The organism is Kineosporia babensis, from assembly GCF_021129305.1.
Taxonomy (GTDB): domain Bacteria; phylum Actinomycetota; class Actinomycetes; order Actinomycetales; family Kineosporiaceae; genus Kineosporia; species Kineosporia babensis.
This window is the reverse complement of sequence record NZ_JAJOMB010000007.1, coordinates 114,175-171,845: the sequence shown is the minus strand read 5'-3', so window position 1 is coordinate 171,845 and position 57,671 is coordinate 114,175. Positions and strand designations below refer to the sequence as shown.

Annotated in this window: 42 protein-coding genes (2 of these 42 only partly in view); 19 read left to right on the top strand and 23 right to left on the bottom strand. The window is 70.1% G+C overall.

Features of this window, described 5'->3' with window-relative positions:
- Positions 1–288: the end of an SPFH domain-containing protein gene (locus LR394_RS15250; protein WP_231442285.1), read on the top strand. Its footprint begins 822 nt before the window's first position; the window shows 288 of its 1,110 coding nt (coding positions 823–1,110); the start codon falls outside the window, past its left edge; its stop codon occupies positions 286–288.
- A gap of 58 nt (positions 289–346) precedes the next feature.
- Here LR394_RS15250 and LR394_RS42975 read toward each other — a convergent pair whose 3' ends face one another.
- Positions 347–1,480, bottom strand: coding sequence for a lytic transglycosylase domain-containing protein (locus tag LR394_RS42975; protein ID WP_331283070.1), 1,134 nt, complete (start codon positions 1,478–1,480; stop codon positions 347–349).
- A 98-nt stretch (positions 1,481–1,578) separates the two neighbouring features.
- On the opposite strand from LR394_RS42975, the gene LR394_RS15240 reads away from it, so the two are divergent.
- Both LR394_RS15240 and LR394_RS15235 read left to right on the top strand, forming a co-directional pair.
- Positions 1,579–3,063 (top strand): cryptochrome/photolyase family protein, encoded by a 1,485-nt coding sequence (locus LR394_RS15240; protein WP_231442284.1) that lies wholly within the window; start codon positions 1,579–1,581, stop codon positions 3,061–3,063.
- Between the two features lie 12 nt (positions 3,064–3,075).
- Complete coding sequence (locus tag LR394_RS15235; protein WP_231442283.1) at positions 3,076–3,888, top strand: TrmH family RNA methyltransferase; 813 nt, start codon at positions 3,076–3,078, stop codon at positions 3,886–3,888.
- A gap of 4 nt (positions 3,889–3,892) precedes the next feature.
- Here LR394_RS15235 and LR394_RS15230 read toward each other — a convergent pair whose 3' ends face one another.
- Positions 3,893–4,864 carry an EAL domain-containing protein gene (locus LR394_RS15230; protein ID WP_231442282.1) on the bottom strand — a complete coding sequence of 324 codons (972 nt, stop codon included), beginning with the start codon at positions 4,862–4,864 and terminating at the stop codon, positions 3,893–3,895.
- A gap of 274 nt (positions 4,865–5,138) precedes the next feature.
- On the bottom strand, positions 5,139–5,690 hold the full coding sequence (locus LR394_RS15225) for a MarR family winged helix-turn-helix transcriptional regulator (protein WP_231442281.1): 552 nt from the start codon (positions 5,688–5,690) through the stop codon (positions 5,139–5,141).
- A 102-nt stretch (positions 5,691–5,792) separates the two neighbouring features.
- Here LR394_RS15225 and LR394_RS15220 point away from each other — a divergent pair, with 102 nt between their 5' ends.
- Positions 5,793–7,256 carry a DUF6924 domain-containing protein gene (locus LR394_RS15220; protein WP_231442280.1) on the top strand — a complete coding sequence of 488 codons (1,464 nt, stop codon included), beginning with the start codon at positions 5,793–5,795 and terminating at the stop codon, positions 7,254–7,256.
- A 7-nt stretch (positions 7,257–7,263) separates the two neighbouring features.
- Here the strand turns inward: LR394_RS15220 and LR394_RS15215 are convergent, their stop codons facing one another.
- The 4 genes from LR394_RS15215 to LR394_RS15200 all read right to left on the bottom strand — a co-directional run bounded on the left by LR394_RS15215 (position 7,264) and on the right by LR394_RS15200 (position 10,637).
- On the bottom strand, positions 7,264–8,202 hold the full coding sequence (locus LR394_RS15215; protein WP_231442279.1) for a ribose-phosphate diphosphokinase: 939 nt from the start codon (positions 8,200–8,202) through the stop codon (positions 7,264–7,266).
- 11 nt (positions 8,203–8,213) lie between these two features.
- On the bottom strand, positions 8,214–9,575 hold the full coding sequence (locus LR394_RS15210) for an acyl-CoA synthetase (protein WP_231442277.1): 1,362 nt from the start codon (positions 9,573–9,575) through the stop codon (positions 8,214–8,216).
- 19 nt (positions 9,576–9,594) lie between these two features.
- Positions 9,595–9,999: a RidA family protein gene (locus LR394_RS15205; RefSeq protein ID WP_231442274.1), complete on the bottom strand. Its 405-nt coding sequence runs from the start codon at positions 9,997–9,999 to the stop codon at positions 9,595–9,597.
- Positions 10,000–10,199: 200 nt separating this feature from the next.
- Entirely contained in the window at positions 10,200–10,637 is a 438-nt protein-coding gene (locus tag LR394_RS15200) for a DUF2470 domain-containing protein (RefSeq protein ID WP_231442271.1), read from the bottom strand.
- A gap of 361 nt (positions 10,638–10,998) precedes the next feature.
- Here LR394_RS15200 and rpsD point away from each other — a divergent pair, with 361 nt between their 5' ends.
- From rpsD to LR394_RS15180, 4 genes are all read left to right on the top strand, one after another.
- The gene (gene rpsD / locus LR394_RS15195; protein ID WP_231442269.1) at positions 10,999–11,607 is read left to right on the top strand and encodes a 30S ribosomal protein S4; all 609 of its coding nucleotides are present in this window, start codon (positions 10,999–11,001) and stop codon (positions 11,605–11,607) included.
- A 185-nt stretch (positions 11,608–11,792) separates the two neighbouring features.
- Complete coding sequence (locus LR394_RS15190; RefSeq protein ID WP_231442267.1) at positions 11,793–12,467, top strand: (2Fe-2S)-binding protein; 675 nt, start codon at positions 11,793–11,795, stop codon at positions 12,465–12,467.
- A gap of 45 nt (positions 12,468–12,512) precedes the next feature.
- A complete protein-coding gene (locus LR394_RS15185; protein WP_231442265.1) occupies positions 12,513–13,340 on the top strand; it encodes an SGNH/GDSL hydrolase family protein in 828 nt (275 codons plus the stop codon).
- A gap of 74 nt (positions 13,341–13,414) precedes the next feature.
- Positions 13,415–15,004 (top strand): methyl-accepting chemotaxis protein, encoded by a 1,590-nt coding sequence (locus tag LR394_RS15180; protein WP_231442263.1) that lies wholly within the window; start codon positions 13,415–13,417, stop codon positions 15,002–15,004.
- Here the strand turns inward: LR394_RS15180 and LR394_RS15175 are convergent.
- Complete coding sequence (locus LR394_RS15175) at positions 14,967–15,656, bottom strand: TetR/AcrR family transcriptional regulator (RefSeq protein ID WP_231442262.1); 690 nt, start codon at positions 15,654–15,656, stop codon at positions 14,967–14,969. The two genes, LR394_RS15180 and LR394_RS15175, sit on opposite strands and share 38 nt — an antisense overlap.
- A gap of 61 nt (positions 15,657–15,717) precedes the next feature.
- Positions 15,718–17,304, bottom strand: coding sequence for a DHA2 family efflux MFS transporter permease subunit (locus tag LR394_RS15170; protein WP_231442260.1), 1,587 nt, complete (start codon positions 17,302–17,304; stop codon positions 15,718–15,720).
- A 307-nt stretch (positions 17,305–17,611) separates the two neighbouring features.
- Here LR394_RS15170 and LR394_RS15165 point away from each other — a divergent pair, with 307 nt between their 5' ends.
- The 6 genes from LR394_RS15165 to LR394_RS15140 all read left to right on the top strand — a co-directional run bounded on the left by LR394_RS15165 (position 17,612) and on the right by LR394_RS15140 (position 25,119).
- On the top strand, positions 17,612–18,721 hold the full coding sequence (locus tag LR394_RS15165; RefSeq protein WP_231442258.1) for a phospholipase D-like domain-containing protein: 1,110 nt from the start codon (positions 17,612–17,614) through the stop codon (positions 18,719–18,721).
- Positions 18,722–19,136: 415 nt separating this feature from the next.
- Positions 19,137–20,132 carry an ABC transporter permease gene (locus LR394_RS15160; RefSeq protein WP_231442256.1) on the top strand — a complete coding sequence of 332 codons (996 nt, stop codon included), beginning with the start codon at positions 19,137–19,139 and terminating at the stop codon, positions 20,130–20,132.
- A gap of 38 nt (positions 20,133–20,170) precedes the next feature.
- Positions 20,171–21,931, top strand: coding sequence for an ABC transporter substrate-binding protein (locus tag LR394_RS15155; RefSeq protein WP_231442254.1), 1,761 nt, complete (start codon positions 20,171–20,173; stop codon positions 21,929–21,931).
- A gap of 54 nt (positions 21,932–21,985) precedes the next feature.
- The gene (locus LR394_RS15150; protein ID WP_231442252.1) at positions 21,986–22,999 is read left to right on the top strand and encodes an ABC transporter permease; all 1,014 of its coding nucleotides are present in this window, start codon (positions 21,986–21,988) and stop codon (positions 22,997–22,999) included.
- Positions 23,000–24,070 carry an ABC transporter ATP-binding protein gene (locus tag LR394_RS15145; RefSeq protein ID WP_231442250.1) on the top strand — a complete coding sequence of 357 codons (1,071 nt, stop codon included), beginning with the start codon at positions 23,000–23,002 and terminating at the stop codon, positions 24,068–24,070.
- The gene (locus tag LR394_RS15140) at positions 24,067–25,119 is read left to right on the top strand and encodes an ABC transporter ATP-binding protein (RefSeq protein ID WP_331283069.1); all 1,053 of its coding nucleotides are present in this window, start codon (positions 24,067–24,069) and stop codon (positions 25,117–25,119) included. Before LR394_RS15145 ends, LR394_RS15140 begins: the two co-directional genes overlap by 4 nt.
- Here the strand turns inward: LR394_RS15140 and LR394_RS15135 are convergent.
- The 3 genes from LR394_RS15135 to LR394_RS15125 form a co-directional block, all read right to left on the bottom strand.
- Positions 25,109–25,831, bottom strand: a complete 723-nt coding sequence (locus LR394_RS15135) for a 3-keto-5-aminohexanoate cleavage protein (RefSeq protein ID WP_231442248.1) — start codon at positions 25,829–25,831, stop codon at positions 25,109–25,111. The two genes, LR394_RS15140 and LR394_RS15135, sit on opposite strands and share 11 nt — an antisense overlap.
- A 76-nt stretch (positions 25,832–25,907) precedes the next feature.
- On the bottom strand, positions 25,908–26,720 hold the full coding sequence (locus LR394_RS15130; RefSeq protein ID WP_231442239.1) for an inositol monophosphatase family protein: 813 nt from the start codon (positions 26,718–26,720) through the stop codon (positions 25,908–25,910).
- A gap of 109 nt (positions 26,721–26,829) precedes the next feature.
- Positions 26,830–29,349 (bottom strand): Tex family protein, encoded by a 2,520-nt coding sequence (locus LR394_RS15125; protein WP_231442237.1) that lies wholly within the window; start codon positions 29,347–29,349, stop codon positions 26,830–26,832.
- Between the two features lie 330 nt (positions 29,350–29,679).
- Between LR394_RS15125 and LR394_RS15120 the strand changes: the two genes are divergently transcribed.
- The gene (locus LR394_RS15120; protein WP_231442234.1) at positions 29,680–31,173 is read left to right on the top strand and encodes an MFS transporter; all 1,494 of its coding nucleotides are present in this window, start codon (positions 29,680–29,682) and stop codon (positions 31,171–31,173) included.
- 109 nt (positions 31,174–31,282) lie between these two features.
- On the opposite strand, the gene LR394_RS15115 is transcribed toward LR394_RS15120, so the two are convergent.
- The 5 genes from LR394_RS15115 to LR394_RS15095 form a co-directional block, all read right to left on the bottom strand.
- Positions 31,283–31,855, bottom strand: coding sequence for a TetR/AcrR family transcriptional regulator (locus tag LR394_RS15115; RefSeq protein ID WP_231442232.1), 573 nt, complete (start codon positions 31,853–31,855; stop codon positions 31,283–31,285).
- 12 nt (positions 31,856–31,867) lie between these two features.
- Positions 31,868–33,499, bottom strand: a complete 1,632-nt coding sequence (locus LR394_RS15110; protein WP_231442230.1) for an LLM class flavin-dependent oxidoreductase — start codon at positions 33,497–33,499, stop codon at positions 31,868–31,870.
- A 31-nt stretch (positions 33,500–33,530) separates the two neighbouring features.
- A complete protein-coding gene (locus tag LR394_RS15105; RefSeq protein ID WP_231442229.1) occupies positions 33,531–35,588 on the bottom strand; it encodes a CoA-binding protein in 2,058 nt (685 codons plus the stop codon).
- A 100-nt stretch (positions 35,589–35,688) separates the two neighbouring features.
- Positions 35,689–37,533: a gamma-glutamyltransferase gene (ggt, locus tag LR394_RS15100; RefSeq protein ID WP_231442227.1), complete on the bottom strand. Its 1,845-nt coding sequence runs from the start codon at positions 37,531–37,533 to the stop codon at positions 35,689–35,691.
- Positions 37,534–37,634: 101 nt separating this feature from the next.
- Positions 37,635–39,062 (bottom strand): MFS transporter, encoded by a 1,428-nt coding sequence (locus LR394_RS15095; protein WP_231442225.1) that lies wholly within the window; start codon positions 39,060–39,062, stop codon positions 37,635–37,637.
- A gap of 100 nt (positions 39,063–39,162) precedes the next feature.
- Between LR394_RS15095 and LR394_RS15090 the strand changes: the two genes are divergently transcribed.
- The gene (locus LR394_RS15090) at positions 39,163–39,885 is read left to right on the top strand and encodes a TetR/AcrR family transcriptional regulator (protein WP_231442223.1); all 723 of its coding nucleotides are present in this window, start codon (positions 39,163–39,165) and stop codon (positions 39,883–39,885) included.
- Here the strand turns inward: LR394_RS15090 and LR394_RS15085 are convergent.
- From LR394_RS15085 to LR394_RS42970, 5 genes are all read right to left on the bottom strand, one after another.
- Entirely contained in the window at positions 39,882–41,945 is a 2,064-nt protein-coding gene (locus LR394_RS15085) for a HelD family protein (protein WP_231442221.1), read from the bottom strand. The genes LR394_RS15090 and LR394_RS15085 overlap by 4 nt on opposite strands.
- 42 nt (positions 41,946–41,987) lie before the next feature.
- Complete coding sequence (locus tag LR394_RS41645) at positions 41,988–44,729, bottom strand: ATP-dependent RNA helicase (protein ID WP_331283068.1); 2,742 nt, start codon at positions 44,727–44,729, stop codon at positions 41,988–41,990.
- A gap of 204 nt (positions 44,730–44,933) precedes the next feature.
- Positions 44,934–45,617 carry a carbohydrate-binding protein gene (locus LR394_RS15070; protein WP_231442219.1) on the bottom strand — a complete coding sequence of 228 codons (684 nt, stop codon included), beginning with the start codon at positions 45,615–45,617 and terminating at the stop codon, positions 44,934–44,936.
- Between the two features lie 4 nt (positions 45,618–45,621).
- Positions 45,622–46,359 carry a LuxR C-terminal-related transcriptional regulator gene (locus LR394_RS15065; RefSeq protein ID WP_231442216.1) on the bottom strand — a complete coding sequence of 246 codons (738 nt, stop codon included), beginning with the start codon at positions 46,357–46,359 and terminating at the stop codon, positions 45,622–45,624.
- On the bottom strand, positions 46,356–47,537 hold the full coding sequence (locus tag LR394_RS42970) for a sensor histidine kinase (RefSeq protein ID WP_231442214.1): 1,182 nt from the start codon (positions 47,535–47,537) through the stop codon (positions 46,356–46,358). The genes LR394_RS15065 and LR394_RS42970 overlap by 4 nt, the downstream gene beginning before the upstream one ends.
- Before the next feature lie 158 nt (positions 47,538–47,695).
- On the opposite strand from LR394_RS42970, the gene LR394_RS15055 reads away from it, so the two are divergent.
- The gene (locus tag LR394_RS15055; RefSeq protein ID WP_231442212.1) at positions 47,696–48,754 is read left to right on the top strand and encodes a DUF1996 domain-containing protein; all 1,059 of its coding nucleotides are present in this window, start codon (positions 47,696–47,698) and stop codon (positions 48,752–48,754) included.
- Between the two features lie 116 nt (positions 48,755–48,870).
- Here LR394_RS15055 and lon read toward each other — a convergent pair whose 3' ends face one another.
- Positions 48,871–51,240: an endopeptidase La gene (lon, locus tag LR394_RS15050; RefSeq protein ID WP_231442210.1), complete on the bottom strand. Its 2,370-nt coding sequence runs from the start codon at positions 51,238–51,240 to the stop codon at positions 48,871–48,873.
- 126 nt (positions 51,241–51,366) lie between these two features.
- Here lon and LR394_RS15045 point away from each other — a divergent pair, with 126 nt between their 5' ends.
- Entirely contained in the window at positions 51,367–56,790 is a 5,424-nt protein-coding gene (locus tag LR394_RS15045) for a diguanylate cyclase (RefSeq protein ID WP_231442208.1), read from the top strand.
- Positions 56,791–56,799: 9 nt separating this feature from the next.
- A protein-coding gene (locus LR394_RS42965) for an FAD-dependent monooxygenase (protein ID WP_231442207.1) crosses the window boundary here: on the top strand, positions 56,800–57,671 show its 5' portion. It continues 808 nt past the right edge of the window; 872 of the gene's 1,680 nt are visible here — the first part of the coding sequence; it begins with the start codon at positions 56,800–56,802; the stop codon falls past the right edge of the window.

Genomic DNA, 57,671 nt, shown 5'->3' with positions numbered 1-57,671 from the left:
GTGCCGACCGAGCTGACCCAGGCGCTGAGCAGCATCAGCGGGGCCCTGGGGGGCGACCCGGCGGTGGCCTCGCCCACGGCCTACCGCTCGCCGGACACCGGGATCGCGGACAACCCGTTCGACGGCACCCAGCTGGAAGACCCGAACGAGGCCCTGGAGCGGGCCCGCCAGGAGGCTGCGGGTGCTTCGGCCGAGGCCGAGGCGGACTCCCGCCGGGCCTCCGGCGGGGCGACCACGCCGATCCCGAACACCGGTTACGGCACGCCCCCGGAGCAGCCGCAGGGCTGATTCAAGGCTGATTCAAGGCTGCTTCACGGCTGATCCGGTTCGGCCGAGCGGGTGATCCTCAGCCCATCTTGGAGAGAATGGCCTGCTCGGCCGACAGGACAAGGTCGACGTACCAGTCGGCCCGGTTGTAGGCGAACAGCGCGTCCCGGTCCCGGGCCGCGCTGTCCTGCTTTGCGTCGTCCAGGCCAGAGGCACACAGGTAGCGGGCGGCCGAGAAGATGGCGTCCTCCGGGTCCCAGACGTCGATCACCCCGTCCCCGTCGCCGTCCACCCCGTAGGCCGCGAAGGTCGGGGCCATGAACTGCATCGGCCCCTTCGCCCCGGCCGAGGACGGCCCGACGTTCCTGCCGTGCCCGCTCTCGACCTGCCCCACGGCCGCCAGCAAGGTCCAGCGCAGGCCCACACATCGGCTCCCGGCCGCCCGGTAGGCCTTCTCGAAGTCGGCCGGGATGCCCAGCGCCGTCACCACCTTGCTGGTGGCATTGCGGCGCTTGGCATCGGCCACCCGCTGCACCCGGGCCAGTTCCCGGCGCGCCTCGTCCGCGGCCTTGGCCTGCTGCGCCTTGCGGTCCAGCCGGCGCAGCGTGCGCCGGGCCTCCTCCAGCGCCGTCTCGGCCTTGCCCGCCTGCGCCTGCAACTCGCTCATCGTCTCGGCCTGCTGGTCCGCGGCCCGTTCGGCGTCGGCGGCGTTGCGGGCGGCCAGCCGGGACTCGGCCTGGGCGCTGCGCAGGGCCAGGTGGTCGACGCCCAGGATGCCCTTCATCAGCTGGGTGTTCGTGCTCTTGCGCCACAGCAGGTCGATCGGGGTCTGCGCGGCCAGCAGCGTCGCGGTCAGCCCGGCCGGGCCGCCGCTGGCGTACACGGCCCGCACATCACGGCTGCGCTTGGCGGCCGCGGCATCGCGCTGGGCGGCCATGTCGTCGGCGGTCAGGCTCGCCGCATCGGCCAGCTCGTAGGCCTCGGCCAGTCGGGAAATGCCTTGGGCCACAGCGTTCTCGGCCTCGGTGTAGTCCGCCGCCAGCTGCTTCACCCGGTCCCGGGCGCGCTCGGCGGCGGCCTCCTCGGTGGTGCCCGCCGCACTGAGAGCGGCCCAGAGGAACATCGTGAGACCCGCAGCTGCCCATCGCTTCACCGTGGCTGGATCGGGCGAGAAGGCCAGGATCTTGAACCGGACGGCCGATAGCTTCGTCACCGTCGAACGAGAAGGTCGTCCGGCGGATGAACCGCCCTGCGGCGCTCCTGATGATCTCGGCTGGCCGTCCGGCCGGGCCACCGGCAGGGTAGGTCACCGTGGGTGGAAAGAAGGTCGACCGTCGGTGGTTGTTCGCCGACCAGCTGGGGCCGCACTTCCTGGACGAGCCCGGTCAGCCGGTGCTGCTGATCGAGTCGCAACAGGTGTTCCGGCGCCGGCGATTCCACCGGCGCAAGGCTCATCTGGTGCTTTCCGCCCTCCGTCATCGAGCTGCCGAACTGGGCGATCAGGCTGAGTTCCGGCAGACCAGCAGCTACACCGAGGGTCTCGAAGGCAAGCTGAGCGTCTGCGCCCCGACCACCTACGCAGCCCGCCGCTTCGTCGAAGAACTCGAGGTGGACGTCCTTCCATCGAGGGGGTACGCCATCGAGGAGGTGAAGTTCGCCGGCTGGGCCGAGCGCCGCCAGGGCCGCAAGCTGGTGATGGAGGACTTCTACCGGGACGTCCGCAAGCACCATCGGCTGCTGCTGGAAGGCGACGGCGAACCGGTGGGCGGCCGCTGGAACTACGACCAGGACAACCGCGAACCACCGCCCAAGAAGCCAACCCTCGGCGTCGGGGCTCCCTGGTGGCCCGAAGAGGACGAGATCGACGAACAGGTCCGCGCCGATCTGGACCGCTGGGAGCAGGACGAAGGCGTGCAGTTCGTCGGTGAGGACGGCCCCCGCCGCTTCGCCGTGACCCGCGACGAGGCGCTGCAGGCCCTGGAGTCGTTCGTCACCACCCGGCTGCACGACTTCGGCCCGTACGAGGACGCGATCCTGGCCGACGACCGCTGGATGGCGCACTCGCTGCTGTCGGTCCCGCTGAATCTCGGCCTGCTGCACCCGGTCGAGGTGGCGCAACGCGCCGAGCAGGCCTACCGCGACGGTGACGCCGGCCTGGCCAGCACCGAGGGGTTCATCCGCCAGGTGGTCGGCTGGCGCGACTACGTCTGGCACGTCTACTGGCACTTCGGCGACGACTACCGCCGCCGCAACCAGCTCAAGGCCCGCCGCAAGCTGCCCCAGTGGTTCGCCGAGCTCGACCCGGACGGCGAGGTGGAGGCCAAGTGCCTGTCGAACGCCCTGGCCTCAGTACGTGAGGACGGGTGGGCGCACCACATCCCGCGGCTGATGGTTCTCGGGAACTGGGCACTGCAGCGCGGTTACGACCCGGTCGCGGTCACCGACTGGTTCCACCGCAGCTTCGTGGACGGCTACGACTGGGTGATGGTGCCCAACGTGGTCGGGATGGCCCTGCACGCCGACGGCGGGGCGATGATGACCAAGCCGTACGCGGCCGGCGGCGCCTACATCAACCGGATGAGCAACCACTGCGGCGGCTGCCGGTACGACCCGAAGAAACGCCTGGGTGAGGACGCCTGCCCGTTCACCGCCGGCTACTGGGCCTTCCTGGACCGCAACCGGGAGCAGCTGAGCGGTAACCACCGGATGAGCCGGGCCTACGCCGGGATGGGCCGGCTGAAGGATCTCGAGGCGGTGCTGGAGCAGGAGCGTCACCGAGGGGCCTCGCCGCCCTAATAAAATCTCCCGGTGACCGTGATCCAGCTGGAAGACCCGCACGACGAACGCCTCAGCGACTACGTGGGCCTGACCGACGTCGTGCTGCGCACCCGCCTGGAGCCGGCCGGTGGCCTGTACATGGCCGAGAGCGAGAAGGTGATCCGCCGGGCGCTGCGGGCCGGGCACCGCCCGCGCTCGATGATGCTGGCCGAGAAGTGGCGCGACTCGCTGGACGACCTGGTCCAGGAGGTGCAGGCGGCCGGGGCCCCGGTGTTCACCGGCCCGATCGACCTGGTCGAGGCGATCACCGGGTTCAACGTGCACCGCGGGGCGATCGCCGCGATGCACCGGCCCGAGCTGCGGCCGGTGTCCGAGGTGCTGCAGGGCGCCCGCCGGATCGTGGTGCTGGAGAACATCACCGACCACACCAACGTGGGCGCGATCTTCCGCAGCGTGGCCGGCCTGGGCGCCGACGCCGTCCTGGTCACCCCGCGCTGCGCCGACCCGTTCTACCGGCGCAGCGTGCGGGTCTCGATGGGCACGGTGTTCCAGGTGCCGTGGACCCGGATCGACCCCTGGCCGGCCGGCATGGACGATCTGCAGAAGGCCGGATTCACCGTGGCCGCCCTGGCCCTCAGCCCCGACGCGATCAGCCTGGACGAGTTCGTCGCCGACGCCCCGGAAAAGGTCGCGCTGGTCCTGGGCGCCGAGGGCGACGGGCTGATGCCGGTCACCATCGAGCACGCGAACCGGGCCGTCACGATTCCGATGGCCGGGGGAGTGGACTCGCTGAATGTGGCGGCGGCCGCTGCCGTGGCCATGTGGTCGCTGCGGCTCAGCTGAAATCTCAGAGCAGGCGGGGGCCGGTCTCGTCTACCCCCGCGCCTTCGGCCGTCCGATAGCTGTCCAGGTCGATGTACCTCCCCCCGCCGATCTCGCCCAGGGGCTGGGTCGGGTCGAACTGCCGCGGAATCAGCCCCGGCTGAGTGTTCCAGACCCGAAGCCACTCACAGACTTCGGGCGAGGGGTTCGCGAAACCGGGCCGGGCCCGTCCGAAAAGCCATCCCGAGCCGAGCCGTACGCCCGACCCCCGCAGGACGCTCGCCTCGTCCAGGCTTTCCACGTCCTCGGCCAGCACCGCCGCGCCGAGCTCCTCGGCCAGGTCCACCACGTTCTCGATCAGCCGCCGCCGCACCGCGTACTGATGCACGTCCCGCACCAGTTCCGCGGGCACCCGGATCAGGTCCGGGACCAGGTGCTCCAGCGCGGTCAGATCGTCCAGCCCGGCCACCCCGGTCCCGGCCGCGACCAGCAACCCCCGGCCGCGCAGCTCGGAGATCACCTCGATCGCCGGGTGCTGCGGGGCCAGGTGCGGACTGATCAGGCTCAGCACCAGATCGCTGATCTCCCCGGCCCGCTCGAGCACGTCCAGCACGTCGGAATGGGTCAGCGCGTCGGCGTCCATCTCCACCGCGAGGAACTTCTCCACCGGCAGCGCGACCCGCATCTGCACCGCGGCCTGCAGGGCGAGCGCGCCCAGCTGTCCCGAGAGCCCGGCCTGGGCCGCGGCTTCGAAGTACGGCGCGGCCGAGCGGGCGGCCCAGTCGCCGACCCGGATGGTGGCCTGGTAGCCGAGACAGGTGCCGTCGGCCAAGGCCACCACCGGCCGGTGGATGCTGCGGATCGTCGCCGGCCGGGAGAGGGTCTGGGCGATCGGCTCGGCGATCTCGGGCTCTCGCGGCGCGATGACGGCAAGACCCGACGAGCCGGTGAAGTTCAGCGGGTCTTCCGGGGGGCGCCCTGGCAGGACAGTCGTCACGGCCGTCACGCTAGGGCGCGGCGGCCCCACAGTCCATTACTGCACGTCAACATTTGGTAACGGCCCGTCGATGTGGCGGTTCTGTCCGGGTCGCCTTCTTTGGAACCGGGGGACGTTCGGCGCCAGTTCGGTCAGACCGGTACCGGAAAGCGCGGCGGCACCGAAAAGCTACCAATGAGGGACGATCTCGCGGCCCGGGTTCTCGGGTGACCGACTGCCCAACTGGAGACGGGTGCGGTCGCCGGCCGCCGGCGTCCCCCGTTGGATTCTGGTTTCAGGCGACCTGGTCGGGCACGGTCTGATCGGATCTGGCCTGATCGGGCACCGCGGCATGTTCGCGCGCGGTGCACTCCTGGTCGATCTCGACCGAGGTCTCGCGCAGGCCGGACAGGATGGCCTCGTTGATCTCGCCGAGCTGGCGCACCTGCTCGGGGGTGAGCCGGTCGAACAGGTGGGTGCGCACGCTGCTCACGTGGGCCGGTGCGGCGTTGGACAGCGCCTCGAACCCGGCGTCGGTGAGCACCGCGAAGGCGCCCCGCCGGTCGGTCGGGCAGCTCTCGCGCTCCACCCAGCCGTTGCTGACCAGCCGGGCCACCGCGTGTGAGAGCCGGCTGCGCGAGGAGTCGCTGACGTCGGCCAGATCGCTCATCCGCAGCCGCCGGTCGGGCGACTCCGACAGCCGGACCAGGATCTCGTAGTACGACTGCGGGATGCCGGAGTCGCGCTGCAGCTCGCGGTCGAGCTGCGCACTCAGCAACCTGGTCACCGCCAGGTAGGAGCGCCAGGTGCGATGCTCGTCCTGGTCGAGCCACCGGGGTTCCGCCATGCTCGGCATCGTACCTTTCGGGGGATCTCTCCGCGCGGGAAGGTTGAACGCTCACCCACTTGGCCGCCTCTTCGGGTGGATTTCGCATAGAGTCTCGCGATCATGGTGACTTCATCCGACAGCAACCGTTTGGTCCTGCGTCGCGGCGAGTACTTGCACGAGGACGCGCTCCATTCGCCTTCCGGGCGGTTCAGTCTGCGCAACGGCCGCTCCGAGCCGGCCGTCATGGTCGACACCGTCTCCGGGGCCGGTCTGTGGACGGTGTGTCGAGACAACGTTTACGGCGCCACTTCGCTGGTCCTCGGTCTGGACGGCGATCTGGTGGTCTGGAATCACCACCGCGATCGGGGCTGGCGCAGCGGCACCGCCGGTCTGGACGTGGAGCACCTGCAGGTCACCGACGACGGCACGGCCGAGCTGATCGGCAGCGCCGGGCAGGTCGTCTGGAGCAGTGCCGGTCTGCTGCCCCCTTCGCAGGTGCCGGACGAGGTGACCGGCCGCGAGCCTGACTCCGACCAGGAGCGTCTGCAGAACCTGTTCGACTCGCTGGCCCCGGACCAGGGCTACACCGTGACGGTGGTTCTCGACGTGGAACCGGCCGAGGCGCTGTGCCGCTGGGGGCTGCCGGAGGCGGAACAGCGCCGCGCCACCTGGCCGGAACTTCGCGCACAAGGGCAGATCCCGGTCGCGGCCGTGTCGTTGGGAACCAGCACCCTCCTGGTCGCGGGCGCGGCCTGGCTGCCCGGCGATCCGCTCAGCCGGGGCACGACGGTGGTGCGCGAATCCCGGGTGCCGGGAACCGGCTGGACCACCGAATGGTCCCTGCACCGCGATGGCGAGACGGTCAGCCACCTGCGCGAGGGGCAGCCGAAGCGGCGCATCGGGATGTCCCACCCCGAAGTGCTGCAGGCGGCCCGTCTGGTGCGGGAGGAACCGTACCTTCAGGAGAACGCCGACTGGATCGCCACTTTCGCCGGCCTGGAGCTGCTCTGCCGGTTCGCCGGCGTCAACCCGGTTGCCTCCGACCTGAACGGCGTGTTGCTGGGCGGTCTGCTGCCCGCTTCCGTGGCGCAGCCGCCCGCGCCGCTGGTGCGAATCCCGCCGGCCGGCCGCCCGCCGATCACGGTCGAGGAGTTCCTTCTGGTCCGGACCGACTTCTCCGACGACCAGGCCTGGGCCGAGCTGCTCGAGGAAGTGACCAGCGCGGAGTTCGCCGAGGAGGCGAACATCCAGCCGGTCGACGATCCGGGCTGGGCCGGCGCCGGGGTGGACGAGGTGCTGGCCGCCGTCCCCGACTCCGAGCGGATCGCCGTGCTCTTCCTGGCCGACACCGAGGCGATGACCGGCGAGGCCCACCCGCTCCTGGCGCTCAATCCCGACCTGCCCGAGCCCGGCCCTGATTACGAGCCGGTGCGGGGGGAGACCCGCACCGTGCGGGTGGCGGCCGACAGCGCCTGGAGCATGTTCGCCAACCTCGACATCGCGAACCTGAGCTGGGAGGACTACCTGCCCGACCCCGACGAGGAGGACGACGAGGAGCCCTTCGTCTACAGCGAGCGCTTCTGAACAGCCCCTAGTGGAACAACGACGAGACCGACTCGCCGTTGTGGATCCGCCGGATCGCCTCGGCCAGCGCCGGGGCGATCGAGAGCACCTCCAGCTTGGGCACCCGCTTCTCCTTGCCGATCGGCACGGTGTTGGTGCACACCACCTCGAGCACGTCGGCCTGTTCCTGCAGCCGGTCCAGCGCGTTCGAGGAGAACAGCCCGTGCGTGCAGGCCACCCGGATGCTGCCCGCGCCGCGCTCGCGCAGCCGCTCCAGCAGTTCGAAGACGGTGCTGCCCTTGGCGATCTCGTCGTCCAGCACGATCACGTCGCGGCCCGAGACGTCGCCGATGATGTCGGTGATCACCACCTGGTCGTCGGAGAAGCGCTGCTTGGCCCCGGCCGCGACCGGCACCCCGAGGATCCGGGCGAAGGCGGTGGCGGCCTTGGCGTTGCCCAGGTCGGGGGAGACCACCACGGTGTTGGCCAGGTCCAGCGGCTGGAAGTGCGCGGCCAGCTCGCGCAGCGCGTGCAGGTGGTCCACCGGAACGCTGAAGAAGCCGTGCACCTGCGGCGAGTGCAGGGTCATGGTGAGCACCCGGCCCGCTCCGGCGGTGGTGAGCAGATCGGCCACCAGCCGGCCGCCGATCGAGATCCGCGGCGCGTCCTTCTTGTCCGAGCGAGCGTAGGCGTAGTGCGGCATGACCACGGTGGTGCGGGCGGCCGAGGCGCCCCGGGCCGCGTCCAGCAACAACAGCAACTCGACCAGGTTCTCCTGGACCGGCGGCACCAGCGGCTGGATCAGGTAGACGTCGCGTTCGCGGCAGTTGGCCTGCAGCTGCACTTCCAGGCAGTCGTTGGCGAAACGCGAGGTGCGCGAAGGCAGGAGCGGGACCGAGAGGTACTGGCAGATCTCCTCCGCCAGCTCGACATGGGCGCTACCGGAGAAGATCGCGATATCCCTCACGTGCGGTGACCCTACCGCAGCCGTTGCTTCACCACTTTGCCCATCGCATTGCGCGGCAGCTCGGCCACGAACACCACCTCGCGCGGGCGCTTGTGCACCGACAGCTGCTGCGCAACGTGCTCGACAACCTGCTCCTGGGTGAGGTTTTCACCCACCACGAAGGCCCGCACCCGTTCCCCGAGGTCCTCGTCCGGCACTCCGATCACGGCCACCTCACGCACCCCGTCCAGGCCGAGCAGGACGTCCTCGATCTCCCCGGCCCCGATCCGGTAACCACCGCTCTTGATCAGGTCGGTGGACGCCCGCCCGACGATCCGGTGCCAGCCGTCCGGGTGGATGGTGGCCACGTCGCCGGTGCGGAACCAGCCGTCGGCGGTGAACGCCTGCTGGTTCGCCTCCGGACGGTGCAGGTAGCCGGAGAAGACCGTGGGGCCGTGCACCTGCAGCTCGCCGACCGCCTCGCCGTCGTTCGGCAGGACCGTGCCGTCGTCGTCGGCCAGGCGGGTACCGGTACCGAGCACCGGCACGCCCACCTGCCCGGGGCGGCGCTCGCCGTCGGCCCGGCTGCTCACCGTGATCAGGGTCTCGGTCATGCCGTAGCGCTCCACCGGCTGGTGCCCGGTGAGCTGGGCGAGGCGCTCGAACACCGGCGCCGGCAGGGGAGCGCTGCCGGAGACCAGTAGCCGCGCCTTCTTCAGCGCCTCGGCCGACTGCGGGTCGGCGGCGATCCGGGACCAGACGGTAGGAACCCCGAAGTAGAGCGATCCCCCGGCGGCGGCGTAGGCAGCGGGCTTGGGGCGGACGGTGTGCACCAGGGGAGAGCCGTGGCGCAGCGGCCCGAGCATGCCCAGCACCAGACCGTGCACGTGGAAGATCGGCAGGCCGTGCACCAGCGTGTCGTCCGGCGTCCAGGCCCAGGCGTCGGCCAGGGCGTCCAGCCCGGCAGCGATCGCGGAGCGGGTGACCGGAACTCCCTTGGGCGCGCCGGTGGTGCCGCTGGTGTAAAGGATCAGCGCGGTGCCGGCGGGATCGGGCTCGGCGTAACTTCCCCGGCCCTGGGCCGTGAGATCGATCTCATCGGCCCGCAGAACGCGTTCGGCACCGGAGTCCTTGAGGATGTGGGAGCGCTCGGCCGCCCCGCTGTCCGGCGGCACCGGCACCACCGGCACCCCGGCCAGCAGGCAGCCGACGATCGCGGTGACGGTCCGGGCGTCGGCGGTGGCCTCGACCGCCACCGCCGGGGCGCCGTGCACCTGGTCGGCCACCGCAGTGGCCGCGGCCAGCAGCTCGGCCCGGCCGAGGCTCACCTCACCGAACCGCAGCGCGTGCGCTAGATCCTGCGACCCGGTCAGCGAGGTGAGCAGCTCAGCCATGCCGCTCAGTTCATCAAATTCAGCTGACCACGGCCAGGGCGTCGATCTCGACCAGCATGTCCGGGTGCGGCAGGCCCACCATCACGGTGGTCCGCGAGGGCAGCACCCCGGAGGCGCAACGGCTGGTCAGGTACTCCGCGTACGCCTCGTTCATCGCGCTGAAGTGGTCGCGGGTGGTCAGGTACACGCGCAGCATGATCACGTCGTCGAACGAGGCACCGCCGGCGCCGAGCACCGACTCCACGTTCTGCAGGACCCGCACGGTCTGGGCCTTCACGTCGCCGACCGAGACGAACTCGCCGGTCTGCGGATCGGTCGGGGCCTGGCCGGAGACCTGCACGGTGTTACCCACGCGCACGCCTACCGAGAAGGGGAGGGAAGGAGCAGCAGCGTCGGCCGGGGTCAGGGCGGAGCGCTCGGTCATGGAGGGGAATCCTTCGCAAAAGGTGCGGACAGCACGACAGCGGCGGGCGCCCAGCATCGCAGACGCCCGCCCTTGCCGAATCACGTGCAGGCTGTGAATCTTCCGGCCGGTCGCCCGGCCGGGCCCGAACGGTCACGCAGCGCCGCAGGCTCGCACGCAGACAGTCAGTTCCTTCGTTGCGGGAGCAGCGGGCAACGCCGTCAGTGCGGGGCGCAGGGCCGCCGCCGGCTGCCCTCGGCCAGCAGATGCCGCAGTTCAGCGGCCGCTTCGGTGCCGGAGTCGACCCGCCTGCGAAACGCCAGGCGCACGTCGCGGTGCTCGCGCAACGTCTCCACCCGCAGCACGATCCCGTAACGGTCCAGGGCGACCGGCAGCACCCGGACCACGCCGAGCATGGTCTCCTGGTCGCACAGCCGGGAGAGCGTGACGATCGCGTCCGGGTGGTGCGCCACCAGATGCTGCAGCTGCTCGGCAGCGCCCAGGTGCAGCGGGTCCGGCTCGCTGCGCCGGTAGTCCTCCACCGTGACCCAGTCGTTGCGGCCGTCCTCCTCGTGCATCACCTCGGCCACGTCGATCCGCAGCCCGACCGAGCCGGTCGAGGCGCTCCGGCCTGGCCTGATCGGGTGGGCCAGGGACATCCAGCCACCCAGGCAGACCCTTGACCGGACCCGGTCGCGCACACTGACCGCGCAGAGTTCGGTAAGCTCTACGGTGACTGGAACATCTTCTTCGGAAGTCCCTCGGGCTGCTAACGCTGCCCGAGCTAACGTGCTGCTCGTTTCAAGCGTTAGGATCACGTCGCCCAACGGGTCGTCGTGATGACACCCGAGAAGGTCTACGCGACCGCCGTCCCACCGGACCGATACCGAGGCGGCCGCGGCGAGAACAGTTCGAGCTCTTTCCGCCCGTGACGGGTGGGTGGGGGTGTGCGTGCGGGTGTCCACTTGCGCCTCCAGCAACATAGGTAAGCCTTACCTAATCTACCGTGGAGATCAGTCAGTGAATAACCCCCGTCCCAAGGCGAAGTTGTCTCGCGCCCTCGGCATCCCGCTCACCCCGAAGTGCGTGAAGTACTTCGAGCAGCGTCCCTACCCGCCGGGCGACCACGGCCGGGCCCGCAAGTCCACCTCGGACTACAAGGTCCGTCTGCTGGAGAAGCAGCGTCTGCGCTTCCAGTACAACATCAGCGAGACCCAGCTGGCCCGGGCCTTCGAGAAGGCTCACCGCGGCTCGGCCAAGACCGGTGAGGCGCTGGTCACCTCGCTGGAGACCCGGCTCGACGCCCTGGTCCTGCGCTCCGGCTTCGCCCGGACCATCTACCAGGCCCGCCAGGCCGTGACGCACCGTCACATCACCGTCAACGGCATCCTCGTCGACAAGCCGTCGTACCAGGTCAAGCCGGAAGACATCATCGCCGTCGCGCCGCGCAGCCGGAACAAGACGCCGTTCCAGGTGGCCGCCGCCGGTGCGCACCAGCTCGCCACCACGCCGCCGTACCTCGAGGTGCTGCTCCCGCAGCTGCACGCCCGTCTGGTTCGCCAGCCGGCTCGCGAAGAGGTTCCGGTGACCTGCAACGAGCAGCTCGTCGTCGAGTACTACTCGCGCTGATCCACCCGCAGGACCAGTAGTTCCAGCACCACCAGCACCACCTCTGACTGTTCACCTCCACGGGTGACGTACGCGGTGCAGGGCCCGGAAGTTTGGGTTCCTGCACCGCTACGGTCGTTGGCCTGCAGGCTGAGACCTTCGTCACCCGGGAGGGGACATCAGTTCTTCGATGGGGGAGTTCAGGCATGTCTGTGGGTGGGCTGCCTGAACCCATCGCCCTGCTGCCCGGCAGCCTGCTGCTCGACGAGGACTGGCTGTCCGGCCAGGTGCGGGACACCGGCACCTTCTACGGCTGCGCCGAGCCCCGGCTCAACGCCACGCTCTGGTGGTACTCGGCCAGTGCCGTGCTGCTCGGCCCGGCGGTCCATGAGCTCGCCCTGCTCGGCAGCGCTACTTCGGTCCGGGCAGCGGACGTCCGGCTCGCCCCGCGGCGCGCAGGTCTCGAACGCGTCGTCCCCGGCCCCTCGCTGGCGCCCGGTGGCCTGGCCTTCGGGGCGCATCTCGATCTCGCGGTAAACCCGATGGTGGACGTCCTTGCGCGGGTCGGCGGGGCCACGCCCCAGTCGTTGTGGGCCATCACCGCAGACTCCCTGGCCACCCGCCTGCTGGCCTCCGTGCGCTTCGGTCCTCCGGACGCGCTGGCCGAGGAGATCGCCGCGGGCTCGGAGTATCTGCGCCCCGCACCCCGATTCGTCCGGGTGCAAGGCAAGCCGTTCGCCGCACCCAGCACCTACGTGCACCGGGTCTCGTGCTGTCTGCTCTACCGCGTCCCCATGGGTAAATGCCTGAGCTGTCCGCGGCAGACCCCGGAGGAACGCACCGAGCGTCTAGAAGCGCACGCCCGCAGCACTGTGACCTGACTTGACCGACCAACCCCGCCCGTTCGTCCTTTGCTGGAGCTCCTGATGGCCATGGATGCCGCCCCTTCCACCCTGGACAGCTACGTCGCCCTGGGCGACTCCTTCACCGAGGGTCTGCACGACGACCTGGGACCGGACGGCCGGCACCGCGGCTGGGCCGACCGCCTGGCCGAAGGGCTCGCCACCGCCAACGGCCGGGTCCGCTACGCCAACCTGGCCATCCGCGGCCGGCTGCTCGATCAGGTGGTGGCCGAACAGGTTCCCCTCGCGCTGAGTCTCAAACCCGCACTGGTCTCGTTCCACGCCGGTGCCAACGACATCCTGCGCCCCGGCGTCGAAGTGTCGCGTCTGCTGGCCACTTTCGAGGAGACCGTGGTCCGGCTGCGGGAGAACGGCAGCCAGGTCCTGCTCTTCTCCACCGGTGGTCCGCCGCGCGACGTCAACCGGCCTGCGCGCAGCACCGGTCGGCTGGTGAGCCGGTTCAGCGCGTTCAGCACCTGTATCCGGCGGGTGGCCGATCAGCACGGCTGCGCGCTGGCCGACACCGGGGCCTACCCGTCGCTGCTCGACCGCCGGCTCTGGCACGAGGACCGCCTGCACCTGACTCCCGAAGGCCATGCCCGAGTGGCCGCCGCCGCGCTGGAGGCACTCGGTCTGGACGATCCCTCGCTGCTGGCCGGGAACCCGGGCTGGTGGCAGGAGGCGCTTCCGGCCAAGATCTCCCACGGCCGGGTCAGCGAACTGGCCGGTGACCTGCGGTGGGCCCGCACTTTTCTGCTGCCGTGGGTTGGCCGGCGCCTGCGGGGGGTCTCCAGCGGCGATGCGTTGCTGCCCAAGCGTCCCGACCTGGTGGAAATCGTGGCCCAGCGGTAGCTCTTCAGTGGCGGTCCCGGGCGCCGATGTTGAACTGTCCTCCGCCTCGGTCCGTGCTGGGAGTTGCTGCTTCGATGTCTGGTGTCCCGGCCGTTTCGGCGGTTTCGACTTGGCCGATCCGGGTGGTCTTCCGGGTGCTGGTGGCGGCCACCGTGGTGGCCTTGCTGGCGATCGCGGTGGTGGTCACCGTCGCGTTCCGGAACCAGGCAGCAGCCCGGGAGCAGTACGAGCAGACCGTCCGGGCCGAGCTGTCGGTGCTGGAGATGAAGAATCTCGGAACCAGCATCGTGCTCGACAACACAATCATCACCTACGCGCCGCTGGCCGCCGAGCAGTACCGCGAGCAGCTCGATGCGGATCTGGCCGCACTGCAGCGGGAGGCCGACGGCGTCCAGAGCCTCGAGATCCCCGCTGCGCTGAAGCAGCAGATTGCCGGGATCGGCACGGCCTACGCGGATCTCGGCGACTTCCTGGTCAATCTGCCGGTCTCTTCGACCCAGGCCCAGCAGGACAGTGCCAACGCCTCCTTCACCGAGAAGTCCAGGATCATCACCGATGCGGTCGGCAGCGCGCTGAAGAGCGTCGAGGACCGCGTGGCGCAGCTGCGCACCGACACGGACCGCGCCGGTAACGTCTCCAGCCTGGTCACGGCGGCGCTCTGCCTGTTCACCATGCTGCTGATCGGCGGCAGCCTGCTGGTCTACGGCCGGCGGATCGGCTCCACCGTGCTCGAACTGCAGAGCGCGGTGGACGAGGTCTCGGCCGGCGACCTGACCCGCCCGGTGCCGGTCCGCGGCCGCGACGAACTGGCGCACATGGCGCAGGCTTTGGAGCAGATGCGGCTGAAGCTGGTGCAGATGTTCCGGCAGCTGTCCGAGTCCAGCAACCGGCTGGGCGACTCGGCCGGCACCCTGAGCGGGATCCTGGCCGAGGTCGGCGCCACGTCCGGGCGCACCTCCGAGCAGATGGGCTCGGTCTCGGCCACCGCCAACCAGGTCTCGGCCAACATCCAGGCGGTGGCCGCCGGCTCGGAGCAGATGGGTGCCTCGATCGGCGAGATCGCCCGCAGTGCCGGGGAAGCCGCCCGCGAGGCGACCGCGGCGGTGAACGCGGTGGAGTCGACCACCGGCACGATGAACAAGCTCGGCGAGTCGTCCCGGGAGATCGGCGACGTGATCAAGCTGATCACCTCGATCGCCGAGCAGACCAACCTGCTGGCGCTGAACGCCACCATCGAGGCGGCCCGGGCCGGCGACGCGGGCAAGGGCTTCGCGGTGGTCGCCGACGAGGTCAAGCAGCTGGCCCAGGAGACCGCCCGGGCCACCGAGGACATCTCCTCGCGGGTGGAGACGATTCAGGCCGACGCGGTCCAGGCCGGGGAGTCGATCGGCTCGGTGGCCACCGTGATCAACCGGATCAACGAGTACCAGGCCACCATCGCCTCGGCGGTGGAGGAGCAGAGCGCCACCACCCAGGCGATCAACTCCGGGGTGAACGAGGCGGCGAACGGCTCGACCCAGATCGCCGGCTCGATCTCCACCGCCGCCCAGGACGCCGCCGACACCGCTCAGTCGATGCAGCAGGGCACCGGCAGCGCCGCCGAGATCGTGGCGCTGCGGCGCGAACTCAACAGCCTGATCGGGAGCTTTCGGCTGCCCAGCTGACGTTGGCGGCGCCCGGGGCGCAGACGTTCAGCATCTCCTGGGTGGTCAGCGGCTCACCGGGCAGCGGCAGGTCCTCGTGCCCCGGCCGCAGCCCGGCCAGCACCAGAGCCAGCTGCCGGCGCCACTGGTCGGGGGCCGAGAACTTGCCCACCCCGTGCAGCATGAACATGGTGATCGACAGGTCGTTGATCGAGAGGTCGGGGCGCACGCTGCCCTCGGCCTTGGCCCGCTCCAGCAGCCGCTCGACCGCCGGCTGCAGCCGCCGCATCTTGCCGACCACGTGCACCTGGACCGACTCGGCCACCGAGACGTCGCCGTACAGCAGCTCTTTCAGCCCCCGGTCGGCCAGCTGCATCTCGACCGAGCGGGTGATCAGGGTGACCAGGCCGCCCCAGGCGTCCGGGCTGCTCTCGGCCTGCTCGCTCATCTCGACCAGGGCCTCGACCCGGCTCACGAACAGCGCCTCGATCAGCGAGCTCTTGTCCGGGAAGCGGCGGTACACGGTGCCGGTCCCGACGCCGGCCCGACGAGCGATCTCGTCCAGGCCGACGTCGAGGCCACGTTCGGCGAACACCTCGGCCGCCGCCGCCAGGATCCGCCGCCGATTGCGCTCGGCATCGGCCCGCAGCGGGCGTACCTGCTCCAGCGTCATTGCCGGGCCTCCCGGGGCGATCGTGACGAATTCCGTACGGGACCATCATGCCCCGGCCGGCTCAGCCCATCATCATGTGGGCCTGCATCTCGGCGGACTCCTCCTCGGACAGCTGCGGCTTGCGCTTGGGCAGCAGCACCACGGCGACCACGAAGGCCACCGCGACCATGCCGGCTGCCCACCAGAAGGTGTGCCCGAAGGCCTCGGCCATCAGCGCGAACATCTGCTGGAGCACGTTCGGGTCGGCGGTGGGCGCACCCGAGGCGGAGGCACTCTCCGGGCTCATCGAGCCGGCTCCGGGGATCCGCTCGTTCATCGCCGCGGTCAGGATCACCACCATCACCGCGGTTCCGATCGAGGAACCGGTCTGCTGGATGATGTTCAGCGTGCTGCTGGCCTTGGCCACCGCGTTGCGGCGCAGGGTCTGCATCGCGCCGGTCATCAGCGGCATCATCGAGAAGCCCATCCCGATCCCCTGCAGGAACAGGTAGCCGGACAGCTCCCAGTACGAGGTGGTGGAGCTGATCTGGGTGAGGCCGGCGAACGAGAGGGCCACGCACAGCAGACCCACCGGGGCGACCCGGCCGACGCCGGTGCGGTCGACCAGGATTCCGGCGATCGGCATCGCGATCATCGCGCCCAGACCCTGCGGGGCCAGCAGCAGACCGGTGTCGAAGGCGCCCTCACCGCGCACCTCCTGGAGGTACTGCGGCAGCAGCAGCATCCCGCCGAACACTGAGATGATCATCAGCAGCATGGTCACCGAGGAGGCGGCGAACACCTTGTTGGTGAACAGCCGCAGGTCGATCAGCGCGTCGTCGCCCAGTCGCAGCGCGTGCCGGACGAAGGTGGCCAGCAGCAGGGCACCGACCACGGCCGGGACCAGCACGATGGCGTGCCCGAAGCCGCCCTCCTTGGCGGACTCGGCCAGGCCGTAGATGACCAGGGCCAGACCGGGGGAGAGCAGGGCCAGGCCGAGCCAGTCCAGCCGGTGGCCCGGGACGGGCACGTCCTTCGGCAGGATCCGGGCGCACATGATCAGCGCCAGCGCGCCGATCGGGGCGTTGATGAAGAAGATCCAGCGCCAGCTGAAGTGCTCGACCAGCCAGCCGCCGAGGATCGGGCCGAGGACCGGGCCGAGCAGCATCGGCACACCCATCACGGCCATCACCCGGCCCAGCCGCTGCGGGCCGGCCGCCTTGGTCAGGATGGTCATACCGGCCGGCATCACCATGCCGCCGCCCAGACCCTGAAGGACCCGGAAGAAGATCAGCGAGGTGTCGTTCCAGGCGAAGCCGGACAGCACCGAGCCGACCACGAACAGGAAGATCGAGGTCATGTAGAGCCGCTTGGTGCCGAACCGCTCGGCGCCCCAGCCGGTCAGCGGGATCACCGTGGCCAGCGCCAGGGTGTAGCCGGTGGCCACCCACTGGATCGTCGCCAGGTCCGAGTCGAAGTCGGTGACCAGCTGGGGCAACGCCACGTTCACGACCGTGACATCGAGGATCGACATGATCGCGCCGAGCACGACGCAGGCGGCGATCAGCAGCAGGCCCCGGTCCAGGTCCTGCGGGGCGGTGGCTGCGGCGGCCTTGGCCTCCGGACTGCCGGGTTCGGGCGTGCGTGGTTCTGGTTGGTTCGATGACATGAAGGTCCCCGGGGAAAAGTGGAGAAGGATTTCCGGAACACAGTAGCGAAGCGGAGAGATGGTTTCCATTTAGTTTTCCGCAGGGTGCAGCTGTGTCGCGCCGGTTCACCTGGTCGTCATCCCTTGGCTGCCCTTAAGGGCGATCCAGCGTGCCGGGCCGGTTCTTGTGGGCTTCTTGAGCAATCGCTGCGCCGTTCGGCGTTGCTACCGGCCGGTGCGCGCCCGGGGCCGTATCGATCGGGTGTCTGATGGCTCTGATATCTCGGACAGAAGGCTGCTCGGAGGCCGGGGGAGGCTGAGATCGGGCATGGGGATCAAGGTCGGCGGTATCGAACTGTTCATGGGGCCATCGGCCCTCGGGGGCCCGGACGACCTGGACGCGGTGATCCGTGACTTCGTCGGCGGGGCCAAACGCAGCCTGTCGATCGCCGTGCAGGAACTGGACTCGCGGCCGGTGGCCGAGGCGATCCTGGCCGCCCGGGCGGCCAAGCTGCAGGTCCGGGTGATCCTGGAGGGCGACTACCTGATCGAGGCCCGGCCCGCGGCCGATCCGTGGGCCCTGGCCGGCGACAACGAGGTCAACCGGGTCATCCACGCCGCACTGCTACGGGCCGGGGTGGACGTGGTCACCGACCTGAACCCGGCGATCTTCCACCAGAAGTTCATCGTCCGGGACCCGGGCGAGCCCAGCGCCGCGGTGCTCACCGGCTCGGCCAACTTCACCCGTACCGACACCGGCACCAACCGGCCCGGGCAGGAGGACTCGCCCGGCGTCACCGGCAACAACCTCAACCACGTGGCGATCGTCTACGGCCGGACCGCGGCCCGGACGTATCTGGCCGAGTTCGAGCGGATGCGGGCCGGCACGTTCGGCGCGCTGCGCGAGCGGGTGGAACCCCGGCCGGTCGAGTTCCGGCTCGGAAAGGTGCGGGTCAAGCCGGTTTTCGCGCCCCGCCAGGGGCCCGAGATGGAGATCATGAAGCAGATGCTCAAGGCCGCCACCAGCATCGACTTCGCGATGTTCACCTTCGCCCGCTCCTCCGGCATCGACGACACGATGATCCGGCTGACCCCGGCCCTGGAGCGGGTGCGCGGGGTGCTCGACCGCGGGCAGGGGGTGCAGCGCTGGGCCGCCACCCAGCCGCTGCAGGCGGCCGGGGTGCAGCTGTTCCAGAACCGGCCGGGCACCGGGGTGCGCAAGCTGCACCACAAGCTGATGGTGATCGACGCGCGACTGGTGGTGATCGGCAGCTTCAACTACACCGGCCCGGCCACCACCCTGAACGACGAGAACATCATCGTGATCGGCGATCTGGAGGAGACCGATCCGGTCAGCGAGGCGGCCCAGCAGCAGATCGCGGGCTACGCGCTGGCCGAGATCGAACGGATCGTCACGGACCTGGCCGAGCCGGTCTGAGCCCGGTGCCGCGCAGCGCCGGTTCCGGGCCGCCGATGCCCGTTGTCACCCGGTCCGGCCCGAACCCGCCCGATGTCGGTGGTTTTTCCGGATCATCACAATCGTGTGACAGCGGGCCCACAGCCGGGGCATATGGGCTTAAGTAAGGGCAACCTTACTGGCCATAAGTCCCTCAAATGGCTAACGTGCACCGAAATCCGCCGGTAGCCGGAAGTTTTGCGCCACACCGGGCGGATGCTTCATCCCGGGACCGGCGGCTCTGCCCTCCCGGGACCCAGTTCCGCCGGTACCCAGCTCCGCCGCAGCGCCCGTTCGCCCGCACCTCCTGCTCAGCTGCACCGCCCCGTTCACCAGCTCGTTCCGCCCGGTCTGCCGCACCGTTCAGTGCTTCCGCCAGAAAGTGAGCCGTACCCGCATGTCCGCTCCGCTCGATGTCCCCGGGGGTGCCACCGAAGCCCAGCCGGAGGCGGTCCTGTCCGGCGCCGGGGTGGCCGTCCAGGGGCGATCGCTCACCCAGATCGCCTGGCTCCGGCTGCGGCGCGACCGCTGGGCCCTGGCCGGGGGCGCGATCGTGGTGTTCCTGATCCTGGTGGCGATCTTCGCGCCGCTGGTGGTGCGCCTCCTCGGCCACCCGCCGAACGAGTTCCACCCCGACCAGATCGACCCGAACCTGTCCACCCCGATCGGGCCCTACGGCGGGATCAGCCGCGAGTTCCTGCTCGGGGTCGAGCCGCTGAACGGCCGCGACCTGTTCAGCCGGGTGGTCTACGGGGCCCGGATCTCGCTGCTCATCGCCTTTCTCGCCACCGTGCTGTCGGTCCTGATCGGCACCGTCCTCGGTGTGGTCGCGGGCTACTACGGCCGCTGGATCGACACCCTGATCAGCCGCACCATGGACCTCTTCCTGGCGTTCCCGCTGCTGGTCTTCGCCCTGGCGCTGGCCGGGGTGGTGCCGGACAGTGCGTTCGGCCTGAGCGGCGACGCGCTGCGGATCGCCCTGCTGATCTTCATCATCGGCTTCTTCAACTGGCCCTACATCGGCCGGATCGTGCGGGGCCAGACGCTCTCCCTGCGCGAACGTGAATTCGTCGACGCGGCGCGCAGTCTCGGCGCCCGCACGCCGTACATCATGTTCCGCGAGCTGCTCCCGAACCTGGCCGCGCCGATCCTGGTCTACGCGACGTTGCTGATCCCGACGAACATCCTGTTCGAGGCCGCCCTGTCGTACCTCGGCGTCGGGGTCCGCCCGCCGACCGCGACCTGGGGCGGGATGCTCTCGGACGCCACCACCTACTACCGGGTCGACCCGGTGTTCATGCTCGTGCCCGGCATCGCGATCTTCGTGACGGTGCTGGCCTTCAACATCTTCGGCGACGGGCTGAGGGATGCCCTCGACCCGCGCGCCCGGTGAGATCCCGCGTCAACTCCACTAGTGAAGGTGGTCCACAGATGAGAAGAAGGCGCACGGTCGGCGCCGTCGCCGCGGCTGCCGCACTCGCGGTCGGCCTGGCGGCTTGTGGCGGGGGAGACTCCTCCTCCGACGAGAGCGACGGAAACGGCGGGTCCGAGCCCGCCTTCAGTGCCGCGACCGAGGGGATCGTCAACCCCTCCGACGCCAAGGGCGGCACCCTGCGGTACGCCAACGAGGGCGAGTGGGACTCACTCGACCCGGGCGACACGTACTACGGGTACTCGTGGAACTTCGCCAACGCGTACTACGCCCGCAAGCTCGTCACGTTCAAGAACGCGCCGGGGGCCGAGGGCGGCACGGTCGTGCCCGACCTGGCCACCAGCCTGGGCGAGTCCTCCGACGACGCCAAGACCTGGACGTACACCCTGAAGGACGGGGTGAAGTTCGAGGACGGCACCGCGATCACCTCGGCCGACATCAAGTACGCGGTGGAGCGCTCGCTCGACAAGGAGACGTTCCCGCACGGGCCGACGTACTTCAACGACTTCCTCGACGGGGTGAAGGACGGCTTCTCGGTCTACAAGGGGGACACCCTGGACTCGATCGAGACGCCCGACGACAAGACGATCGTCTTCCACCTGAACCAGCCGTTCAGCGGCTTCGACTACTTCGCCGGCCTGCCCGCCACCGCGCCGGTCCCGAAGGACTCGGACACCGGCTCGAAGTACAAGAACGAGGTCGTCTCCTCCGGCCCGTACAAGTTCTCCGACGTCCAGGACGGCAAGAGCTACACCCTGGTCCGCAACGACCAGTGGGACCCGGCCACCGACCAGGTCCGCCCGGCCCTGCCGGACCAGATCGAGGTCGCGCTCAACGTCCAGAAGGAGGACCTGGACCAGCGCCTGATGTCCGGTGACCTCGACGTCGCGGTGACCCAGCTCGGTGTCGGCTCCGCGGCCCGCGCCCAGGTGCTGGCCGACCCGGAGCAGAAGAAGCTGGCCGACTCGGCGCCGATCAACCGCACCTGGTTCACCTCGATCAACAGCGAGGTCGCGCCGTTCGACAAGCTCGAGTGCCGCCAGGCGGTGATCTACGCGGCCGACCGCACCGGTTACCAGACCGCGTTCGGCGGCGAGATCGGCGGTGGCGACGTGGCCACCGCGCTGCTGCCGCAGACCATCCCGGGCACCACCAAGATCGACCCGTACCCGGTCAGCGCGCCGACCGGTGACGAGGCCAAGGCCAAGGAGGCGCTCGCCGCCTGTGGCCAGCCGAACGGCTTCGAGACCAGCTACAGCTTCCGGGCCGAGCGTCCGGCCGAGAAGGCCGCCGCCGAGTCGATGCAGCAGTCGCTGGCCAAGGTCGGGATCAAGGTCACCCTGAAGCCGTACCCGCAGGACGACTACTTCTCGCTGTACGCCGGCAAGCCGTCGTTCGCGAAGAAGGAGGGCCTCGGCCTGATGGCCAACGGCTGGGCCGCGGACTGGCCGGACGGCTACGGCTTCCTGGCCCAGCTGGTCGACAGCCGGGTGATCCGGGAGACCGGTGGCGCCTCGAACCTGAGCGTCCGGGACCCGGAGATCGACAAGATGATCGACGCCGCGGTGAACGAGACCGACGAGACCAAGCGTCAGCAGGCCTGGGCCGACATCGACGCCAAGACCATGGAAGGCGCCTGGGTGTACCCCGGGGTCTGGGCGAAGGTGCTGCTCTACCGGCCGGAGACGCTGACCAACGTGTACGTCAGCAGCGGCTACGACGGTTACGACTACGCCGCGCTCGGCGTGGCGCAGGACTGAAAGGCGCTTCAGCACAATGAGTAAACGACGGCGGCGACCGGAAAGGCTTGAGCAGTGACCACGTTCATCGCACGGCGCATGGTCGCCGCCGTCGTCATCCTCTTCCTGGTCAGCCTCATCACCTTCGCGATCTTCTTCCTGGTGCCGAGGCTGGCCGGGGCCAGCGCCGACGACCTGGCCTCCCGCTACGTGGGCAAGTCGGCCAGTGCCGAGCAGGTGCACCAGCGGGCCGAGCAACTCGGGTTCACCGATCCGGTGCTGACCCAGTACGCCGACTTCGTCAAGGGTGTCTTCGCCGGCCGCGAGTACGACCTGGGTGGCCCCGAGCCGCTCGACTGCCCGGCCCCCTGCCTGGGCTTCTCCTTCATCGACCAGGACCCGGTGCTGCCGGACCTGATCGACCGGCTGCCGGTGACACTGTCCCTGGCGGCGGGGGCGGCCGTGGTCTGGGTCCTGGTCGGCGTCGGGGTCGGCGTGCTCTCGGCGCTGCGCCGGGGCACGGTCTTCGACCGGGCGGCGATGGCGGTGGCCCTGGCCGGCGTCTCGCTCCCGGTGTTCTTCACCGGCCTGCTGGCTCTTTCGGTGTTCAGCTACACCCTGGACATCTTCCCTCCGGGCGGCAGTTTCACCCCGATCACGGAGAACCCGTTCGACTGGGCCTACTCCCTGGTGCTGCCCTGGGTCACGCTCGCCTTCCTGTACGCGGCCGGGTACGCCCGGCTGACCCGCGCCGGGATGCTCGAGACGATGAACGAGGACTACATCCGCACCGCGCGGGCCAAGGGCCTGGCCGAGCGCACGGTGGTGCTCAAGCACGCCCTGCGCTCCACCCTGACCCCGGTGCTCACCATCTTCGGCCTCGACCTGGGCCTGCTGATCGGCGGCGCGATCCTGACCGAGTCGACGTTCTCGCTGCCCGGTCTGGGGACGTACACGGTGCAGGCGATCTCCAGCAACGACCTGCCGAAGGTGCTCGGCGTGACCATGCTGGCGGCCACCTTCGTGGTGATCGCCAACCTGGTCGTCGACATCCTGTACGCGGTGATCGACCCGAGGGTGAGGCTGTAAGTGACCGAAGTACTGGACGAGTCGGCACCCGCCGGAGCCGACCCGAAGCGTCCCTTCCTGGAAGTGCGTGACCTGCGGATCCACTTCCCGACCGACGACGGTCTGGTGAAGTCGGTGGACGGCCTGTCGTTCTCCCTGGAGCGCGGCCGCACCCTGGGCATCGTCGGCGAGTCCGGCTCCGGCAAGAGCGTCTCCAGCATGGGCATCATGGGCCTGCACCGGACCACGAACGCCCGCATCTCCGGCGAGATCTGGCTGGACGGTGACGAACTGGTGGGCGCCAGTGCGGACTTCGTGCGCCGGCTGCGCGGGCGCAAGATGGCGATGATCTTCCAGGACCCGCTGAGCTCGCTGCACCCGTACTACAAGGTCGGCGCCCAGATCATCGAGGCGTACCGGCTGTACAACGACGTCAGCAAGAAGGCCGCCCGCCAGCACGCGATCGACCTGCTCGGCCGGGTCGGCATCCCCGAGCCCACCTCGCGGGTGGACGACTACCCGCACCAGTTCTCCGGCGGGATGCGCCAGCGCGCGATGATCGCGATGGCCCTGGCCTGCGACCCGGAGCTGCTGATCGCCGACGAGCCGACCACCGCGCTGGACGTCACCGTGCAGGCCGGCATCCTGGAGCTGATCCGCAGCCTGCAGCAGGAGTTCAACTCCGCGGTCATCATGATCACCCACGACCTCGGGGTGATCGCCGAGGTGGCCGACGACGTGCTGGTGATGTACGGCGGCAAGGCGGTCGAGCACGCACCGGTCCGGGACATCTTCAAGGCCCCCGAGCACCCCTACACCTGGGGCCTGCTCAGCTCGATGCCGCGGATGGACCGGGCCCGGGCCGAGCGGCTGCTGCCGGTCCCGGGCAGCCCGCCGAGCCTGATCAACCTGCCCTCCGGCTGCGCCTTCAACCCCCGTTGCCGCTACGACGAGCGGACCGACGGCCTGGCCCTGACCGAGGTGCCCGAACTACGGCAGGCGCCCGGCAAGCCCGGCCACAGCGTCGCCTGCCACCTGCCCGCCGAGCTTCGGCGCAAGATCTTCTCGGAAGAGGTGTCACCGAGGCTGTGAGCACAACAGTTCCCGAAAAGCCGCAGGCCGAGGTCCTGCTCGAGGTCCAGGGCCTGAAGCGGCACTTCCCGGTGAACCGTGGCGCGCTGATCCGCCGCCAGGTCGCCGCGGTGAAGGCGGTCGACGGCCTGGACTTCAGCGTGCGCAAGGGCGAGACCCTGGGCCTGGTGGGGGAGTCCGGCTGCGGCAAGACCACCACCGGCCGGCTGCTGACCCGGCTGGACCAGCCCACCGAGGGCTCGATCACCCTCGACGGCAAGAACATCGCCGGGCTGTCCGAGTCGGCCATGCGCCCGTTACGCCGCGACGTGCAGATGATCTTCCAGGACCCGTACTCCTCGCTGAACCCCCGGCACACCGTGGGCTCGATCGTCGGGGCGCCGTTCCGGCTGCACAAGACCCTGCCGGCGGACAAGATCAAGCCCGCCGTGCAGGACCTGCTCAAGCTGGTCGGGCTGAACCCGGAGCACTACAACCGGTACCCGCACGAGTTCTCCGGCGGTCAGCGCCAGCGCATCGGCGTGGCCCGGGCGATCGCGCTGCGGCCCAAGCTGGTGATCGCCGACGAGCCGGTCTCGGCCCTCGACGTGTCGATCCAGGCGCAGGTGATCAACCTGCTGGAGGACCTGCAGAACGAGTTCGGCCTGACCTACGTGGTGATCGCGCACGACCTGTCGGTGGTGCGGCACATCTCCGACCGGGTGGCGGTGATGTACCTCGGCAAGATCGTCGAGATCGCCGACCGCGACTCGCTGTACGAGCGGCCGATGCACCCGTACACGCACGCGCTGCTGTCGGCGGTGCCGGTGCCCGACCCGGACGCCCGGGCCGAGCGTGAGCGCATCCGGCTGCGTGGTGAGGCACCGAGCCCGCTGAACCCGCCCGCGGGCTGCCGTTTTCACACCCGCTGCTGGAAGGCGCAGGACATCTGCAAGACGGTCGAGCCGCCGCTGGAGCAGATGGCGCCGGGTCACCAGAGCGCCTGCCACTTCCCGGAGAACGCCCCGAGCGACCGCCTGAAGGCGCACCCGATCCGGCCTACCGAATAAGGGCTTTCGCACTACGGACGAGGGCGGCGTTGCCGGCTACCGGCTCGCCGTCCGGTCCGGCGAGGGTGTCCTCCAGGCCGATCCGGGTGCTGAGGCCGAGCGTGGCGGCGTGCCGCAGCACCGGCCAGCAGGCGGCCAGTTCACCGTGCAGCAGAATCGGAACCCCCGGGTCGCCCAGCCGGCCCAGAATCGCATCCGCTTCCGCCACAGCGTTTTCCGGGCGTACGCCGATGATCTCGACCAGGACCCGAACCATCCCGGGGACCGGCTCTTCAACGAGCTGAGCAGCATCCCGCGTGGTCCACACTCCGGCCTCCACGCCGATCCCGGCGCCGTGCAGGATGCCGGCCAGCTCGACTGCGCTGGGCTCCGACAGATTCACGGACGCGAAGTCCGGCTTCTCGTCCGGACGGAGAACCACCCACCCCCGCACCAACTCGGCCCGCGCCTCCACGTCGCGCGCGGTGATCCACAGCCCTGTGGACACGCCCAGGGGGATCCCCGGACATGCCTGACGCACTGCGCTCACTGCGGCCGCAACATCTACGGCTAGCAAGGACTCGGCGCCGTCACCACCCCGCGGATGCAGGTGCAGAGCGTCAGCCCCCGCCTCCACCGCAGCCCTCGCTTCGCGGGCCAACTGCTCCGGGGTGGCCGGCAGTCCCGGATGCTCGGACAACGTACGTGCCCCATTGAGACAGGCCTTCAGCACAAGCTCCTCCTTGTCGGGTACCTGTGACTATCCGGCCACGACGTTCACCGTTCCAGTACCCGGGGCGGTGTCGTCGTCACCCGTTCAGGCCATCCCTGATCATCAGCGCGGTCTCCCGGTCGGGCGCCGCGATCATCGGGAGCGCATTACCCTGGGCCACCTTGTACGGACTGCCCTCCATGTCGATCAGCACACCTCCTGCGGAAGCGTGCAGCAGTACCCCGGCCGCGTGGTCCCACGGCAAGTCCCATGGAAGCAGCATCGCGGTTCGCCGCCCCGCCGCCAGATCCACGTAGTTGATGCCCGAGTAATCGAAGAACGACGACGAGACCCCTTGCGCGAAAAGCCGGTTGAACTTCGCGCGATGCTCTTCGACCCACCAGTTCGGCCTCGGGAGCAGCACATCCAGGTGCCGCAGCCCACCCGGAGCCTTTGCCACCCTGACCTGCTCGCCATTCACCAGCGCGGGGCCGTCAGCGGTGGCCGTCGCCATGAACTGCAGCAGGGGAGCGTACGTCCAGGAGGCCAGCAGTTCGCCCCCTTGCACCAGCGCCACCAGGATCGAGAACCGCGGCGAACCGGAAGCGAAAGCCTCGGTGCCGTCGACCGGGTCGATCACCCACACCGGATCCGGTCCTTCGAGCAGATCAAGGACGTCGGGGCTGGCAAAAGTGGCCTCCTCGCCGACGACTCGTGAACCGGGGACGAGCCGGGTCAGCTCCCTGGAGAGGAATTCCTCAGATCGGCGGTCGGCGATGGTGACCAGATCGCCCGGCGCCTTCTCCTCGATGTCACCCGCGGCCAGAGCCCCGAACAACGGCACGACCACCTCGTCGGCCGTGCGACGGACGATGCTTTCGACTGCGGCGATCCCCGATGCGTCAAGCATGCCGAAATGCTCTCAGCCCTGACCCGCCCAAGGACAGAGAACTCGCAAACGGCAGCGGGCCCAGCACCTCGGTGAAGGCACTGAGCCCGCTGCCGAAAGCCGGCCGGGCCTACTCGTTCAGCAGACCGGCCCGGCGCAGGGCATCAGCCAGCGCAGTGTCGGGCACAGAGGCCCCACCGCGACCACCCTGACCCTGACCACCGCGGTTACCCCGGTTCTGACCACCTTGACCGCCGCCCTGGCCGCCCCGGTTCTGACCACTCTGACCACCACGACCCTGGCCACCCTGACCGCCGCTCGGGCCACCACGAGCCTGACCGCCACGGCTCTGACCACCCTGACCGCCCCGGCCCTGACCACCCTGACCACCCCGGCCCTGACCGCTCGGCCGCGAGCCACCGCGCTCACCCCGATCGCCGCGATCCCCGCGGCCACCGTTGGGCGCCCCGACCTCGTCGTCCAGCCGGAGGCTGAGCGAGATGCGCTTGCGGTCGATGTCCACCTCCATGACCTTCACCTTGACCACGTCACCGGGCTTGACCACCTCGCGCGGGTCCCTGACGAAGGTGTGCGACATGGCGCTGACGTGGACCAGGCCGTCCTGGTGCACGCCGATGTCGACGAAGGCACCGAACGCGGGCAGGTTGGTGACCACGCCCTCGAGCACCATGCCCGGCTTCAGGTCGGCCATGGTGTTCACCCCCTCGGCGAAGACCGCGGCCTTGAAGGCGGGTCGCGGGTCGCGGCCGGGCTTGTCCAGCTCGGACAGGATGTCCTGCACGGTGGGCAGGCCGAAGGTGTCGTCGGCGAACTCGGTGGGGCGCAGCTTGCGGATCAGCGCGGTGTTGCCGATCAGCGCGGGCAGCTCCACCTCGGCCTTGGTGAGGATGCGGCGCACCAGGGGATAGGCCTCCGGATGCACCCCGGAGGCGTCCAGCGGGTCCTCCCCGCCCTGGATCCGCAGGAAGCCGGCCGACTGCTCGAAGGCCTTGGCCCCCAGCATGGGCACCTTGCGCAGCGCGGCCCGGTTGCGGAAGGGCCCGTTCTCGTCGCGGTAGGACACGATGTTGCGGGCCACGCTCTCGCCGATGCCGGAGACCTGGCGCAGCAGCGGGGCCGAGGCGGTGTTCACGTCCACGCCGACCGCGTTCACACAGTCCTCGACCACGCCGTCGAGCGAGCGGGCGAGCGCGGACTCGGGCAGGTCGTGCTGGTACTGGCCGACCCCGATCGACTTCGGGTCGATCTTGACCAGCTCGGCCAGCGGGTCCTGCAGGCGGCGGGCGATCGAGACCGCGCCGCGCAGGCTGACGTCCAGATCGGGCAGCTCGGCCGAGGCGTAGGCGGAGGCCGAGTAGACCGAGGCACCGGCCTCGGAGACCACCACCTTGGTCATCGACTGGTCCTTCACCCGGGCGATCAGCTCGGCGGCCAGCTTGTCGGTCTCCCGCGAGGCGGTGCCGTTACCGATCGCGATCAGGTCGACGTGGTGCGCCCGGCAGAGCTTCTCCAGCGTGTCCAGCGACTCGGCCCACTGCCGGCGCGGCTCGTGCGGGTACACCGTGCTGGTGGCGACCACCTTGCCGGTGCCGTCCACCACGGCCACCTTGACGCCGGTGCGGATCCCCGGGTCCAGCCCCATGGTGGCGCGGTTGCCGGCCGGGGCGGCCAGCAGCAGGTCGCGCAGGTTGGCGGCGAACACCCGGATCGCCTCCTCCTCGGCCCCGGCGCGCAGCTGGGAGCGCACGTCCAGCCCCAGGCTCACCGAGATCCGGGTCCGCCAGGCCCAGCGCACCGCGTCGATCAGGAACTTGTCTCCCGGCCGGCCCTGGTTGCTGACCTCGAACCGGTGCGCGATGTACTGCTCGGAACCGCCCAGCTCACCAGGGGCGGGCGGCGGGGCGTCGTCCGCCTCGAAGGTGAGGTCGAGGATCTCCTCCTTCTCACCGCGGAACATCGCCAGCACCCGGTGCGAGGGCAGCCGGGTGTAGGCCTCGGTGAGGGCGAAGTAGTCGGAGTACTTGGCGCCCGCCGCCTCCTTGCCCTCGCGCACGCTGGCGGCCAGCTGACCCCGGGTCCACATCCGCTCGCGCAACGTGCCGATCAGGTCGGCGTCCTCGCTGAACTTCTCGACCAGGATCGAGCGGGCGCCCTCGAGCGCGGCGCTGACGTCGGCCACACCCTTCTCGGCGTCCACAAAAGCCTCGGCGACCACCCGCGGGTCCTGGGTGGGATCGGCCAGCAGCCCGGTGGCCAGCGGCTCCAGCCCGGCCTCGCGGGCGATCTGGGCCTTGGTGCGGCGCTTGGGCTTGTACGGCAGGTAGATGTCCTCCAGGCGGGACTTGGACTCCGCCTCGCGCACCTGGGCCTCGAGCTCGGGGGTGAGCTTGCCCTGCGAGCCGATCGACTCCAGGATCGCCTCGCGGCGTTTCTCCAGCTCGCGCAGGTAGCTCAGGCGCTCCTGCAGGGTGCGCAGCTGGGCGTCGTCCAGGGTGCCGGTGACCTCTTTACGGTACCGGGCCACGAACGGCACGGTCGCGCCGTCGTCGAGCAGCCCGACAGCGGCAACCACCTGCCACGGCTGCACCTGCAGCTCGTCGGCGATGCGCTGTTCGACGGAGACTGTCACAGATCTTCCACCTCTTGCTGATCCTGCCGGGAGCTCTTCAACGATCACCGCAGACTCTATGGGGTAGCACCGACAGGACGAGGACCTGACGGCCTCCGGGGGCAGCAGGAGTCCGCCCAGGCCCGATCGGGTGCCCAAATCCGCAGCAAAGCGGATCAGAACGCGCCGGTTCACCCGTTCGGCCGCCGGATCGGGGAATACCCGCGCGCCCCGGCGACGCTGCACCCGCAAGTTAGTTGCCGTCTGCAACGAACTGCCAGCCTGCCTCCGGCGCCGATGCCGACGTCCTTTCCTTGAAACACCCGTAAGAGAAAGCGGAGCACAAGCTTCATGGCCGCGGTGAGCCCCCCGAGCACCACCCCCACCAAGAACCACACCCTGCTGATCGTCGGCCTGGCGATGGCGGTGATCAACGTGTCGCTGCTGCAGACCCTGGTCGTGCCGGTCCTGTCCCGGATCGCCCAGCAGCTCGACGCCGACCTCACCGCCGCCGGCTGGGTCCTGACCGCCAACCTGCTGGCCGCCGCCGTGGCCACGCCCGTGCTCGGCCGGATGGGCGACGTGTACGGCCGCCGGCCGGTGATGCTCGGGATCATGGTCACCGTGCTGATCGGCACGATGCTGGCCCTGTTCACCCACTCGCTGCCGCTGCTGATCGCCGCCCGCGTGCTGCAGGGCGCCTCCTACGGCCTGTTCCCGCTGTCCATGGGCGTGCTGCGCGAAGAGGTCCCGCCGCAGCGCCTGACCCAGGCGATGGCCCTGGTCAGCGCCACCCTCGGAGTCGGCGGGGTGGTCGGTCTGCTGGTCACCGGCCTGCTCACCCAGGGCGAGGCCAGCTACCGCCGGCCGTTCTGGTTCGGCCTCGCGATCACCGCGATCGCCCTGGTGATCGGCTGGTTCACGCTGCCGCGCAAGCAGGCCCCGAACAGCGCCACCAGCGTCGACTGGCTGGGCGCGGGCATCCTCGGGGCCGGCCTGGTCCTGCTGCTCCTGCCGATCTCGCAGGGCGAGAGCTGGGGCTGGGGTTCGCCGCTGACCATCGGCATGTTCGTCGCCTCGGTGATCGTGCTGGGCGCCTGGCTGGTCGTGGAGGGCAAGCTGGCGCAGCCGCTGGCCTCGCCGAAGCTGCTGGCCGACCGGGGCGTGGTCAAGGCCAACGCGGCCGGCCTGCTGATCGGCTTCGGCATGTTCTCCTCGTTCCTCGGCATCACCGACTTCGTCCAGACCCCCGACCGGATCACCGGTTACGGCTTCGGCGCGGACGTGCTCACCGCCAGCGCCGTGTACCTGCTGCCCGGCGGTGTGGTCGGCGTGCTGGTGGCGCCGCTGATCGGCGGTCTGGTGCACCGGGTCGGCGGCAACCGGGCACTGGCGATCGGCTCGGCCTTCGGCCTGGTCGGTTTCGCCGGCATGGCGCTGTGGCACACCCAGACCTGGCAGATGATCGTGTTCGGGATCCTGGTCCAGGTCGCCGTCACGTTCGGCTTCGCCACCCTGCCCGCGCTGCTGGTGCAGGCGGTCCCGCCGGCCGAGACCGGCGTGGCCAACAGCGTGAACTCGATCATGCGCTCGGTCGGCAGCGCGGTGGCCAGTGCGCTGACCGTCAGCCTGCTCACCGCCATGGTCAGCGACGTGCACGGGCTGCCCACCGAAGGCGCTTATGTCCTGATCTTCGCCCTGGGCGGGGCCGCGTTCGGGGTAGTCGCGCTGATCGGCCTGTTCGGTGGCCGCAGCAGTAAGCCGGTTTCGGTCCAGGAGGAGCGGGAAGAAGCGGCGGTCGGCCTGAGCGGCGAGTTCTCGCAGGTCTCGGGGCTGGCGCGCTAACGGTAGAGAAGTGAACTGTGGCCCAGGTGCTTACCTGGGCCACAGTTGTTTTGGGGCGGGGTTACAAAGCAAAGGACGGGGTACGCACCGAACGCTGCCGGCCGGCGGCTCAGGGGCGGGGTAGCTCGCGCAGTAGGGCCCGCACCTGGTCGAGCAACTGTTCGGCGGTCAGCTCGAAGGGCTCCAGATTGCGTTCCGCCCGGGCCATCACCACCGCGCCCTCGGTGGCGGCCAGCAGCAGGGTGGCGAAACCGGCCGCCCGGGGCGCCGGCAGCCCACCCCGCTCGAGCAGTTGGGTCAAACGGTCCCGCCAGCCCCGGAACACATCGGCCGCGTCGTCCAGCAGCCGCTTGGAATCCGAGGCCACCGTCACCGCGACCACCGCACACCCGGTGGTGCAGTCCGACCGGGACAGCAGCAGCCGCCAGGCGTGCAGAAAACGCTGGGTGACCTGCTCGGCCGGATCGCCGTCCCAGCGTTCCAGCCAGGCGGTGGTGCGCTGCCCGGCCAGCCCGAGGGCCTCCGAGACCACCTGCTCCTTGCCGTCCGGAAAGGAGTGGTACATCGAGCCCCGGGCCACTTTCGACGCGGCCAGGATCTCGCTCAGCGAGGTGGCCTGCAGGCCGCGCCGGGCCAGCAGACCGGCGGTACCCTCGACGATCCGTTCCCGGGCACCGGCCATTGCGTCATCGAATCACAGCTGCCCGGGGAAGAAGCCGAAACGCGCCAGCGGCTCGACGATCTGCTGCTCCTCGTAGGCCAGGTGCGAACGCAGCATGTCGGTCAGCAGGTCGACCGCGCCGTCCAGACCGGTGAAATCGTCCGGGTTGCGGACGTATCCGACCAGTGCGGAGTCGACTTCGGTGAGAATGTCGTGGATCGCCCGGTGTTCGCTCTCCAGCCGGTCGATCACCGGGGCCAGCCCGGTGTCGGCGGCGCGCAGATGCGGGAAGATCTGCGCGTCCTCGAGCGTGTGGTGCGTGGTCAGGGTGCGGCAGTAGCGCGCGCAGTAGGCGCCCAGCGTCCAGTCGTTCTGCCGCATCGTCATCTGGTTGATCTCCGAACGGGCCTGCCCGGCCGAGATCCGCCCCTCCTTGACCTGCTCGATCAGGCCGCGCAGCTCGTCCAGTTCGGAGCGCAGATGGTCGTGCACGTCGATCAGGTGCTGCCCGGCCGACTGGGCCATCTCGGAGTAGTCGTGCCCGGCCGGGGCCGAAGGCGCCTGCGGGCGGGTGGTTTCGTCCCACATCGTGCGGGAACTGAGACGGACGCCGTCGTCCCGCGTCGGTTGCGCGCGCAGTTTCGTAGCGTTCCCGGCCTTTCCAGCAACGGACGCTTGAGCGCCAGGTGCGCTGGGACGTCCATCATTGGGGGTATCCGGTGACGTCGGGGCACTCGGCGACCCCGCCCGTCCCTGATCGGTGCTTGCCGGGTTCCGCCGTTCTGTCTCGACGTTCTCGCGTACCGCGGGCGCGACTTCGGCAGCGAACAGGCGCATCGCCTGCGGGTCGTCGCCGGCCAGGACGAAACCGCTGATGCCGTGGGTGAGGGCCAGATCGGTCAGTTCTTCCACCCACTGCTTCGGCGGACCCTGCAGCAGACCACCGCTCGCGGCGCTGAACTGCCCGCCGATGTTGAGCAGCCGCCGTACCGCAGCCGGTTCGCGCCCGGCTTCCTGCGCCGCGTCGTCGATCCGCTGGTTCATCTCGACCAGATCGCCCGGCCCACCGGGCAAATAGCTCAGCGAGGGCAGCCAGCCGTCGGCCGTACGACCGGTCAGCGCCAGCATCCGCGGCTTGTACGCCCCCAGCCAGATGCCGATCGGATGCGCCGCCGCCGGACCCCGCTTGGCCCCGTTGACCTGGTAGTACTCACCCGGCACGCGAACCCCGCCGCGCTCGCTGGACCAGACGCCGCGAATCACCTGAATGGCCTCGTCCAGTGCCTCGACCGCCTGCTTGGGGCTGAGCCGACGACCGCCCGCGGCCTCGATCGCGTCCCAGAAAGCGCCCGCGCCCAGGCCCAGTTCGTAACGGCCACCGCTGAGCAGATCGAGCGAGGCGGCGCTGCGGGCGAGCACGACGGGCTGGCGCAGCGGCAGATTGAGCACGTTGCCGGCGATCCGGATCCGGCTGGTCGCGGCGGCCACGTACGACATCAGGGTGAGCGTGTCGAGGAAGGCCGGCTGGTACGGGTGGTCCTGGAAGGTGACCAGGTCCAGGCCCTCGCCCTCGGCGAACTGGGCCAGCGCGACGACCTGTTCGGCGTCCTGCGCGGAGGGGGTGAGGAAGGACCCGAAGAGCAGCTCGTGGCCGTAGTCGGTCATGGCTCCATCATGACGCAGTTGAACGTTCAACTCAAATGCTGCTGAGGCGCCGGGCCTGTGCCCGCACTGCGGTGCCGTCGGTCAGCGTGACCCGGAACTCGGCGAAGCCGCCGTTCACGAAGAGGTCGGCCAGACGTCCCGCAGCCCGGCTGGTGGCCGGCAGATCAACCGTGGCCGTGCCCGGCAGCGAGGCGGTGGCCACGGCAATCCGCTCGGCGTCGACGGGCAGGGGCACGGTTCGGGTCTCGCCGAGGACCTGCCCCCACGCTCCGCCCAGTCCGATGGTCAGGGCGGGTACCGGTCCGTCGCGGTGGGCGGTCATGGTCAGCGGAACACCCGGCCGGGCCAGCGCCTCGATCAGGAAGGCCGCGTTGCATCGGGTTATGACATCCAGATCGGCCGCCCCCGCCAGGAGTTCGGTGACTTTGCGGCTGACCTTGTCAGCGCTGTTCAGGGCAGGAGCGTCGGGGGAGGAGCCGGTGCCGGGCACTGAGAGGCGCAGAGTGACCGGAAAGCCGATTTGAGCGGCTGCCAGCGCAACCGCGGCGGCCACCGCCTCGTCCCCACGTTCTTTGTCCGGCACCGGCACAACCGCGTGCCGCAACACATCGATCCCAGCCTGATCCAACAACGCTTTGGCGGCGTGCTCGGCGATCAGGTGGGCGGAGGGCTGAGGTTTGGGCTCGCGCTCGGCCACCGTGGCGATCCTGGCCAAACGTTCAGGATCCGGCGCCGGCGAACGTAATTGGGCCATCGCAGCCATGGCCGCTGACAAGCCCGACACCGCTCCGGCCGGTTCCTGCCCCGGCATACCGGCCACGAGTAATACGTCCACGTCTTCGCGCGTACCCCCGCGCAGCGCTCCATCACGGGTGGCGAGCCACTCGGCCGAGTCTTCGGGGTGCAGGCCGGGTGGTTCATCCTGCACGTAGAGAACGGTGCCTACCCCCGGATCGGCGGCGACGGTGGCGGTGATCTCGGCGAGGGTGGTGGAGTCGGCCCACAGCTGCGTGGTGTGGTTCAGCGGATTGGCCGGGGTTGCGGTCCGGGGCAAACGGGCGGCCAGGTCCTTGCAGGTGCTCTTGGACAGCTCGGCGAGCTCCACGCCGTGGTCTTCGGCCAGGTCGGCGGCGAGCGCGGCGTCTGAGTCGGAGGAGGTGACCACGGCGACCGCCTTGCTGCTGCGCCGGCCCTGAGCCAGAGCCCGAGCGGTCTCCAGCAGCTGGTGCACGTCGCGGCAGCGCACTGCCCCGGCCTCGTCCAGCAGAGCATCGAGTACCGGCGCGGGCGTGCGACGGCGGCCCGTCCGCAGCACGGCCAGCCGGATGTCGGCCTGGGCGCAGCGGGCCAGTGCGGTTGCCAGCCCAGGCCCGTCCGGGATTCGCTCCAGGTACAGCGCTACTGCTCGAACACCTTCTGTCGCAGCTAGATTGCTGAGCGCGGCAGGAGTGTCGACCATTGACGCATTGCCCAGCGAGACCACGGTGTGCAGGCCCTGCCCCTGCCGGTGAGCGAGCATCAGCATGCCGGTGCTGCCGCTCTCGGTGATCAGCGCCAGCCCGTCGTCTCCTCGGCCGAGGCCCGGCAGGGTCACCGGCTCACCCCACAGCGGAGCCCGGCTGCGCGTGCTGACCAGACCGCTCGTGTTCGGCCCGATCACCGGCAGGCCGTGTCGGCCCGCTGCTGCGATCAGACGCTGTTCGGCCCCCAGATCGCCGGTCTCCCGGAATCCCCCGGCGAACACCACCGCGCCGCCGCAGCCCAGTCGCCCGGCCTCGGCCAGGTAGTCGGGAACGGTGGCCGCGGTGGTGGCCACGACCACCGCGTCGGCCGGACCGCCGAGAACTTCCAGAGCACCGGCCAGGTCCGAACGGCACGGCACCCCAAGGATCTTGCCGTGCCGCGGGTGCACTCCGGCCAGCCCGCCGCCGAATTCGGCTCTCTGCAGGTTGAGCAGGGTTTGCGCGGCGTAGGAGCCGGGACGGTCGGTGGCGCCGACCACCACCACCGAGCGCGGCGACAGTAACCGGGCCAGCGCTGGGACAGCAGCGTCGTCCTGCGCATCACTGGCCCCGTCCGTGGCTACCACGCAGGCAAGTATTCGCGGTTCGGTGGCTCTCAGGGGCGGGTTTGCGCGTCTTTATCCACGGTCTGCTACGAGCAGTGGCATTTCGTGAGCCGGCCGGCCGCTACTTCAGCGGCTTCTTGCTGACCACGGCGGCCGCGCCACCCCCACGCCGCGTCGGCTCCGCCGCCGCGACGAGGCGCTTGCCCGACAGGAACTGAATGCCCGTCGCCGCACCGATTTCCGGCGTCTCCTTCAGCGAGTGCCCGAGCGCGGTCAACGACTGGCCCAGCTCTCCACCCGTGATACCCGGCTCGGCATCGCTCGTGGCCCCGTTGCGGGACGACAGGCGCGGTGCCGCAATGGCATCCACCAGCGACAGCTTGCGGTCCAGGTTTCCGGTGGCGACCTGCAGCACCGTGGTGATGATCGTGGCGCCGCCGGGGGAGCCCAGCGCCAGGTAGGGCTTGGCGCCCTTGGTGATGATGGTCGGCGCCATCGACGAACGGGGGCGCTTGGCCGGGCCCGGCAGGTTCGGGTCGGGCACCCCGGCGGTCAGCGGCACGAAGTTGAAGTCGGTCAGCTCGTTGTTGAGCAGGATGCCGTAGCCCGGCACGGTGATGCCCGAGCCGCCGGTCTGCTCGATGGTCAGCGTGTACGCGGCCACGTTGCCCCACTTGTCGGCGACCGTGAGATGCGTGGTGCCGTGGTCGTCGCGGGGAGCCTGCTGGGCCACGAACGGCAGGGTGCAGTCGCCGTAACGCCCGTCCGGGCGACCGAACGGGATCGGCCGGGCCGCAGCCTTTTCCGCGTCGAACAGCTGGCAGGCCCGCTCGTCGGCGAAGCCTTGCGAGAGGAGCTGCTGGGTGGGAGTGCCGCCGAAGTCCCCGACCCAGCGGTTGCGGTCGGCGAAGGCGGTGGCACTGGCCTCGGCCAGGCGGTGCAGGTACTGCGTCTGCGAGACCTTGTTCAGCGGCTTGCCCGGGTAGGCCTCGAGCAGGTTCAGCGCCTCGCCGACCGCGATGCCGCCGGAGGAGGGGGTGGGCATGCCGTAGACGGAAAGGTTCTTGTACTTGCTGACCGTGGGCTTGCGGGTGAGCGCCTGGTACGACTTCAGGTCGTTCAGGGTGATCAGGCCCTTGAACACCTGGGAGCCGTCGGTGGTCTGCGGCTCACGCGCCGTCTGCACCAGGGCCTTGCCGATTTCGCCCTGGTAGAGCGCCTTCACACCCTGGCTGCGCAGGATCCCGTAGGACTTGGCCAGGTCGGGGTTGGTGAACGTGGTGCCGACCTCGGGAGCCTTGCCGCCGGGCAGGTAGATCGCCGCAGTCGCCGGGAACCTGGCGAAGCGCTGGGCGTTCGTGGCGGTCTGGGAGTGGAACGTCTCGTCCACCACGAAGCCCTGCGCGGCCAGCTTCTGGGCCGGGGCGAGCAGTTTGTCGAGGTTCCAGGTGCCGAGTTTCTTCGCGGCCTTGTCCCAGAGCGCAGGGGTGCCCGGGACACCGACCGACAGCCCGGAGTTGACCACGCTGTTGAAGTCGAGGGCGGAGCCGTCCGCGTTCTGCAAGGTGTTGGGGGCGAAGGCCTTCGGGGCGGTCTCGCGCCCGTCCAGGGTGGTGACCTTCTTGGTCTTGGCGTTGTAGTACACCAGGAATCCGCCGCCGCCGATCCCCGCGGAGTAGGGCTCGGTGACGCCCAGGGCCGCCGCGGAGGCGATCGCCGCATCGGCCGCGTTCCCGCCCTTGCGCAGCACCTCGAGGCCGACCGCGGTGGCATCCGGATCGACCGTGGACACCGCGCCGCCGTAACCGATCGCCTGCGCCTCCTTGGGGGCCGCGGTACCGGCAGCTGCAGCCGGCCCGGCCGCCGCCAGGGAACCGCCGACCGCCAGCACTCCCAGAACAGCCAGCCCCTGTCGGGTGCGGGACCGGGTGGCGGCGGGCATGGACGTTCGGGACCGGCGTGGCATCGGCTCTCCCTGCATCGGTCTGGCTTCGTCGGGCGCGGGCCTGTGGCGGAGCACGGAATCCGGCTCATGCTATCCGCTCCCGACGAAGCCCAGAAGGTGAGTCAGACCGCCACGGTCTCGTTCAGCTCCTGCGCATCGGGCACCCGCTGCCGCGCGATCAGCGCCATCCCGATGTTCACCGCGGCCAGCACAGCCGCGATCAGCAGACCCCGGTGGAACGCGTCGACCAGTGCCTCCTGCGCACTCGCACCCTCGGCCAGCCGGCTCTCGGCCAGCGAGGTGGACAGGGTGTTGACCACCGCCAGCCCGAGCACACCACCCACCTGGTACCCGGCCGACACCAGCCCGGAGGCGGTTCCGGCATCGGCGTGCGAGACCTCGGAGACCGCCGAGATCTGGCCCGGGACGCCCACCCACATGATCCCGAAACCGAAGAGCAGGAAGCCCGGCAGCAGTTCGGCGGCGTAGGAGCCCGAAGCTCCGGCCATGGTGAGCAGCAGCAGACCGCCCACGCTCATCACCGCACCGGCCAGGTGCACCGGCCGCGTCCCGATCCGGGTGACCACGCTGGAGGCCGACATCGCCCCGGCGATCGCGGCCACGCCCATCGGCAGGAACTGCACACCGGTCTGGATCGCCGACTCGCCGCGCACCTGCTGCAGGAAGATCGCGGCCAGGAAGAACATCGAGGTGAAGGCGGCGCCGTTCAGGCCGAGCGCGACCGTGGAGGCGCTCAGCGAACGGGAACGGAACATCCGCAGCGGCACCAGCGGGTCGGCCGAACGAGCCTCGGCGAAGACGAACCCGGCCAGCAGCACCACCGCCGCGCCCAGCGAACCGAGCACCTCGGCGTCGCTCCATCCGAGCGTCTCGGCCCGGATCACGCCGTAGATCAGCGCCAGCACCCCGGTCGTGGCCAGCACCGCGCCGAGCGCATCGAAGGTCCGCGGCGAACCGTCGCTCTCGACCTTGCTCTCGCGCACGATCATCGGGGTCAGGGCCACCACCAGCATGGTGATCGGCACGTTGACGAAGAACACCCAGCGCCAGCTCGCGCCGTCGACCAGGAACCCTCCGGCCACCACCCCGAGCGTGCCGCCCAGCCCGGCCAGGCCACCCCAGATGCCCAGCGCGATGTTGCGGTCGCGGCCCGGGGCGAAGGTCACGGTCAGGATGGAGAGCGCGGCGGGGGAGAGCATCGCCCCACCCAGGCCCTGCAGCGCGCGGAAGGCGATCAGGGCACCCTGCGAGTCGGCCAGGCCACCGGCCAGCGAGGCCACGCCGAACAGAGCCAGGCCGGCCATGAACAGCCGGCGCCGCCCGAGCAGGTCGGCCGCGCGCCCGCCGAGCAGCAGGAAACCGCCGAAGGCCAGCACGTAGGCGCTGACCACCCACTGCAGGTTCTCGACGCTGAAGCCGAGATCGGCCTGCAGGTCGGGCAGCGCGACATTCACGATCGTGACGTCGAGAACGACCATGAACTGGGCCAGCGCCAGCACGGTCAGGGTCGACCAGGGACTACGCCTCATGGCGTCCACCAATCCTGTACGGGGTACATGTACGGCATACATGTACCCCGTACAGGGAAGGTCTCGCAAGTCTCCGCCTGTACGGGGTACAGTCGACGGCGTGGCTGGGAAACGTGGTGGGACGGCAGCAAAAGAGCGGCTGAGCAGGGACGTGATCGTCGCCTCGGCGCTGGCCCTGGCCGATGCCGAGGGCCTGGACGCGCTCACCATCCGGCGGCTGGCCACCGACCACGGGGTCACCCCGATGGCCCTCTACTGGCACTTCAAGGACAAGGACCTGCTTCTGGACGGGGTGGTCGAGCGGGTTCTCGAAGGCGTCGAGATCCCCTCGTACCCGGCCGGTTCACAACCGGAGTGGCACGTCCGACTGCTTGACTGCTTCGCCGCGCTGCTGAACGCGCTGAACGAGCACCGCGAGGTCGCGGACCTGGTGCACCGGCGATTCCTGGGCAGCACCGCCGGGCTGGACATCGCCGAGTTCGCGTTCGCGGCCCTGCAGGAGGGCGGCTTCGGGCGCACCGAACGAGCCGAGATCGGGGTGCAGGCGCTGCACAACCTGGTGGTGCTGGTGACGATGGAGCCGGGGGAGCGGGCCCTGCGCGACAGCGAGGAAGAGGTGGCCCGGCGGATCCGGGAGAAGAAGGTGGTGCTGCAGTCGCTGGCGCCGGAGCGCTACCCGAACATCATCGACTGCGCCGAGTCACTGGTGGACAAGCCCGCGGACGAGGGCCGGTACCGCGGTCTGGGCCTGGACATCCTGATCGAGGGCATCCGGGCCCGGGCCGCTCGGCAACTCGCGGAACCGGCTGAGAAAGCTTCCTAGTTCAGCACTTCGGGCAGCGGCTGGTGGTGCACCACGGTCAGCCCGGTCACCGCCCGGGTCAGGACCACGTACAGCCGCCGCAGGCCGGTGCGCTCGTCCGGCTCCTCGGCCGCGATCTGGGTGGGCTCCAGCACGATCACCCAGTCGTACTCCAGACCCTTGGCCGTGGTCGCCGGCACCACGCTCACCCGCAGGCTGAGCGGGTCGACGTCGCTCTCCAGCGAGTCGGCCCCGTGCGCCCCGAGCACCGAGTGGGCGATTCCCGCCTCCTGCAGTTGCCGGGCGGCGGTCGGCACCAGCGAGTCCGGCACGATCAGCCCGATCGAGCCGAGTTCGGCCAGATCCCGCCGCACGGCGGCGAAGACGTCGGCCCAGCACTCCTGCGGTGACGCGCTGGTCACGATGCGCAGGCTGCCGGGCGAATCACGAACGGACGTCGGTGCGTTCAGTCCCGGGGCGATCGAGGGCAGCAGCTTGGCCGCGTAACGGATCACGGCGTCGGGCACCCGGAATCCCCGGTCGAGCTCGTCGATCACGGCGCCGACCTGGCCCAGATGCTCCAGCGTGACCTCCCACGAGGGCGTGGCCCACGGCGTGGTGCCCTGCGCGATGTCACCCAGCACCGTCATCGAACCGGTCGAGCAGCGCCGGCCGACCGCCCGCAACTGCATCGGCGAGAGGTCCTGGGCCTCGTCCAGCACCACGTGCCCCATGCTGGCCGAACGCCGGGAAAGATCGGTCAGCTCGTCCAGCAGCACCGCGTCGGCCGTGCTCCACTTCGCCGAACCGGCCGTCCGGGAGGGCCTGGCCCACAGCAGCAGCTTCTGCTCGTCGTCGCTGAGCAGGCCCTCGGCGTGCCGGGCCAGCACCTCGGCGTCCGAGAACAGCGAGTGCAGCAGCTTCTTCGGATCCACGGCCGGCCAGACCGAGTCCACGTACTTCTTCACCTCGCGGCTGCGGGCCACCGAGTCCTGCACCCGGTCGTCCGGCGAGTCGCCCGCATCCTCCATCAGCACCAGCACCGCGTGAGCGATCCGCTGCGGCAGCATCTCCCGGGCCGCCGCGTAGCGCACACCCCGGTTGCGCAGCTCGTCCACGATCTCGGCGAGCTGATAACCGGGCACCCGCCAGCGCCGCGAACCCCGCGGAAGCATCATCGCCTCAGACGGTTTGACCACCGCGGACCACAACGCCCGCCGCAGCACCTCGGCCATCCGGGCGTCGCCCTTCAGCCCGGCCACCTCCGGAGCGTCGGAACCCTTGATCGTGAGCAGGGTTTCGGCTCCGCCCGGTGAGGTGATCACCAACTGCTCGACCGTGGCGTGCCGCACCTGAGCCTCACCCAGGCTCGGCAGCACCGCGTTGACGTGCTCCAGGAACGACTCGTTGGGCCCGATCACCAGCACCCCGGCGCGGGCCAGGCGCTCGCGGAACGCGTACAGCAGCCAGGCCGCACGGTGCAGGCCGACAGCCGTCTTACCGGTGCCCGGGGCTCCCTGGATGCAGACCGAGGTGTCGAGCGAGGCCCGCACGATGACGTCCTGCTCGGGCTGGATGGTGGCCACGATGTCGCGCATCGGCCCGGCCCGGGGCCGTTCGATCTCGTGCGCCAGGATCTGGCTGCGGGCCTCGTCCGAGCCCGGTTCGGTGAGGATCTCGTCCTCGTAGGCGGTGATCGAGCCCTGCTCGATGCCGAACCGCCGGCGTCTGTGCACGCCCATCCGGTCGTTGCGGCCGGCCTGGTAGAAGGCGGTGGCCACGGAGGCCCGCCAGTCGATCACCACCGGATCGCCGTTCGGGTCGGCGACGTGCCGCCGGCCGACGTACCAGCGGTTGCCGTCGTCGTGATCGGTGCGGCCGAAGAACAGCGTGGTGCCGGGATCGTCGATCAGGGCCTGGGCACGGTGGTAGAGAGCGGCGCTCAGGTACTCCGCGGAGACCGCGTTGCCGCCCTGGACGTCCAGCGAAAGCACCTGCTGGCGCATGGTTTCCAGGTCGGCGCGAGCCCGGGCGAGGTACGCCTGCTCCGAACCGAGGACGTCATCAATCGAAGCAGACACAAGGGGGCACCCTACTCTTCGCCCCTGGGTCAGTCGAATGCATTATTTCCGGGTCGCGTTCTTGGTGCGCCTGGTGGCCACCGCCGTGGTCGGATCGTCCGGCCACGGGTGTTTCGGGTAGCGCCCGCGCATCTCGGACCGCACTCCCGGATAGGCGTTCTGCCAGAACGACTCCAGATCGGCGGTGACAGCCAGCGGACGTCCGGCGGGGGAGAGCAGGTGAGCCACCACGGGTGCCCTCCCGCCCGCGATGCGCGGCAGCGCCGTCCAGCCGAACACCTCTTGGAGCTTCACATTGAGGACGGGGTCGGCCGGGTCCTCGGGGTCGCTCGAGTAGGTGAGGGCCACCTTCGAACCACTAGGGACGTCGATCCGCTCCGGCGCCAGCTCGTCCAGTTGCGCTACGGCTCGGTAGTCGAGCAGACCGCGCAGCACCTGGACCAGATCGATCCGCTGAAGGTCGCCCCGCCTGCGGGCCGTGCTGAGCCACTCCTCGGCGCGGGCCAGCAGTGCCGCGTCCGAAACGTCCGGCCAGGGCGAGGTGCTGTCCGGGGAGGCGAAGGCCCGGTGGAGCAGCGCCAGCCGAGCCCGCAGCTGCCGGGCCGCCGGGGTCCAGCGCAGCAGGTCCAGGCCTTCCTTACGCAGGCCTTCCTGCAGCGCTTCGTGCACCAGGTGCTGCGGCGGATTCTTCAGCGGCCGCTCGGTCAGCACGATCGCGCCCAGCCGATCCCGCTGCCGCGCCGCCACATCACCCTGCTCCCACACCACCTCGTCCACGGTGCGCAACTGATCCTCGCCCACCTCCAACGCCGTGGCCTCGTCGATCGCCGCCGCCAGCCGGACCCGCGCGGCCTGGGCCCCGGCCTGCCGCTGAGCCACCGCCACCGCGAGCCACCCAACCCCGTTGAGCCCCGAACCCGGCGAAAGCTCGGCCCCTGTCCCACCCGACATCAGGTACCCGCCGGAACGCCGCAACCGCGCAATCCGCTCCGGAAAAGCCAACCCTGTGACCAGTCCCGCCGCCAAGTCGTCCGAGATCCGCCCGCCCGAACGCACAGCACTGCCAGAGCCCGCAGCACCGCCAGAACCTGCAGAACCGCCAAAGCGCCCGGCACCACCAGAGCGCACAGCGCCGCCAGAACGCTCAGTGCCGCTAGAACGCCCAGCATCGCCAGAACCCGCAGCGCCGCCGGACCCCGAGCCGCCGCCGGACCCCGAGCCGTCGCCGGGCACCGAACCCGATCCGCCGGCTGACTTCTCACCCGGAACGGCCGCCCGCAACCGCCGCACCTCGTCCCGCCACCGAGCCGCCAGCGGATCATGCCCCGAGCCACCCGAGCCACCCGAGCCACCCGAGCCACCCGAGCCACCCGAGCCACCCGAGCCACCCGAGCCACCCGAGCCACCCGAGCCACCCGAGCCACCCGAGCCACGTCCACCACCCCGCAGTCGTCGCCAGGCCGCAGCCAGGTCGTCCGTCCCACCGCCCAGCGAATCGTCCGCCAGGATCGCCACGATCTCCGCCGCCCGCTGCGCCCCGACCAACTCAGCCCCGTCCAGCAAAGCCCGGGCCAACCGCGGATGCACCCCCGCAGAGGTGAGCCGACCGCCCCGCCGCGTCACGCGTCCATCGGTATCAACGGCCCCCAACGCCCGTAACGTCTGCCGGGCAACAGTCATTGCAGCGACCGGAGGCTGCGATGGCAGCGGCAACTCCGCCGGATCCGGCGTACCCCAGACCGCGAGCGACAGCGCGAACCCGGTCAGGTCCGCCACCGCAACCTCGGGCTCCGGATGCGCAGCCAACCGTTCATGCTCGGCCGCAGACCAACACCGATAGACCCGCCCCGGAGCCTCACGCCCCGCTCGCCCAGCCCGCTGATGGGCAGAGGAGCGCGAAACCCGTACCGTGGCCAATCCGCTTAACCCCCGGGCCAAATCCGTACGCGGCACGCGGGCGAGCCCCGCGTCCACCACAATGCGTACCCCCGGGACGGTCAGGCTGCTCTCGGCCACGGACGTCGCCAGCACCACTCGCCGCGTACGCCCCGGCGTGAGCGCAGCATCCTGTTCCCGCCCACTGAGCCGACCGTGCAGACGCTGCACCTCTACCCCGCTCAGCCGCCGCGCAACCCCTTCGATCTCACCCGCGCCGGGCAGGAAAACCAGTACGTCCCCGTCCGCTTCGCCGAGCGCCCGCCGCACCACCGAGGCCACGTGATCCAGCATGCGGGGGTCTACGCGCAGCCCGTGAGGGGGATCGACCGGCCCGGTCGGCGGGCACCAGAAAGGCTCGACCGGGAACAACGGCGCATCCGCCCCGATCACCGGCACCGCTTCCCCTGGGCCGGAACCCAGGAGCCGGGCCAGCCGGTCGCTGTCCGCTGTGGCCGAGGCCGCCAGTACGAGCAGGTCCGGACGGAGCGCAGCCCGCGTCTCGGCACTGAACCCGAGCGCCAGGTCCGTGTCCAGATGCCGCTCGTGACACTCGTCCAAAAGCAGTGCCGCAGTACCCGGCAGTTCGGCGTCCTCCAACAGCCGGCGCACCAGCAGGCCGGTCGTGACCACCTCCACCCGCGTCCGTGAGGAGACCCGCCGATCACCGCGCACCGAGTACCCGACCAGCCCGCCCACGTCCTCACCGAGCAGCCAGGCCATGCGCCGGGCGGCAGCCCGCGCCGCGACCCGACGGGGTTCGGCGACCACCACCCGTCCGGCGACCTGATCGGCGAGGGCCAGCGGCACCAGCGTGGTCTTTCCGGTGCCCGGAGGCGAGACCAGCACACCGGCACCGGATTCGCTCAGGCGGGCCAGCAGGCCGGGGATCGTCGCGCTGATCGGGAGCTGGTTCTCCAGTGCCTTCTCAGCGGTGGCGAGCAGGCTCAGGACCCGGCCCTCCGTAGGTCGTCCACCGCATCCAGACGGCTCTGGGGCCGTACCTGCTCACCGATCCGCATGGCGCCATCCTCCCAGGCCCGAATGCCGGATCTAACGGATCAGGATCTGGTCGAGGTCCGGCGCTGGTGCTTCCTGGTTGAAGAACCGGATCACGTTCTCGCCCTTGGCCAGCGTGATCCGCATCGTGGTCCGGTCCGGGCTGTCCCAGCTGCGGGCCCCTTTCAGGGCAACCGTCCGCACCGGGTCGGAGTTCACCATGACATCGAGCTCGCGCGGCTCGTCGTCGCAGGCGCAGGTGTAAATCACCGTCATGGTGCGTTTCCCGGGCACTTCGACGTCCTTCAGCCGGACGATCACGTAGTGCCCCTGGCCCAGATACTGCACCCGCTTGCCCGAGACGCACAGCGGGCACTCGGTCACCTCGATCCCTGAGCTATCGTGGATCTTGGCCCACGGATTGATCGTCAGTGGCTCGAAAGTGGGCTTCGGTCTGGGCTTTTTGGTCGTTGGGGTGGCAGAGGGCGTGGGCGTCTGCGTGGGTGCCTGGGTGGTGGTCGGCGCGGCGACGGTGGTGGTCGCCGTCGAAACAGAAGACGGGGTGCTCGCCTCGGGCGCCGGGGTGGACGTGGGGGCGGCGACGGTTTGGGTAGGGGCGTCGCCGGAAGTCCTGGTGGGCAGCACCCGCGGCACCGCGAGCGAGGAACCGGCCACCACCAGCGAGAGCAGACCGATGCCCAGCCAGGGGGAGGAGGCAGTCCGTGAACGGGAGGTCATCGGCTCAGCGCCAGCCGTGCCAGCGGGCCAGGGCCTCGGTCCGGCTGGTCACGTCCAGCTTGCCGAACACCTTGCTCAGGTGGTTCTTCACGGTCTTCTCGGAAAGCCTGAGCTGCTGGGCGATCGCGGCGTTGGACAGGCCGTCGCCGACCAGCTCCAGCACCTCGATCTCCCGCTCGCTGAGCCCGAACGCCCGCCGGGTACGCCGCAGATTGCCGTGCCGGGCCCCGGCCGCGCGCTCGCGGGCGTACGCATCGCGCACCGCTCCGGTGGCCACCGAGGCCGCCGCCGGGATCAGCCAGCCCGATCCGGCCGCTACCGCCCGCACCGCGCTGACCAGGTCGGCCGGGTCGAACCGGCCGTACACCAGGTACCCCCGGGCGCCGCCGCGCAGCATCGGGGCGATGATCTCCTCGCTGTCGTGACTGGTCAGCACCAGCACACTGCTGTGCTCGGCGATCGCCTCGACTACGGAAAGGCCGTCGGCCACCGGCATCTGGTAGTCCAGGATCGTCACCCGGGGCCGCAGCCGCCGGGCCTCGGCCAGCCCGGCCGCGCCGTTGCCGGCCTCGCCCACCACGCTGATCTGCGGGTCGGACTCCAGCAGCGGGCGCAGGGTGGCGCGGATGGTGGCGTTGTCGTCGACCAGGAGCACGGTGATCCGGCCCGGCTGCGCCTCGGCGGCGGGGACCGCACCGGCCTTCAGCCAGGCCACCGTGTCCATACCCTCACCAGAAGTCACAGCACCGGCACCCGGACCCGGATCAGCGTGCCCAGGCCGGGCTCGGACTCCACAGTGAGCGTTCCACCGATCGTGCGCGCCCGTTCCATCATGCCGACAATACCGGCGTGCCCCCGATGCTGAAGAGCCGCGAGGTCAGCCTCGTAGGGCACGTCGAACCCGCGGCCGTTGTCCCGGACGGTCAGGATCACGCCCCGGCCACGCTCGGTCACGGTCACCCCGACCCGGGTGGCAGCGGCGTGCCGGTGAACGTTGACCAGTGCCTCGCCGACGATCCGGGTGAGCTCGTAGCGCACGGCCACCGGCGGTTCCACCGGCGCCACGGTGGCGGTGGCGCTGATCCCGGTCTCGGCTGACCAGAGCGCGCACACCCGCCGCAGCGTGGTGGCGAAGTCTTCTTCCGGGGCGTCCAGGCGCATGCCCTCGATGAGTTGCCGGGCCTCCTGGGAGGCTGCGGTCGCCCCCTGCGAGATCACATCGGCCAGCTGCTCGGCCAGCGCAGGCTGGCGCCGGAGCGAGCCGGGCAGAGCGACGGCGGCCAGAGACATCGCCCGCAGCGTCTTGGCTACCGAGTCGTGCAGTTCGCGGGCCAGCCGGGCGCGCTCGGCGGCGGCCGCGGAACGCTGGGCGTCGGTGATCAGCTCTACGGTCTGGCTCATTTGCCGGGTAAGAACGCGTTTGGCCAGTACCGTACCGATGCCCGCCAGTACCGCGGCCGGCGGCGCCGCCAGCAGAAAGCCGGCCAGGGCCGCAGGCACCTCCTCGTTGTCGAGCAGCACAGCGCACACCACCAGCCCCTGCACGGTCTGGGCGGTCCACAGGGGTATCGCGGCGAAGCCCAGAGCTGCTCCGGCCAGGGCGGCTGCCCCGGCGGCGAAAACGAAGTAGGTCATGCCGCCTTTGCTCAGCGCCAGCACGACCATCACCAGGACGGCGTCTGCGGTCAGCAGGGGGACAGGCGAACGCACCAGAGTGGGCCAGCGGGGTAGAGCGGCAACCCCGGCAGCGGTGCTGATCAGCAGGACGACGATCAGTGCGGCCGACCGTATGCCGTCGGTCTGCACCAGGAGGCCGACGATGGCGGTGGTCAGGCAGACGACGGCCCGGGTGAGCAGCACGGTGCGGCTGAGGGCGACGGCGACGATCTGCTGCACCCGATGCTGGGAAAGCGCGTCCACCTCGTCCTTACCTTTTGCCCGTGCCGTCGCGGGTGAAGGTACCAACTCGCCAGGACCGGCACCGCCTCCGGATTAGGACTTTGGGCCTACGGCCGAACCAGGTTCCCGCGATTTGCTCCGTGCCTACCGAGCGGCACCCACCCTGAAGGAGTCATCTCGTGTACCGACCTCGTCTGCTACGCCCGGCGATCGCCCTGGCCACAGCCTCGGTCCTGGGGGTGACGGCGGCGATCGCGCTCGGCGTCGGCCCCGGCGCCTCGGCCCAGCTGCCCAAGAACAGCCACCACTCAGTCGCCGGAACGCCGACCATGCCCGGGCACACCATCGCCCCGGACGGCTCGATGACGGTTCCGGCGGGCGACTGGCTCCCGGTTGACCAGGCCGCCTGGCAGGCCCAGCTCGCCGAGTTCGAGGCGCTCAAGCCGCGCACACCCCCGGCCACCGCCAAGAAGAACCCCGAGTTCAACGCCACCTGCACCTACAGCCACTCCGGCAAGAACGACCCGATCGTGTTCCCCGGCCAGAGCGGCGCCTCCCACCTGCACTCGTTCATGGGCAACGCGGTCACCGACGCGAACACCGACACCGACGACCTGATGCAGTCGGCAACCACCACCTGCCAGCCGGTCGAGGACCACTCGGCGTACTGGATCCCGACCCTCACCGACAAGAGCACCGGGAAGGAGGTGGAGCCGAAGGAGATGATCGTCTACTACGGCTCGCTGCTGGAGGACAAGACCAGGACCGTGCCGATGCCCAACGGCATGCGGATGCTGGTCGGTGACGCCAAGAAGCAGACGCCCACCCCGGCCGGTGCGCAGAACCAGTTCTGGTGCGCCGGGGGCCCGGTCGACGGCACCACCCGCAGCGACGACGGCAACTGGCCGGTCTGCCAGGACGACGCCGCGCTGCACTTCCTGATGCGCTTCCCGGACTGCTGGGACGGCCAGAACCTGGACAGCCCGGACCACAAGTCGCACGTCAGCTACGGGGCCGCGGGCACCTGCCCGGAGGAGTTCCCGGTCCGGATCCCGGCCGTCACCTTCGTGATCAACTACGACACCGAGGGCACCAAGGCCGGTTTCGAGCTGGCCAGCGGGATGCCCTCCTCGATGCACGGCGACGCGTTCTTCGCCTGGGACACCAAGACCATGGCCGACCTGGTCAAGAGCTGCGTGAACCAACTGGTCACCTGCAACAAGGAGAAGCAGTTCTGACCTGATGGCGCCATGAGGCGGGGCGGCTTCGGCGCTGGGGTACGACGCAGGCACCCGCACGGTGACGTCCTTGCTCAGGTCGCCGCCATGCGGGCTGCCTTGCCGCCTAAACCTCCCTAGGCCGCCTTGGTGGCAGCGCCGGCGGCGGGCTCCAGGGCGATTCGGAGCACGTCGGCCACGTCGCTGACCTGGTGCACGGTGAGCTGGGCGAGCACGTCCTCGGGCAGGTCGTCCAGGTCAGGGCCGTTGCGGGCCGGGATGATCACTTCGGTCAGGCCGGCCCGGTGCGCAGCCAGCAGCTTCTGCTTGACCCCGCCGATCGGCAGGACCCGGCCGGTCAGCGACACCTCACCGGTCATCCCGATCTCGGCGCGCACCAGCCGGCCGGTCAGCAGCGAGGCCAGCGCGGTGGTCAGGGTGACACCGGCCGAAGGACCGTCCTTCGGCACCGCGCCCGCCGGGAAGTGCACGTGGACCCGGCGGTGCGTGAGGTCCTCGATCGGCACCCCCAGCCGTTCGGCGTTGGCCCGCAGGTAGCTCAGGGCGATCTGGGCGGACTCCTTCATCACGTCGCCCAGTTGCCCGGTGAGTTCCAGCCCACCGTGCTCGCTCTCCATCGCGGCCGCCTCGACGAACAGCACGTCACCGCCGGCCCCGGTCACCGCCAGGCCGGTGGCCACGCCCGGAACCGCCGTGCGCTCCGCCGATTCCGGGGTGAACCGTGGCCTGCCCAGGTACTTGGTCACATCTTCCTGGGCCACCACCACCGGAGCCGAACCCTCGGCACCCGAGGAAACCACCCCGTCCTCCAATTCGGTCGTGACCTTACGGAGAATCCGCGCCAACGCCCGCTCCAGCTGCCGTACCCCCGCCTCGTGCGTGTGTTCCGCCGCCACCAGTCGCAGCGCCTCGTCCTCGATCCGCACCTCAGCGTCGGTCAACCCCGCCCGCTCCAACTGCCGCGGCAGCAGGTGATCCCGCGCGATCGAGACCTTCTCACGCTCGGTGTACCCGTCCAGCCGCACAACCTCCATGCGGTCCAGCAGCGCCGAGGGAATCGTCTCCAGTACGTTCGCCGTGGCCAGGAAGACCACGTCGGACAGGTCCAGATCCAGGTCCAGGTAGTGGTCCCGGAAGGTGTGGTTCTGCGCGGGGTCCAGCACCTCGAGCAACGCCGCCGCCGGGTCTCCCCGGAAGTCGGACCCCACCTTGTCGATCTCGTCCAGCAGCACCACCGGGTTCATGGTTCCGGCCTCCTGGAGCGCCCGCACCAGCCGCCCCGGCAAAGCCCCTACGTAAGTACGCCGGTGCCCACGGATCTCGGCCTCGTCGCGCACACCGCCCAACGCCACCCGTACGAACTTCCGGTTCAGGGAGCGGGCAATCGACTCACCCAGCGAGGTTTTGCCTACCCCGGGCGGACCGACCAAAGCCAGCACCGCGCCCGACCCGCGACCCCCGACAACCTCCAGACCGCGTGCAGCCCGACGGGCGCGCACAGCGAGGTGCTCGACGATCCGTTCCTTCACGTCGTCCAGCCCGGTGTGGTCCGAGTCCAGAACCTCGCGTGCGTGCCGGATGTCGGTGCTGTCCACGGTGCGCTCGTTCCAGGGCAGGTCCAGCACGGTGTCCAGCCACGTCCGGATCCAGCCCGCCTCCGGCGACTGGTCCGACCCCCGCTCCAGCTTGTCCACCTCGGCCAGCGCCGCGGTGCGCACCTTCTCGGGCAGATCCGCCGCCTCGATCCGCGTGCGGTAGTCCCCGGTGCCGCCGGCGTCCTCTTCGCCCAGTTCCTTACGGATGGCCGCGAGTTGCTGGCGCAGCAGGTACTCGCGCTGCGTCTTCTCCATGCCCTCCTGGACGTCCTCGCGGATCTTGTCCGTAACTTCCATCTCGGCCAGGTGAGCCCGGCCGCGCTCCAGGAGGAAGTCCAGCCGCTGCTCCACGTCCAAGGTCTCCAGGAGGGTGACCTTCTCGGCGGGCTCGATCCAGGTGGCGTATCCGGCGACATCGGCCAGCTCGGACGGATCGGTCATCCGCTGCACCGCGTCCAGCACCTGCCAGTTGTTGCGCTGCTGCAGGATGCTGGTCAGGACCTGCTTGAACTCGCCGGCCTTCTCCTTGACCCGCCCAGAAGCAGCCGCGGGGTGCTCCAGAGGCTCGGCCTCCACCCAGAGCGCGGCGCCGGTCCCGACCACGCCCTGCCCGATCCGGGCCCGGCGGTCGGCGCGCAGCACGGCGGCGGGCTCACCGCTGGGCAGTCGACCCAGCTGGATCACCTGGGCGATGGAACCGATCATGCCGGTCCGGCCGTCGATCCGGGGTACGACGAGCACCTGCAGGGGCGTCTTCGTGTCGTTCCCCCGAGCGGCCCGGGCGGCGTCGATGGTCTGCTGGGCCTGCGCAGTGAGTTCGACCGGCAGGGCCATGCCCGGCAGGACGACTACGTCATCAAGGAACATCACGGGATAGGTCTGCGTGGTCATGGCTGCCTCAACCGCGATTACTTGATTACTTAGTTCCGGGTTCGCCGTGGGCGGACGAGCTCCGGATCACCGGGGGGAACGTCCGTATTTCCTCAGGGCCCGGTGCCTGCGGGCCGACAAGAGGGTGTGACTTCCAGCCGTCGGGCCTCGCCGCCGCAGGCCGGCGCGAGCGCGAGCCCGAGGGTGCCCGCCAGCCGGGCACCCGGTCACGGCCGGCTGCTCGCCGGGTTCGAGATCCTCGGCGAACTGGGGCGCGGGGCGCAGAGCACGGTGTTCAAGGTGCGCCGGGCCGAGGACCCGGAGCACGAGTACGCGCTGAAGATCCTGGACAAACCGCTGGCCGACTCGCACGAGGCCGAGGTGGCCTTCCGGCGGGAGGCCGCCCTGCTGGCCGGGGTGAACCATCCCGGCCTGCTCAAGGTCTACGAGGTCGGGGCCCTGGAACGCCGGCCCTACCTGGTGATGGACCTGGTCTCCGGCCGGGCGCTGTCGGCGGTGCTGGAAGGCGGCGCCCTGAGCGCGGGCAAGGTGGTCGCGCTGACCCTGGACATCGTCGAGCCGCTGTCGGCCGTGCACGACCGGGGCCTGGTGCATCGCGACCTGAAGCCGGCCAACGTGATCATGATGGCCGAGGGCGAGGCCCGGCTGATCGACTTCGGGCTCACCGCGCGCGACCAGGACGACGAGGGGGAACTGGCCGCGGTGGGCACGCTGGCCTACGCCGCACCGGAACAGGGCGGCACCCTGAAGCGGCCGGTGGACAGCCGCTCGGACCTGTACTCCCTGGGCGTCATCATGTTCCAGGCGCTGTCCGGGGTGCTGCCGTTCAAGAGCGCCGACCTGGGCGAACTGCTGCGCATGCATGCCGTGACGCCCGCTCCCGATCTGGCCAAGCTGGTGCCGGGCATCCCACCGGCGCTCGCCGAGATCGTGGCGACCCTGCTGGCCAAGGATCCGGACGACCGCTACCAGAGCGGCCGGGACCTGGCGGCCGACCTGCGCGCCCTGACCGGGGCGCCGCGCCGGGCCGAGGCTCTGGCCTCGAACGGCGAAACCCCGCTGTTCGGCCGCAACGCCGAGCTCAGCATCCTTTCCGGCCGCTGGAACGAGGTCCGCAACGGCCGCAGCGGCGTGGCGCTGGTGCACGGCGGCGGGGGCACCGGCAAGACCCGGCTGGTGACCGAGCTGCTGAACCAGGTGCGCGGTTCGGGAAGCCTGGTGCTGCAGGCCAACTGTGTGCCCGACAGTCCGGTGCCGTTCGCCCCGATCCGCGATGCGGTGCTGAACTACCTGCAGGAGATCGCCCGGATGCCGGTAGGCGAGCGCTGGCGTCGGCGGGCCAGGATCCGGGCGGCCTCGGCCGGCTGGTCGCCCTCCATGCTGGGCCGGATCGCGCCCGGACTGGAGGCGATCCTCAACGGCTCGGACACGCTCAAGGGCAAGGACAACCTCACTCAGCGTTCCGGGCTGGGTGGGCGCGGGCGCGATGGCCGGGCGCCGGCCGATGCCGAAGAACCGGAGGCGGTGAACGAGAGCCAGTTCGCGGTGGCGATCGCGGGTTTCCTGGCCGCGCTGGCCCGGGAGTCCGGCGATCTGCTGCTGTTCCTGGACGACGTGCAGTGGCTGGACACCGGCTCGGGCCTGGTGGTCTCGCATCTGGCCGAGGTCTCCTCCGGCAGCCGGGTGCTGGTGCTCGCGGCCAGCCGGGACGAGGTCGAGTACACCGAAGGGCTCGGTGCCTTCTACCGCTCGGCCGCAATGGCGCTCGACGTCGAGGTCCCGGTCCACGAACTGGACGAGGAAACCATCGGGCAGCAGATCCGCTCGCTGATTCCCGGGCTGGAGGCCGGTTCTCGGCTGGTCGAGATCCTCTCCCGGCGCAGCAACGGCAACCCGTTCGTGGCCGGCGAGTACCTGAGCGCGGTCATCGACGCCGGCCTGCTCGAACCGTCCTGGGGCAGCTGGAAACTCGATGAGGACGGCCTGGACCGGCTGGAACTGCCGCAGGACGCGGTGGGCCTGGTCCTCACCCGGCTGCAGAACCTCGCTCCGGGCACCTACGAGCTGCTGGTCACGGCGGCGGTGGTGGGCAACGAGTTCCAGGGGCAGACTCTGGCCACGGTGATGGGGCTGACCGACGACGAGGTGCTGCCGGCGCTGTCCGAAGCCGTGGGGCAGCGGCTGATCGACACCCGCGACGCCGGAACCTACGTCTTCCTGCACGACCGGGTGCGCCAGGCCCTGCAGGCCCAGCTCGGTGAGGACGAACTGGCCTCGATGCACCTGCGTATCGCCCAGGCCCTGGAACAGGCCTCGCCCGGGAACGCCCGGCCGGAAAACGCTTACGCGATGGCGTATCACTACATGCAGTGCTCCCCGGACAGCGACGAGCTGCTGGAGCAGATCTTCCAGGCGTCCTGGCGGGCCGGCCGGCTGGCCCTGGCCAACCACGCGCCCAACGAGGCGATCAACTTCCTCGAGTTCGCGGCCGGGCTGCAGGCCACCCCACCGGGCACGTTCCTGATCGAACTGGCCCATGCCCTGAAGCAGAACGGCCGGCTGGAGGCGGCTCGCAACCGCACCCAGCAGGCGCTCGCGCAGGAGCCGGACCCGGTGCGCCGGGCCGGGATGTTCGCATTGCTGGCCGACCTGTACAAGGACGACTGGGACAACGCCGCCTCGCTGGAAGCCGTCCAGCTGGGCCTGGGCGAACTCGGAATCCGGCTTCCCGGTTCGCATCTCGTCCTGGCCGTCACCTCCTGGCTGCGGTTCAGCCGAGATCGGATCTTCCGGAGCGTGGCGTCGGACGAAGCTGCCCGGCAGCGGATGCTGATCACCATCCAACTGCACGCCACTGCCTCGTTCGTGGCGTTGTTCGCCCGCGACCACACTCTCGCCCTGGCCCATGCCCTCCGCGCCCGGACCTGGGCTGTCCAGCTGGGTCCGGGCGCCGGAAACGTCATGGCTCAGGCCAGTTACGGGATGGTCGCAGCGTTCAACGGCCGCCGGGGCAGCGCCTACCGGGCGTTCCGGCGGATGGATCAGGACCCGGTCTCCGAACTGCCCACCCAGCGCGCGGCCAACTCGTACCTGCGCGGCCTGGCTCTGTACGGTGGCGGTCTGGACGACGGTGTGCAGTGGACCAAGGAGATCGAGGCCGACGGCCCCTGGATGGAACTGGGCCAGGAGCTGGATGCGCTATCGGTTTTCAGCGCCCGCGCGGTGATCATGGGCCGGACCTCCGAGGCTCAGCACTGGCTGGACCGGGGCCGCAATCGGCAGACCGGCCGTAACGTGGACGCCACCCCGTTCATCGTGGCCGCCCCGATGACCTTCTCCCTGCTGGGCCGTTTCCCCGAGGCCGGGACCGAGCTGCGGCAGATCCGCCAGATCTGCGAGCGGGTGCCCAGCCTGGACATGCAGCGTCAGCTGGCCACCCTGTTCCAGCTGGCCGAGCAACGTGACTTCGGCAAGCTGTTCGACACCGTGGCGGACGAGGTGGCGGAGACCAACCCGCATCCGGAGCAGGTTTTCCGCGCCCATCATCCCATGTTCTATCTGATCGCAGTGGGCCGGCTGGCCCAGTTGCGCAGCGCCGAGGAGGACGAGCGTCCAGCACGGCTGGAAATGGCCCGGCACGCCGTGCGTCAGGCGGGGCATCATCCGGGCGCTCCCGAACTCGAGGCCCTGGCCACCTTGCTGCGGGCCGATCTCGAGGTGGCCGAGGGCCGTCCGGGCAGTGCTCTGGCTGTGCTCTCCTCCGGCATCGGCCTTTTCCTCACCCCGGACGCGCCCACGGTGTCGTTCGAGGTGGCGCGGGTGCGCGCCCGGGCGCTGACCATGCTGGGTACCCCCGAGGCGCGACGGCAGGCCCAGCACGCCTACGCGATCGCCGTGGGGGAGGGCTGGCCGCACCGGGCCCAGCAGATCAGCGCCGAATTCGACCTCGGCACCGACTGGCTCGGCATCTCCAACGGCGGCGTCAGCACCAGTTCCTCCAGCAGCACCTACTCGGCCGGTCACGAGCGGCAGCGCCTGAAAGCCCTGCAGACCGTCAGCGCGGCCGCGGCCCGGGAACTCAAACCGCGGGTGCTGGCCCAGATCGCCCTGGAAGAGACGATCAAGCTGCTCTCCGCCGACCGCGCCTTCCTGTTCCTGGTGCCGGAGGATGAGGAGGAGGCCAGCCTGGCCGGTGGGCTGCGGGCCTACCTGGGCAGCGACGCCGACGGCAACGATATCCCCGAACTCACCGGTTACAGCACCACCCTGGTGGACCGGGTGCGCCAGACCGGCCAGGCCCAGGTGTTCACCGGTACCGAGCAGGGCGCCGTGCTGGGTACCAAGAGCGTGGTGACGCACGGCCTGCGTTCGGTGCTGGCGGCGCCGATGAAGGTGGACGGCCGGATGACCGGGGTGGTCTACCTGGACAGTCAGGTCGCCAAGGGCATTTTCACCCCCGGCGACGTGGACATCCTCTCGGCGCTGACCAATCACATCGCCACCTCGATGGAGACCGCCCGGATCGCCGAGCTGCAGATCAGCATGGAGACCGCCAACCGGGAACGGGCGGTGGCGGTCAGCCTGCAGGACGCCCTGCGGGAGATGGCCGAACGGCTGGACGACCCCCAGCAGCTGCTGTCGGAACTGCTGAGGGCCACCGGGCCGGTGCTCGGGGCGGACCGGGCGTGGTTGCTGTCGCAGGACGAGGAGGCCTTCCTGCTCTGGGCGGCGCAGGACGAGCAGCCGCTGCGGATCGAGGAGGACGCCAAACTGCGGGGTCTGATGGCTCTGCGCCAGCCCCGGGTCGGCAGCCCGGAACTGGTCCCGGCCGGACTGACCGCGCAGCTCGGCGGGGTCAGCTCGTGGATCGGGGTGCCCATGCGCTCGCGCCGTAACGACCTGGGGGTGCTGCTCGTAGCCACGACCGGCCACGCTGCATTGTCCGAGAACATCACCACCGCAGCGGTTCTGGCCGCACAAGGGATGAGCGCCTACGACAACTCGACGTTGTTCCAGCAGGTGCAGAACCTCGCGGTGGTCGACGATCTGACCGGCATCCCGAACCGGCGGCACTTCTTCGAGCTGGCCGGGCGGGACCTGGCGGCAGCGCGTCGGCACGGCCGCGGGCTGAGCGCGCTGATGATCGACATCGACCACTTCAAACGGGTCAACGACACGTACGGCCATCCGACCGGCGACGACGTGATCAAGGCGGTGGCCGCGCGGTTCCGCGAGCAGATCCGCAGCGTCGACGTGCTGGGCCGCTACGGCGGTGAGGAGTTCGCGGTGCTGCTGCAGGAGGCCCAGACCGACGGTGTGCTGCCGGAGCGGCTACGGGCGTGCATCGCGGACAAGCCGGTGCACACTCGCTCGGGGCCGCTGGAGGTCACCGTCAGCGTGGGTATGACCTTCCTGCTCGAGGACGATGAGGCGGTGGAAACCCTGTTGTCTCGCGCTGATCAGGGGCTTTACAAGGCCAAACAGAACGGCCGGAACCAGATCTGCTTCCAGGAACACGACGCCGGAGCGGATCACCGAAAAGCGGGGTAGCGTCGATGCGTGGTCATCGTCGTGGGTGCCGGCCCGGTCGGGACGGTGACCGCCCTGCTGCTGGCTCGCCACGGTGTGCCGGTGCTGCTGCTGGAACGCCACTGGCAGCCCTACCCCCTGCCCCGAGCCGTTCACCTGGACGACGAGTGCGTCCGCATCCTGCAGCGCGCCGGGGTCGCCGAGGCCTTTCTCCGGCACAGCCGGCCCGCCGCCGGTCTGCGCCTCTTGGACGCCCGCCACGAAGTGCTGGCCGAGTTCCGCCGCACCAAGACTGTCGGTGCGCACGGCTATCCTCAGGCCAACTTGTTCGATCAGCCGACCCTGGAAGCACTGTTGCTCAAGGCGGTTTCGGCTGAGCCTCTGGTGGAACTGCGTCGCGGGGTGACGGTCACCGGAGTAGACGCGAACGGACGCGTGCACTGGCAGGCTTCGCGGCCCACCTTGAGCGGTGGGTCGGGTCACATGGGGGACGTCGATGGCTGGGATCGCGCTTCTGGCAGGACGGTCGGGGCTCTGGGCGATGATCAGGGCCACTGCTCAGGCGCTGGTGTCCTTGTGGCAGATGCAGTCATCGGCTGCGACGGAGCGGGCAGCGTGCTGCGTTCGGCCATCGGATCTCGCTTCAAAAAGCTTGCGGCCGAGCAAACCTGGTTCGTGGCCGACATCATCGGCGAGCCCCCGCCCCGACCGTGGGACGGTGTGGAACAGATCTGCGATCCGGCCCGCCCGGCCACCTACCTCCGGGTGGGGGAACGGCGGTTGCGCTGGGAGTTCCGCATGCGCCCCGGTGAATCCGCCGGCCAGTTGGCAGAAAGGCTGGACGAGTTACTTGCGCCATGGACCGGAGCGCACAGCGAGCCAAGCCACGCGGATGGTGGGCA

Bases quoted from the DNA above. Each gene is read 5' to 3' on its own strand.
- LR394_RS15225 (WP_231442281.1), bottom strand. From the start codon at position 5,690: ATGGCGGAACCCCGGTGGCTCGACCAGGACGAGCATCGCACCTGGCGC.
- LR394_RS15220 (WP_231442280.1), top strand. From the start codon at position 5,793: ATGGTGACTTCATCCGACAGCAACCGTTTGGTCCTGCGTCGCGGCGAG.
- LR394_RS15210 (WP_231442277.1), bottom strand. From the start codon at position 9,575: ATGGCTGAGCTGCTCACCTCGCTGACCGGGTCGCAGGATCTAGCGCAC.
- LR394_RS15205 (WP_231442274.1), bottom strand. From the start codon at position 9,999: ATGACCGAGCGCTCCGCCCTGACCCCGGCCGACGCTGCTGCTCCTTCC.
- LR394_RS15200 (WP_231442271.1), bottom strand. From the start codon at position 10,637: ATGTCCCTGGCCCACCCGATCAGGCCAGGCCGGAGCGCCTCGACCGGC.
- LR394_RS15190 (WP_231442267.1), top strand. From the start codon at position 11,793: ATGTCTGTGGGTGGGCTGCCTGAACCCATCGCCCTGCTGCCCGGCAGC.
- LR394_RS15185 (WP_231442265.1), top strand. From the start codon at position 12,513: ATGGCCATGGATGCCGCCCCTTCCACCCTGGACAGCTACGTCGCCCTG.
- LR394_RS15180 (WP_231442263.1), top strand. From the start codon at position 13,415: ATGTCTGGTGTCCCGGCCGTTTCGGCGGTTTCGACTTGGCCGATCCGG.
- LR394_RS15175 (WP_231442262.1), bottom strand. From the start codon at position 15,656: ATGACGCTGGAGCAGGTACGCCCGCTGCGGGCCGATGCCGAGCGCAAT.
- LR394_RS15170 (WP_231442260.1), bottom strand. From the start codon at position 17,304: ATGTCATCGAACCAACCAGAACCACGCACGCCCGAACCCGGCAGTCCG.
- LR394_RS15165 (WP_231442258.1), top strand. From the start codon at position 17,612: ATGGGGATCAAGGTCGGCGGTATCGAACTGTTCATGGGGCCATCGGCC.
- LR394_RS15160 (WP_231442256.1), top strand. From the start codon at position 19,137: ATGTCCGCTCCGCTCGATGTCCCCGGGGGTGCCACCGAAGCCCAGCCG.
- LR394_RS15155 (WP_231442254.1), top strand. From the start codon at position 20,171: ATGAGAAGAAGGCGCACGGTCGGCGCCGTCGCCGCGGCTGCCGCACTC.
- LR394_RS15130 (WP_231442239.1), bottom strand. From the start codon at position 26,720: ATGCTTGACGCATCGGGGATCGCCGCAGTCGAAAGCATCGTCCGTCGC.
- LR394_RS15120 (WP_231442234.1), top strand. From the start codon at position 29,680: ATGGCCGCGGTGAGCCCCCCGAGCACCACCCCCACCAAGAACCACACC.
- LR394_RS15115 (WP_231442232.1), bottom strand. From the start codon at position 31,855: ATGGCCGGTGCCCGGGAACGGATCGTCGAGGGTACCGCCGGTCTGCTG.
- LR394_RS15110 (WP_231442230.1), bottom strand. From the start codon at position 33,499: ATGACCGACTACGGCCACGAGCTGCTCTTCGGGTCCTTCCTCACCCCC.
- ggt (WP_231442227.1), bottom strand. From the start codon at position 37,533: ATGCCACGCCGGTCCCGAACGTCCATGCCCGCCGCCACCCGGTCCCGC.
- LR394_RS15095 (WP_231442225.1), bottom strand. From the start codon at position 39,062: ATGAGGCGTAGTCCCTGGTCGACCCTGACCGTGCTGGCGCTGGCCCAG.
- LR394_RS15070 (WP_231442219.1), bottom strand. From the start codon at position 45,617: ATGACCTCCCGTTCACGGACTGCCTCCTCCCCCTGGCTGGGCATCGGT.
- lon (WP_231442210.1), bottom strand. From the start codon at position 51,240: ATGACCACGCAGACCTATCCCGTGATGTTCCTTGATGACGTAGTCGTC.